The following is a 57671-nucleotide window of genomic DNA, read 5'->3' on the forward strand; positions in this document are numbered from 1 at the left end:
CCCTCGCACACTCGGCGACATCGTCGCCGCAGCTCTGCATCTCACACACTTCGAATACCGGTACCTACCGCAATCTCGTTGAGATCACGTCAATGGAGGGCGGTCCGGGACGGAAACGGATTCCCCACGCCACACATGCAGCGTGGTCAGGTGGTTCATGATCTCACGGCCGACATCTTGAGGCTCATGTTCCCCGGCCAGTGGAAGTATCGGAGTGGCGGAAAGAACGGCAAGGGTCCCGACTTTGTCCACAGGCAAACCAAGTACGAAGTTGAGCTGAAGACGACCGGCGAGTTCAAGAGCCACGTGGCGAAACGTCCGAACGAACGCAAATCAGGATATGACAGCTGCGGATGGGCGCAGTACATCATCCACAATGACAAGTGAGGCGACGTGCAATTGCGCAACGGGTATCTTGGCGCCAGCGGCGAGCGCGTGGTCGGGGTCGACGTGGGCGAGTTCGTGGCGGGGGAACCGGTCGAGGACTTCTTCGCGTCGAGTGCGCGGTTCGAGCGCTGCACGTTCCGCGGGCTGCGGGTGGAGGAGTTCTCCGCGGGCGAAGGGACCCCGGCATCCGAGTACGTCGACTGCGTCTTCGACGGGCTGCGGGCCGATCTGCTGAATGGGCGGGCACGATTCGTGCGTTGTTCGTTCCGCGACATCCACATCGGCCGCGTCATCGGCCGGTCGATGTCCATGGTTGACTGCGTGTGGACCGGGGTGCTGGAGGAGGCAGAGTTTCGCGGCCGGGACGTCGGCGGCGACGGCGAGGAGAACGAATTCACCGGGAACGACTTCAGCGGTGCGGACCTCCAGCAGGTCTCGTTCCGATTCGGCATCGATCTCTCCGCTCAGCGTCTGCCCGACGGGCCTGAGTACGTGTACGTGTCAGACCTCCGGGCCGCGCTTACCGCAGCGCGGGAGGCGGCCAACGCCTATCCGCCGCAGCAGCTTGTGAACGCCGAAGAGTTGATCAGTCTCTGGGCGCGGGACCTCGAGTTCGGGCAGCGACAACTACTACTGCGCCGGTCACTCTGGGGAACCGACGACGCGGGCCGCGACCTGCTGGACCTGTTCGGCACGATGCGGTAGGCGCAATAAGGAGTCGACGACGCGCGAAGGGTCGGCAGTAGGACGCTGCAACGCACCGGGCGGCGGCTGACCCGATGCAGGCGGGCCGGCGTCCGCACGGACATGTCGGCTCGCGAATCCCGTCGGATCGCCGCGAACAGGTCAACCTTCGGCATCGGCACCATCGGCAGGCTCCCGTCCAGACGAGCCGATGCTCCCACCGGCAAAGGTGGGCCCGAACGCACGCGGCCCGTCGATGGCCGGTCCCGCACGGCAACGGGCTCCTGCTCGACGGTGGTCTCCGTCGTCATCTGGCGTCTCTCCCTTGATCGGTAGATCCGCCGTTATTTGTACAGTCCCCCACCAGTCCAGCCGATCGCGGGACTTCTGGGGGAAGATGTGCTCCGTGATCTTGGCCATTCCGGTCACTGCGGCGCTGATGGCGGTGGCGATCGCGACGAGGGCGATACCCCACCACGGCGCGTGGAGATAGACGAGCGCGGAGATTGCACCGACGGACGTGGTGGGAGCGCCCAGCGCTGTGACCCGGCTGATTCGGGAAGATCGGCGGCTCATCGGTGATCTCCCCGGTGCCTCGTCAGGGTCGACCACGAGGATTGGGCCATGCGTTCCTCTGCGCGCGCACCGCGGTGTTTGATGCGCTTGCGGAAGCGCCCCAGGCGCGCGCCGACCGCTCCGGGCGTGAGCCCGAGCTCGTTGCCGATCTCGACGTGGGTCATGCCGGCTGCGGTCATGGCGCGAAGGCCGTCTATGCCTTCTACGCCGGCGCCCCGGCAATCGCCTTCGTCAAGCAGTACCAGCAGTTCGGCATCGGCCTGCCGCTGTACGCGCCGGCGTTCCTGACCGAAGGCGCCGCGCTCGCCGCGGCAGGCCCAGCCGCGACCGGCATCACCACCATCGCCACCTACGACCCGACACTGCCCAGCCCCGGCAACGCCGAGTTCGTCACCGCAAGCAAGGCGGCCAACGGCGGCGCTACACCGAATCTGTACGTCGAGACGATGTACGCCGCGGGCTCGCTGCTGGACAAGGCCGTAGCAGGTGCCGGCGCCAACGCCACCTCGGAGTCGATCAACGCAGCGATCAGCAAGATCGGATCGGCATGCGCAAATGCGGTGAGGCTCCTGTCAAGTCATCGAACGTCTTGCGTGTCGATATTTTCTCTGGGTAGACTAATTCGGACGCCGGGGTGTTGGTGACACTGACGCGCGGCTCTGTACTGGACCGATGCCATCGCCTGCAATGTGAACTGGGGGCTAACTACCGTCAAAGCGTTGTTCGCGATGGTTTACTTGCGTCGGAACATAATTGGCGCCCAGCTTGTGCTGCCTGGCCGGGATGGCGGGACGCGTCATTTTCTTCGGTTCGGCGCTGTGTCCATTCATTGAATCTGTAGACATCTGTTTGTTGTGACAAACATCTGAGATCCGAACGCATCACTTGGTTCGGAGTTTCCATCATGCAGCCAGGCCGGGATTGTTTCCCGGCCTATTCAACCCTGTTCTGAAATGGATGCGGATGGCCGGACCGAGCACGTTCACCGAGACACTCACCCTCACCGCCGACAACCCTCTGTTACGCGGCCACGCCGTGCACGGAAGGCACCTCCTGCCTGGTGTCGGCTATGTGGATCTGGTGCTGCAGGTGCTCGGATGGCACGGTCACGCCCTGCCGGACGTCGAGATCCGGAACCTGACCATCCTGGCGCCGCTGGTCGCCGCAGCCGGCGAGGATGTCCTGGTCACCGTCGAGGGTCGTACCGCGCCGACGGGCGGGTGGCGGATCGAGGTCCGCAGTCGACGTCCGCAGGACACGGTGGACGTCCTGCACGCCGTGGTGGCGACCCGTCGAGGTACACCCCCGGTCTTCACCGAGCGGCTGCCGGTGCCGCTGACCGGCGTGGAACGGCGTACCCCGCTCGCCGACATCTACGCCCTGCTGCGTCGCTACGAGCTGGTCCACTCCGGCCTGATGAAGCTCGACGGTCTCGTGCATCACCGCCCCGAGGACTGGGTCGTCGAGCTGGAGCTGCCGGGGGAACACCACGACAGCGCGAGGGACTTCCTCTTCCACCCGGCGCTGTTCGAGGCCGGCCTGCTCGGCGGCAGCGTGAGCAGCCACCTGGAACGCGAACGCGAGGCCGGCGATGCCCTGTACCTGCCGCTGGTGTTCGAGTCGTTCCGGGCCGCCGCGCCGCTGGGCCGGCGTTGCTTCGTGCGCGTCCCGGTCGCGTCGATGAGCCTGGACGACGAACTCATCCGACTCACGGTCGAGTTCTACGACGAGGCCGGCCTCAAGATCGCAGAGGTCGGCCGGCTCGTGGCGAAGCGGGTCCGCAGCGTGTCCTCCCTTGACGTCCGTGATGCCACGGAAACGCCCGTGGCGGCGACGGCGGCTCCGGCAACAAAGTCCAGCTCGGACGTGACGTCGGTGCTGCGGGACCTGGTCGCGGCGCGCCTGGGAGTGCCCGCCGACGAGGTCCGGATCAATGCCGACTACTACCAGCTGGGCCTGAACTCCGCAGCCCTGGTGGGTCTGGTGGCCGACCTGGAGGCTCGGCTGGGCCTGGAGCTGTCCCCGACCGTCATGTTCGAGTACACCACGATCGTCGAGCTGTCGGCCTGGCTGCAGACCCGCGTCAAGCAGCCGGGCTCTGATCCGGTACCGGTGGCCAGCGCCGATGTGAGCGGTGAGATCGCCGCTCTGCTGGGCCTGCCGGTCGAGGAGGTCGATCCGGATGGTGAGCTGACCGAGCTCGGCCTCGACCTGGTGGGCCAGTCCGCGCTCGTGGAGCGCCTGAATCAGCGCTACGGCTGCGCGCTCACGCCCGCCACGCTCGTTGCCTTCCCGACGGCGCGGGGACTGTCGGCCCACCTCGCCGCGCTGGGCGGCGACCGGCCGGAGCCGGCGGACGGACACTCGCACCCGCTGCTGCACCGACGCGTACCCGCCAACGACGGCGCCGTGTTCGAGACGCACCTGGACGGCCGCGAACCGTACCTGCGTGACCATCAGGTGCGCGGCGACCTGGTGCTGCCCGGCGTCGCGCACCTGGAGATGGCGCGGGCTGCGGTGAGCGCCTTTCTCGACGTGCCGCCGGGTGGCGACGTCCGGCTGGAGAACGTCGTCTGGCTGCGCCCGGCGGTCGGCGGACCGCAGGGCCTGGACCTGCGGGTCGCCGTGCGCCGTGAGGCCGGCGACGGCGTGGAGTTCGAGATCACCACGTCGGGTGGGAGCGTCGTGTGCTGCCAGGGGCGGGCCCGCCTGGCCAGCGATGCCGAACGTTCCCGGTCCGCCCTTGACCAGGCGCGGGCCAGCTGCACCGGGCCTGGGGTGTCAGCAGCCGAGGTCTACGGGCTTTATGAACGCGTCGGCCTGGACTACGGCCCCGCCCAGCGTGCCCTCACCGGCCTGCGGACCGGCACCGACGCCGCCGGACGTCCCCAGGTGCTGGCTGAGCTGCGACTGCCGGCCGCCGCCGACCCGATGGCCGGATGCGTGCTGCACCCGGCCGTGCTGGACGCGGCACTCCAGGCCACGGTGGGCCTCTGGCTCGGCGGGCAACCGGGCCGGTCGGCCACTGCGGCCCTGCCGTTCGCCATGCGGGCGGTCGCGGTGTACGCGCCCACGCCCGCCAGTGGCCTGGCCTGGGTGCGCTACCAGCCGCGCAGCGGACCGGACGCGCCGCAGCCCCTGCTCGACGTGACCGTCTTCGACGAGCAGGGTCACGTGTGCGTCGAGCTCACCGGGTTGAGCAACCGTGCTCTCCCGGTGATCCCGGACGCCGGCAGCGCCACCCGTGACAGCGCCACCCGTGACAGTGTCACCGCCGACGCCGCCCACCACGACGGCGCTGCCCCCGATGTCGCTGCCAGCTTCGGTGCGGGCCTGGACATCGCGGTCATCGGCGTCGCCGGCCGTTACCCCGACGCCGCGGGCCTGGACGAGTTCTGGGAGAACCTGCGCGCCGGCCATGACAGCGTGCGTCCGGCCGGACGGTGGTCGCGCCAGTCCCAGCCAGGCGGGGCCGCCGAGGACTGGGGTGGCTTCCTCGACGGCATCGACCTGTTCGACCCGCAGTTCTTCCAGATCTCGCTGCGCGAGGCCGAGTACCTCGACCCGCACGAGCGGCTGTTCCTGGAGTGCGCGCACCACGTCCTGGAGGACGCCGGGTACACCGGAGAACTGCTCAACCGCACCAGCGGCACGGTCGGCGTCTTCACCGGTGTGATGTGGCAGGACTACCAGCTCCACGGCGCGCAGGCCCAGGAGCGGGGGCAGCTGGTGGGGCTGTCAGCGAGCGCGTCGTCGGTGGCGAACCGGGTGTCCTACAGCTACGGGTTCACCGGCCCGAGCATGGCCGTGGACACCATGTGCTCGTCCTCGCTGACCGCCATCCACCTGGCCTGCGAGGCGATCCGCAGTGGTCAGTGCGGCGCCGCCTTGGCCGGGGGCGTCAACCTCACCACACACCCCAACAAGTACCTGGTGCTGCGCCTGCGCAACTTCCTGTCCAGCGACGGTCGTTGCCGCAGCTTCGGTGCCGGCGGCGACGGCTACGTGCCGGGTGAGGGCGTCGGCGCCGTGCTCCTCAAGCCGTTGGCGCAGGCCCTGGCGGACGGGGACCACATCCACGCGGTGATCAAGGCGACCGCGGTGAAGCACGGCGGTCGTACCAGCGGTTACACGGTGCCCAGCTCCGTCGCGCAGAGCCGGGTCGTCGGCGAAGCCCTCGCCGCCTCCGGCGTCGACCCGCGCGCGGTCAGTTACATCGAGGCCCACGGCACCGGTACCCCGCTGGGTGACCCGATCGAGGTCGCCGGGATGGTACGGGCCTTCCAGGACGCGGGCGGCCTGCCGCAGGAGTGCGCGATCGGCTCGGTGAAGTCCAATATCGGGCACGCCGAGAGCGCGGCCGGTATCGCCGGACTCACCAAGGTGCTGCTGCAGATGCGGCACCGGCAGCTCGCGCCGAGCCTGCACGCGGAGACCCTCAACCCGCACATCGACTTGCGTGGCACCCCGCTGCGGGTGCAGCGCAGCCTTCAACCGTGGCGGCGTCCCGTCATCGATGGCCGGACGGTTCCCCTCGTCGCCGGTGTGTCCAGTTTCGGGGCGGGCGGCGCGAACGCGCACATCATCCTGACCGAGCCGCCGCAGGTTGCCGCGCCCACGCCGTTGGCGACGCAGCGGCCCGCCCTGCTGGTGCTCTCCGCGATGAGCGAGGCGCAGCTCGTCGAACAGGCCCGGCAGTTGCGGGACCGGCTGGCGCAGCTGACCGACGCGCAGCTGCCCGGTGCCGCGTGGACGCTGCAGGCCGGACGCATGGCGCTGCCGCAGCGCCTGGCTTTCTCGGCGGCGTCGCTGGCCGAGGCCGAGGCCAGGCTGGCCGAGTTCGCCACCGCGCCGCAACGGCCAGGGCCCTGGATCCGCGCGACCGCGCCCCTTGACCCCGTACCGGCGCAGGCGCAGCTGGCTGGTGCGCTCGACGAATGGCTTCGCGACGGCGCCGCTGACCCGCTGCTTGGGCTGTGGGCCGCCGGTACCCCGGTGCCCTGGGAGACGGTGCAGGCGGCCTACGGGGTACAACGGCCGGGGCGGGTGCCGCTGCCGGGTTACCCGTTCGCCCGCGAACGCTGCTGGATCGACCTCACCCCTGCCGGCCCCGCCGTCGAGGCTGCGCCGCCGACCGTGGTGGATGGCGAGACGGTTCTCCTGCGCCCCGGCTGGGTCGAGCGGGAGCTCGTCGCCGGGCCGCAGGAGTTCTCCACCCACCATGTGGTCGTCGTCGGGGCGCTGAGCGCGTCGGACCAGGACGCCCTGCGGGCCGCGTTGCCGCCCGGGACCGACTGCCACGTCGTCGACCTGCCCGACGCCGCGCTGGACCAGCAGTACACCGTGGCCGCGCAGGCGGTGTTCGCCCGGACCCAGCAGATCCTGCGTGCCGGGGTGCCACGTCCGGCGCTGTTGCAGGTGGCGCTGGTCATGCCGGCGGCCTCGGCCGCGCTGCGCGGGCGTTTGGCGTGCCTGCGTGGGCTGGTGGGGCTGCTGCGCACCGCCGGGCAGGAGCAACCACGACTGCACACCCAGCTGGTGGACTGCCTCGACGGGGCCTCGCCGACCACGGTCGCTGGCCGGCTGCGCGCCGAGGCCGGGTCCGGACCCGAGCCCGAGGTGCGCTACCGCGACGGCCGCCGGTACACCGCCGCGCTGGACGAGGTCGCCCAGGGCGGCACCTGGCCGTCGCCGTGGCGGGAGGCCGGCGTGTACCTCGTCACCGGTGGCGCCGGGGCGCTGGGGCGGATCGTTGCGGGCGACATCGCTGCCTCGGTGCGCGCGGCGACCGTGGTGCTGGTCGGCCGCTCCGCCCTGACCGAGGCGCAGCGCGCCGCACTCGACGCGCTGCGTGCGGCCGGACTGACCGTGCGGCACCGGCAGGTCGACATCGCTGACCGCGGCGCCGTAACCGGGTTGCTGGCGGAGGTCACCGCCGAGCACGGGCCGCTGACCGGCATCGTGCACGGCGCCGGCGTCATCGAGGACCGGCTCATCGTGGGGAAGTCCCCGGCCGAGCTGGAACGCGTCCTCGCGCCCAAGGTCGCCGGCCTGGTCAACCTGGACGAAGCCAGCCGGGACCAGCCGCTGGAGTTCTTCGTCTGCCATTCTTCGGCCAGCGGCGCCTTCGGTAACGTCGGCCAGGCCGACTACGCCGCCGCCAACGGGTTCCTGGACGCCTTCGCCGAGCACCGTAATGACCTGGTCGCGGCGGGCGAACGCCATGGCCGCACGGTGGCCGTGGGCTGGCCACTGTGGGCCGAGGGCGGCATGGGCGCGGGCGAGGCTGGCGCGCAGCGACGCAGCAGCATGGGTCTGACCCCGCTGCGCACCGACGACGGGCTGTCCGTACTGCGTCGGGCACTGAGCGACCCGGACGCCGCCGGTGCCGGCCGGCTGATCGTGCTGGCCGGTCAGCGTGCCGCGCTGGCCGAGCTGACCGGCCCCCGGCGACCGACCGCGCCCGCCGTGGTCTCGAACGACCCCACCCCGCAACCGGCGATCGAGGGGGACCGGTCACTGGAGACGGCGGCGCTGGGGCACTTGCGGCGTACCATCGCCGAGGTTCTCAAGCTCGCACCGCAGCGACTCGCGCCCGACGTCGCGTTCGACCGGTACGGCATGGACTCCGTGCTGGCCGTCACCGCCGTCACCCGGCTGGAGGAGACGTTCGGCCCGTTGGCCAGGACCCTGCTGTTCGAGCAGCCGACGCTGCAGGACCTGGCCGGGTACTTCGCGGCCGAGCACACCTCGACCGTGCGCACCCTGACCGGCGGCACCGACGTCGCCGCAGGGCCTCGGGCCGCCACGGCACGAGCATCCACCGTCCCGGGCGTGCGCCGCGCATCCGCGCCCGCCGAGCGCAGAGGTGAATCCATGGACGTCGCCGTGATCGGCATCGCCGGGCGCTACCCGCAGTCGGTGGACCTGGACACGTTCTGGTCCCACCTGCGCGAGGGGCGCGACTGCGTCACCGAGCCGCCGGCCGGGCGCTGGGGCGACGCCGAGCGGCGCGGCGCCTGGGGCGGATTCCTCGACGGGATCGACCAGTTCGACCCGGTGCTGTTCGGCATCGCGCCTCGCGAGGCGGCGGTGATGGACCCGCAGCAGCGGCTGTTCCTGGAGACGGTGTGGCAGCTGCTGGAGCAGTGCGGGCTCACCCAGGAGGCCATCGAACGGCAGTACCACCGGCGGGTCGGGGTGTATGTCGGGGCCGCGTACCAGCTGTACCGGGCGGAGAGCACCGACCGGACGCTCGCGGCGCTGACCTCGACCGCCTCGTACAACCTCATCGCCAACCGGGTCTCGCACTTCTTCGGGCTGGAGGGACCCAGCCTGGCGGTGGACAGCATGTGCACCTCCTCGACGATGGCCATCCACCTCGCCTGCGCCGACCTGCAGCGTGGCGACGCTGAGTTGGCGGTGGCCGGCGGGGTGAACCTGGCCGTGCATCCGGACAAGTTCCTCGCGCTGGCCGAGATGCGGATGCTGGGTACCCACCCGGGCAGCCGCAGTTTCCGCAGCGGCGACGGTTACCTGCCGGCCGAGGCGGTGGGCGCGGTGCTGCTCAAGCCGCTGGACGCGGCCCAGCGCGACGGTGACGTGGTGCACGCGGTCATCAAGGGCAGCGCGGTGGTGCACAGTGGGCACGCCAACGGCTTCCTCACCCCGAGCCGCCGGGCCCAGGTGAACGTCATGCGACAGGCACTGCAGCGGGCCGGTGTCACGGCGGACACCATCGGGTACGTCGAGTCGTCCGCCAACGGTACGGGGATGTCCGACGAGATCGAGGTCAGCGCCCTGCGCAGTGTGTTCGACGGGGTGGCCGAGCCGGTGATCGTGGGTTCGGTGAAGTCGAACCTGGGGCATCCGGAGGCGGCGTCGGGGATCGCGCAGCTGACCAAGGTGGCCCTGCAGCTGCGCAACGGTGAGCTGGCACCGCTGACCGGCGTCGGCTCCGCCAACCCGAACATCGAGCTGGATGGCAGCGCGCTGACCCTGTGCGAGCGGTTGTCCGCCTGGCCGCAGCGCCACGACCCGCAGGGCAACCCGCTGCCGCACCGCGCATTGATCAACTCTGTGGCCGCCGGTGGCAGCCATGTCACCCTCGTGGTCGAGGCCGCGCCACCCACGCCGCAGCCGGCACCGGAGCCGGTGGCCGGGCCACAGCTGGTGGTGATGTCCGCCGCCAACGCGGCCCGGTTGCGCACGGCCGTGCACCGGCTGCACGACTTCCTCGACCACGGTGACCCGGTCAACCTCGCGGACCTTGCCTACACCCTGCAGGTGGGTCGGGAAGCGTTGGCCGAACGGCTCGCCGTGGTGGTCTCCTCCGTCGAGGAACTGCGCGACCTGCTGGCCAGCCACCTGAGCGGAACCGGTAGGTCCGGCACGGTGCTGCACACCGGCAACACCGAGACCGCGGCCTCGCCGCTGTTGGCGGCGCTCGACGGACCCCGGGGCCAGGCGTTCCTCGCCGCCCTGGTGGACGACCGAGACCTCGACCAGCTTGCCCAGCTGTGGGTGAGCGGGGCGAGGATCCCCTGGCGTGGGTTGCACCCGCAGCCCCGGCGCCTGCTGGCGTTGCCGGGCACCGCCTTCGACCGACGCAGCTACTGGTTGGGTCACACCAGCGCATCCCAGCCCGCGACCGCGGAGCCGTCCATTGCTGGCGTGGACTGGCCCGACGCCGCCACCACCGTGGACTCGCCCGAGCTGGAGCCGGAGGCCGCCGTCGCTGTGGACGCGGGGGAGGCCGAGAAGGAACGCGTGGTGCTGGCCGTCTGCGCCGAGCTGCTGGGCTTCCCGCTTGACGAGATCGGCCCCGGCGACAGCTTCCTCGCGCTCGGGGGCCACTCGCTGCTGACCCACAAGCTCTCCGCGCTGCTGCGCGAGCGCGGCCTGCACTGCGACGCGGCCACCATCCTGCAGGCCGGTACCCTCGCGGCCATCGCCGTGGCGGCGCAGCCCGTCGGTGACGATGCCGGTGTGGTGCCGGCGGTGGACGCCGCCGCCACGCCGCTGGTTGAGCTGACGGACGAGGAGAAGGCGGCGATCCTCGCGGCGGTGCCGGGCGGCGAGGCGAACCTGCAGGACGTGTACCCCCTCGCCCCGTTGCAGGCCGGCATGTTCTTCCACCACGTGCGCGACGCCCACGACCCGTACGTCTCCTCCGGTCTGTTCTCCTTCGCAAACCGCGAGCGTCTGGACGACTTCGCCGAGGCGTTGCAGGCGGTGATCCTGCGCCACGACGCGCTGCGTACCGTGATCCTGTCTGACGGGTTGAGCGAGCCGGTCCAGGTCGTGCTGCGGCACGCGCAGCTGGCTGTGGAAGAGGTCGAACTCGACGCGCGGACGCCCGCCGCGCAGCAGTTGGCCGAGATGCTGCGCGACGCCCCCCGCATTTCGCTGGACCAGGCTCCGCTGATCCGGCTGCGACGCGCCCGGCACCCCGGCACCGGCGTGTGGCACGCGGCACTGACCCTGCACCACACCATCCACGACGCCTCGTCGTTGGGTCTGCTCTTCGCCGAGATCGTCGCGCACATGCAGGGCCGGGCGGACACGCTGCCGGACCCGGTGCCCTACCGGAAGTTCATCGAGCACACCCGGCAGCGCTCGGCGCGGCTGGATCCCGCCCCGTTCTTCAACGGCATGCTCGGCGACGTCACCGAACCGACAGTGATCTTCGGGCTGCAGGACGTGCACGGCGACGGCCGGGACATCGTGGAGGCCCGCCGAGCGATCGATGACGAGTTGGGCCGGCGGATCCGGGACCTGGCGTCGAAGCTGCGCACCAGCCCGGCGACCCTGTTCCACGCCGGTTGGGCGCTGACCGTCGCCGCCTGCGCCGACCGGGACGACGTCGTGCTCGGCACGGTGCTGTCGGGACGCCTACAGGGACCGGCCGGTATGCAGCGGATGCTCGGCACGTTCATCAACACCCTGCCGATGCGCCTCAACCTCACCGGCCTCACGGTCCGGGATCTGGTACGCCAGACCGAGTCGCTGCTGAACGGCCTGGTGAGCCACGAGCAGGTCCCGCTCACCGAGGCTCGCGCGCACAGCGGTCTGCCCGGGGCCGAGATGCCGTTGTTCAACGCCATCTTCAACTACCGGCGGGTGCCGGTCGACGAGAGCATCGAGGGACTGCTCGACCGGGTGGGCATCACCCCCCTGTCCGGGGTCTTCGAGCACAGCAACTACCCGGTGAGCGTCTCCGTTGACGACCTCGGCCGGGAGTTCCAGATCGACGCGCTGGTGCACCGCTCCCAGGACGCGAACGTGGTCGTGGACTGCCTTGAGGCCGTCATGGTGTCGCTGCTTGACGCCCTGGGCGATGAACAGGGCGCCGAGCGCCCGGCACTGCAGCTGTCCGTCCTGCCGCCGGCGATGTACCGCCGGGAGACCGCCGAGTTCGCGTGGGAACCCGTACGACGGCCCGACCTTGGTGGTTCGGAGCGGTTGTTGCAGGTGTGGTTTGAGGGGGTGGTGCGTGAGTGTGGTGATGGTGTGGCGGTGGTGTGTGGTGGTCGGGGGTTGAGTTATGGGGAGTTGAATGTTCGGGCGAATCGTTTGGCGCGGTGGTTGCGTGGGGTGGGGGTGGGTCGGGGTTCGTTGGTGGCGTTGTGTTTGGGGCGTAGTGAGTGGTTGGTGGTTGCGGCGTTGGCGGTGGTGAAGGCGGGTGGTGCGTATGTGCCGTTGGATCCGTCGGCGCCGGTGGCGCGGTTGGGTCATGTGGTGGGGGATGCGTTGCCGGTGGTGGTGTTGGTGGATGGTGGTTTGCCGGTTGGTTTGGATGTGGGTGGTGCGGTGGTGGTGGATGTGGTGGGGGATGCGGGTTTGTGGGTGGGGTTGTCGGGTGAGGATGTGGAGCCGGTGGTGGGTGCGTCTCCGTCTGATGTGGCGTATGTGATTTATACGTCGGGTTCGACGGGGTTGCCGAAGGGGGTGATGGTCGAACACCGCAACGTCGTGCGGTTCTTCCTCGCCGCCCAGGAGTGGTTCAACTACCGGCCCGGGGACGTGTGGACGCTGTACCACTCGTTCGCGTTCGACTTCACCGTCTGGGAGATGTGGGGCGCGCTGCTGCACCGCGGCCGTCTCGTCGTCGTCACCAAGGACGTGGCCCGCAACCCGCTGGACTTCTACCAACTGCTGTGCGACGAGGGCGTCACCGTGCTGGGTCAGACGCCGACCGGGTTCGGGCAGCTGATTGCCGCGCAGGGCGACAACGGCGCGCCACACAAGATCCGCACGATCGTGCTGGGCGGTGAGGAACTGGACGCCTCGCCCTTGAGCCCATGGTTCGCCCGGCCGATCAACGACGGCACCGAACTGATCAACATGTGGGGTACGACGGAGACGACCGTGGTGACCACCTATCGGGCCGTGACCGAACCCGACACCCGCCTCACGACCCGGCCGATCGGCCGGCCCATGCCGGGCCTGAGCGTCTATGTCCTGGACCGCCACGGCAACCCGGTGCCGACCGGGGCCGTGGGTGAGCTCGTCATCGGTGGCGAGGCGACCTCCCGTGGGTACCTCAACCGGCCCGAGCTGACCGCACAGCGGTTCCTCCCGGACCCGTACTGCGACGCGCCGGGCGCGATGATGTACCGCACGGGCGACCTGGGTCGGCGGTTGCCCGACGGCTGCCTGGAGTTCCTCGGCCGCAACGACGGCCAGATCAAGATCCGTGGCTACCGGATCGAACTCGGCGAGATCACCACCCGACTCAACGAGCACCCGGCCGTTGGCGAGGCTCGCGTGGTCCTGCGCGGTCAGGGCGACGACCGCCACCTCGTCGGGTACGTCGTACCGTCCGAGCAGGTGGCCCGGCCGGTACGGGAGATCGCGGCGCTGGCCCGCACCGAACCGCAACTGCTGGAGCATCTGCACGAGTTGCCCGACGGGCTGCCGGTCTTCGACCCGGAGCACAGTCGCACGCAGCACCGTTACGGTCAGATCTTCACCGACCTGTGCTACCTGCGGCACGGCATCGCACTCGACGACGGTGACCAGGTCGTGGACGTCGGCGCCGGCAGCGGACTGTTCACGCTGTTCGCCGGACGGTACTGCCCCGGGGCGACGCTGTACGCGTTCGAGTCGGCACCGCACCGCCTGGACGCGCTGCGCCAGTCGCTCACCGTGCACGGCCTGACCGCCCGGCTGTTCGACGATGAACCGGCCGACCTGCTGGCGGCCACCGGGCTGGAGCGGATCGACCTGCTGCGGTTGGACGCGGACCGCGCCGGCCTCGACGTGCTGGCTGGCATCACCGGCGCGAACTGGCCGCGCGTGCGGCGGTTGGTCGTGGAACTGTCCGACGCTGACGGCCGGCTCAAGAAAGCCGTGACGCTGTTGGAGGAGCACGGCTTCGACGTGGTCACCGAGCAGGACGACCAGCCGCCGAATGACGCGCCGCACTACACCGTCTACGCCCGACGTCCGGATGATCCGGGGTCGCCGCCGCGGGCCATGCCGGCAGTGCCCCGCTGGCCCAACGAACGAGTGCTGCGGGAGGAGGTGGACGCCGCGCTGCGCGCCGCGCTGCCGCCGTACATGGTGCCCTCCGGGTATGTGGTGCTGGACAAGCTGCCGCTGACCGGCAACGGCAAGCTCGACCTCGCCGCGCTACCCGCCCCGAACCTGGCGCGGCGTGCCGATGGTGGTGACAACGCCGCCCGTACGGAGGCGGAGCGGGTCGTGTCCGCGGTCTGGGCCGAATTGCTGGGCACTGATGCGGGGCAGGTCGGCACGGACACCAACTTCTTCGAGCTGGGCGGCAACTCGCTGCTGGTGATCCGCATGGTCAACATGATCAAGCAGCGCACCGGGGTGGAGTTGCGGGTGCACACGGTCTTCGACGCGAAACGGCTGGCCGATCTGGCGGCCGAGGTGGAGCGCGCCACCGCCGGCTCGCGGACCGACGGGATCGTTCTGGACACGATCAGCGACAGCATCAGCCTCGTCGAGGGCATGAGCGACGCGGAGTTGGACGCCCTGGACATCGATGACGCCGACCTCGGCGTCGAGCGTTGAGCGGAGAGGTCGAGATGAGCACGTCGCAGGAGCCCAGCGGCCATGAGCTGATTCGCAAGATCCAGGCCATGCCCGCCAAGCGGCAGCGTGCCGTGATCGTGCTGCTGCGCAAGCAGGGTGTTGATCTGTCCGCACTGGACTTCATCCCGCGTGTGCCGCGCAGCGAGGACGAGCCGCTGCCGCTGTCGTTCGCCCAGCAGCGGCTATGGTTCCTGGCCCAACTTGAGGGCACCAGCGCGTACTACAACGTGCCGATGGCGATGCGGCTCACCGGCCCGCTGGACCGTGCCGCGCTGCGCCAGGCCCTGCATGACCTCGTCGAACGCCACGAGGCGTTGCGTACCCGGTTCGTGGACCGCGACGGCGTGCCGTACCAGCGCATCGACGCCGACGCCGGTTTCACCGTGCGCGAGCTGGACGTGGCGGATCCGGCGCAGGTGCGTGAGGTGTGCCGGCAGGAGATACTCACCCCGTTCGACCTCGCCCACGACTCGCTGATCCGGGCCCTGCTGGTGCGCCAGAGCGACGACGAGCACGTCCTGATGGTGACGATGCACCACGCCGTGTCGGACGGCTGGTCGGTCGGGGTGTTCTTCCGTGAGGTGACCGCGCTCTACGAGGCCCACTGCGCCGGGGTCGAGGCCGCGTTGGCGCCGCTGCCGGTGCAGTACGCCGACTTCGCGCAGTGGCAGCGGCAGTGGCTGGCCGGCGACGTGCAGACCCGCCAGGTGGAGTACTGGAAGCAGCAGCTCGCCGGCGTGGACACCACGCTGACCCTGCCCACGGACCGGCCCCGCCCACCGGTGCGTAGCCACGACGGCACCCGTGAGTTCTTCCAGTGCCCGCCGGACCTGCTGGACCGGCTGCGCGACCTCAGCAAGCAGCACGACGTGACCCTCTACATGACGCTGCTGGCCGCGTACTGCGTCGCGTTGCACCGCTACACCCAGCACAGCGACATCGCCGTCGGCACCATCCTGGCCAACCGCAACCGGGCCGAGGTGGAGGGGCTCATCGGCCTGTTCGCCAACACCGTCGTGATGCGCAACGACCTGTCCGGTGATCCCACCGTCGCCGAGCTGCTGGCGCGGGTGAAGCAGACCGCGCTGGCCGCCTACGACCACCAGGACGTGCCGTTCGAGGCGGTGGTTGACGCGCTCGGGGTGGAGCGCAGCCTCAGCTACTCGCCGGTGTTCCAGACGGTGCTGGTTCTGCAGGAGACCCAGGCGCGGCAGCTGACGCTCGGTGGTCTGCGGGTGACCCCGGTCGACGTCGACTTCGACGTCGCGAAGTTCGACCTGACCCTCGACCTGCGGGAGACGCCGGCCGGCCTGGCCGGGGCGGTGGAGTTCAACACTGCGCTGTTCGACCGCACCACGATCCAGCGGTTCATTCGCCATTACCGCAATCTGCTGGCTTCGATCGCCGACACCCCGGACGAGCGCATCTCCCGGTTGGCCATGCTTGAGCAGTCCGAACTGGACGAGCTGACGCACTCACCGGAGGCACAGCCCGTTGGTTCGGAGCGGTTGTTGCAGGTGTGGTTTGAGGGGGTGGTGCGTGAGTGTGGTGATGGTGTGGCGGTGGTGTGTGGTGGTCGGGGGTTGAGTTATGGGGAGTTGAATGTTCGGGCGAATCGTTTGGCGCGGTGGTTGCGTGGGGTGGGGGTGGGCCGGGGTTCGTTGGTGGCGTTGTGTTTGGGGCGTAGTGAGTGGTTGGTGGTTGCGGCGTTGGCGGTGGTGAAGGCGGGTGGTGCGTATGTGCCGTTGGATCCGTCGGCGCCGGTGGCGCGGTTGGGTCATGTGGTGGGGGATGCGTTGCCGGTGGTGGTGTTGGTGGATGGTGGTTTGCCGGTTGGTTTGGATGTGGGTGGTGCGGTGGTGGTGGATGTGGTGGGGGATGCGGGTTTGTGGGTGGGGTTGTCGGGTGAGGATGTGGAGCCGGTGGTGGGTGCGTCTCCGTCTGATGTGGCGTATGTGATTTATACGTCGGGTTCGACGGGGTTGCCGAAGGGGGTGATGGTCGAACACCGCAACGTGGTGCGACTGTTCACCAGCACCGAACCCTGGTTCGGCTTCGGACCCACCGACGTGTGGACCCTGTTCCACTCGTTCGCGTTCGACTTCAGCGTCTGGGAGATGTGGGGCGCGCTGCTCTACGGCGGCCGCCTGGTCGTGGTGCCGCACGAGACCACCCGCAACGTGCGCGAGTTCTATCAGCTGCTGTGTGACGAGGGCGTCACGGTGCTCAACCAGACACCCAGCGCCTTCGGGCAGCTGATCGCCGCGCAGGGCGACGACGGCGCCCCGCACAGCCTGCGCACGGTGATCTTCGGTGGGGAGGCGCTGGACGTCTCGGCGCTGCGCCCATGGTTCGCCCGGCCGATCAACAACGGCACCGAACTGATCAACATGTACGGCATCACCGAGACGACGGTGCACGTCACCTACCAGGTGGTGACCGCGGCCGACACCGCCAACGCGGTCAGCCCCATCGGTCGTCCCCTGCCTGACCTGCGTGTCTACCTGCTTGACCCGCAGGGCGCCCCGGTGCCCACCGGTGCGGTCGGCGAGATGTACGTCGGTGGCGAGGGCGTGGCCCGGGGCTACCTCAACCGGCCCGAGTTGACCGCCCAGCGGTTCCTTGAGGACCCGTTCCGTGGGGTGCCCGGGGCCCGGATGTACCGCAGCGGGGACCTCGCCCGCCGCACGGCCAGCGGAGCGCTGGAGTACCTGGGGCGTAACGACGACCAGGTGAAGATCCGCGGCTACCGCATCGAACTGGGCGAGATCTCCGCACAGCTCAACGAGTACGCCGGGGTGCGTTCCTGCGCGGTCGTGGTGCGTGAGGATCACCCCGGCAACCGGCAACTCGTCGCGTACGTCGTACCCGCTGATGACCGGGCCGAGGCGCAGCTGCGCAGCGGCCTGGACCGGCACGCGCGGCGGGCCCTGCCCGACTACATGGTGCCCGGCGCCTACATGCTGCTTCGCGATCTGCCGCTGACCACGAACGGCAAGCTCAACCGCGCCGCGCTGCCGGCACCGGATATGGACGCCTACACGTCCCGGCAGGAGCGGCAGTACGCCCCGCCCGCCACGGACACCGAACGCGCGCTGGCGGCGGCGTGGGCGAAACTGCTGGGCTTCGACGCCGACCGGATCAGCCGGCACGACAACTTCTTCACCCTCGGTGGCCACTCGCTGCTCATCACGGTCCTGGTCGCCCAGCTGCGCGAGGTCGGACTGCACCTGAGTGTGCGGGACCTGTTCACCGAGCCGACCCTCGCGGGCCTGGCCGCGCTGATGGACGGACAGGCCGGCGGCGGTGACGCCGACACATCCACCACCACGACGCACGCGCACGGAGGTGCCGGGTTCACCGTCCCGCCCAACGCCATTCCGGACGGGGCCCGCCAGCTCACCCCGGACATGCTGCCCCTGGTCCGGCTGCGTCCGGAGCATCTGGACACCATCGCGGCCCGGGTTCCCGGCGGCGCCGCCAACATCCAGGACATCTACCCGCTGGTACCGTCGCAGGAGGGCATCCTCTTCCACTACCTGATGGACCCGGAGCGCGACCCGTACGTGATGTCGGTGGTCTTCACCGCCGAGAATGAGCAGGCGTGTACCGCGTTCGTCGAGGCCCTGCAGCTGGTGGTCGACCGCAACGACGTGTTGCGCACCGCCGTGCTCACCGAGGGTCTACCGGAGCCGGTGCAGGTCGTGTACCGCACGGCGACGCTGCCGGTGAACCGCATCGAGCTGGACGGTGACGCCACGCAGGACACGCAGCAGCGCGCCCGGAGGCTGCTGGAGCGCCCGAGCGACCTGGTGCCGGACCGGGCACCGATGCTGACGGTCCGCGTCGCCCCGGATCCTGACTCGCCGCGGCGTTACCTGCTGGTCAACTTCCACCACCTCATCGAGGACGCCACCTCGCTGCGGCTGATCGTCAACGAGGCGGTCGCGCACATGTCCGGCCGCGCTGACCTGCTGATCCCGCCCGCGCCGTACCGGGACTTCGTCGCGCACACCCTGCACCAGCTGCGCAGCGGGGACGCGGAGCGGTACTTCCGCGCCGTCCTGGGTGACGTCGTCGAGCCGACGGTGCCGTTCGGCCTGTCCAACGTGCGTGGCGATGGACGGCGTACCCGGAAGCCGCGCCGGTCGTTGCCGGCCGAACTCACCCGCCGGCTGCGGGCCGAGGCCGCCCGGCTCGGCCTGAGCCCGGCATGGCTGTTCCACGCCGCCTGCGCCCGGGTGGTGGCCGCCGGCAGCGGGCGTGACGACGTGGTGTTCGGCACCGTGATGTCGGGGCGCCTGCAGGGCATCGCCGGTGTCGAGCGGATGCTGGGCAACTTCATCAACACCCTGCCACTGCGGGTACGCCTGGCCGGGCGGACCGTGCGCGGGCTGGTCGACGAGGTCGCCTTCGGGCTGCGGGAACTCATCGCCCGCGAGCAGTCCTCGCTGAGCCTGGCCCAGCGGTGCAGCGGCCTGGACGCCGACACCCCGCTGTTCAGCGCGGCGATCAACTTCCGGCACTTCGAGCCGGCGCCCGGTGGCGACGCGCCCAGCCTGGAGGAGCAGGGGATCAGTTGGTTGGCCTTCATGGACCGCACCAACTACCCGATGGGCCTGTCCCTGGACGACCTCGGCGACGAGCTGTCGCTGACCGTGCAGATCGAGGACGCGGTCGAGCCCGAGATGCTGCTGACCTACGTCGAGACGGCGCTGGCCGGCATCGTTGACTCGCTCGCCGCCGACGACGGGCGCGGCACCCGGGCGCTGGACATCGACGTGCTGCCCCCGGCCGAGCGGCAGCGGCTGCTGAGCGTGGCCCGTGGCGCCTGCCCGCCGTACCCGCAGGACTCGACCCTCGCCGAGTTGTTCGAGGAGCAGGTGGCCCGCCGTCCCGAGGCGCTCGCCGTGCGGCATGGTGAGCAGCGGTTGACCTACGTCGAGCTCAACGCCCGGGCGAACCGGGTGGCCCACCGCCTGCGTGCCGCCGGAGTCGGTCCGGATGTGCTCGTCGGGTTGTGCGCCGACCGGTCACCGGACCGGGTGGTCGGGATGCTGGGCATCCTCAAGGCCGGCGGCGCCTTCGTCCCGATCGACCCGGACTACCCCGAGCCGCGCATCCGGGCCCTGCTCGACAGCTCCGGGGTGCGCATCGTGGTGGGGCAGTCCCGGCTGCCACGCGCACCGTTCGAGCGGGTCGACCAGGTGGTGCACATCGACACCGACGAGGTGGTCGCGGCGATGCCGGCGCACAACCCGTCCCGCGCCGAGGCCGGCGTGACGTCGCGGCATCTCGCCTACGCCATCTTCACCTCCGGCTCCACCGGCCGACCCAAGGGTGTGCTGGTGGACCAGCGGGCCGTGGTGCGGCTGGTGCGCAACCCCGACTACTTCACCGCCGACGAGAACACCGCGGTACTGCACCACTCGTCGGTCTCCTTTGACGGCGGCGCGCAGGAACTGCTCACCCCGCTGGTGTGCGGCGGGGTGCTGGTACTGCACGACGGCGACGCCAAGGACCCGGCGCAGCTGCTGGACTGCGTGCGGCGTCAGGGCGTGAACACCATGCTGTTGTCGGCGGCCTTCCTGCCGGTGTTCGTGGAGTCCGCCACCGGCCGGGACCTGCCGCTGCGTTACCTGGCGGTGGTGGGCGATACGTTCTCCGCCCGCGACGTGCGCCGGCTGTACGCGGCCCAGCCCGACCTGCGCATCGTCAACGGCTACGGCCCGACGGAGAACGGCATCGCCTCCACGTACCACGAGATCCCGAGGGACATCCCCGAGGACGCCCGCGTGCCGATCGGCCAGCCGGTGCCGCACACGATCGCGTACGTCACCGACAGTGAGCAGCGCCTGGTGCCGGACGGGGTGATCGGTGAGCTGTGCCTCGGCGGTGCCGGGCTGGCCCGTGGTTACCTCAACGACCCGGAACTGACGGCGGCGCGGTTCATCCCCGACCCCTTCAGCGACGACCCGGACGCCCGGATCTACCGCACCGGTGACCTGGTTCGCCGCCTGCCCGACGGCACCCTGGAGTTCCGTGGCCGCGTTGACGACCAGGTCAAGGTGCGTGGTTTCCGGGTCGAGCCGGGTGAGGTCGAGACGGTGCTGCAGGCGCACCCGTCGGTGCACAGTGCCGTCGTGGTGCCGCGCACGGACGGCGAAGTGCACGCCCTGACCGCCTACGTGCGCCCCGCCGACGACTGGTTGGAGTCGGCCGCCGCGCAGCAGACCGCCGAGCACCTCGGGCAGTGGCAGCGGCTCTTCGAGGATCAGTACTCGCACGGTGACGACAGCGTCCCTGACGACCTGAAGCTGGCCGGCTGGGAGAGCAGCTACACCGGGGAGCCCATCCCCGAGCCGGAGATGCGCGAGTGGATCGATGGCACGGTCGCCCGCATCCGCGCGCTGCGCCCGAAGCGGCTGCTGGAGGTCGGCTGCGGTACCGGCCTGCTGCTGCTGCGCTACGCGGGGGAGTGCGAGGCCGTGCACGGCATCGACATCTCCGCCGCGGCCCTGCGGGACCTGGACCGCAGCGCGCGGCGACGCGGCTGGTCCCACGTCACCCTGCGCCAGGGCGACGCGCTCACCGCCGGGCAGGAGGGTGAGCAGTTCGACGTGGTGGTGCTCAACTCGGTGGTGCAGTACTTCCCCAGCCGCAACTACCTGGACGAGGTCATCGCGCGGATCCTGCCGCTGGTCGCCGATGGTGGGCGCATCGCGCTCGGCGACATCCGCAACCTGGATCTGTTCTCCGCGCACGTGTGCGCCATCGAGCGCAGCCGCACCGGTGGGGCGACCAGCGCCGGCGCGCTCGCCGCGCAGGTGCATCGCCGCCGCCGGCAGGAGACCGAACTGCTGGTCAGCCCGACCTACTTCGCCCGGCTGCCGGAGCGTTTCGCGGGACTGGCCGACGTGGACATCACCGTCAAGCGGGGTCTGGGCGGCAACGAGATGCTGGCCTACCGCTACGACGTCGTGCTGACCAAGGGTTCCGCCGGCCCTGACGCCGAGTACTCCTGGGTGTCGGTCGCCAGCACCGGGGAACTGCGGGCGCTGCTGGAGGACGGTGCCCCGCAGCGGTTCGGGGTCACCGGCCTGACCAACCCGCGCGTGGCCGAGGATGTGCGGGTCTGCACGTCGCTGGCGCACTGGGCGCCGTCGCGGCAGGTGGAGCCGTTGTCCCGGGAGAGTCGGCTGTCGGCGCACGCTGCGCAGGAGATCGAGGAGCTGGAGGCGGTGCTGCGCCACGCCGAAGAGCTCGGTTACGCCGTGGCGCTGACCTGGTCGCAGGACCGGTTGGACGGCCTTGACCTGGTCCTGGATCGCGGTGCGAACCCGCGTGGCCGGGCCCGCTCCGGCTACCGGGCCGCGCGGCTGGCCAACGCGCCGCAGGTGGACCGCCTCGGTCCCGCCCTGGTGCGGGTGTTGCACGAGCACCTGTCGCAGCGGCTGCCCGACTATCTGGTCCCCAGCGCGTTCGTGGTCCTGGAGGAGTTGCCGGTCACCGCGCAGGGCAAGGTCGACAAGCGGGCACTGCCCGCACCGGACGAGGAGGACGTCGCCAAGGAGGTGTACGTCGCCCCGCGTACCGACATCGAGCGCACCCTGTGCCGGCTGGTCGGCGGGGTTCTCGGCCTGGAGCGGGTCGGCCTGCACGACAACTTCTTCCAGCTCGGTGGGCACTCGCTGCTGGCCACCCGGCTCAACCTGCGGGTGAAGAAGGAAACCGGGGTGGACCTGCCACTGCAGGTGATTCTCACGGCCGCCACCGTGGAGGAGATGGCCACGGCCATCCAGCAGCAGCTCGGCCAGGCCGCCCCGCAGGAACGTGCCCCGGCCGCCGCGCCACAGGAGCCCGACCAGACCGCCGCCCCGCAGGTCGCGCAGGGCTCCGACCGGCCGCTTTCGGGCCTGGTGCCCGACACACCCGCGCGGGAGGGCACCGAGGCGCCGCTGTCCACCGCGCAGCAGGACCTGTGGTTCCTGCGCGGTCCCGGGTACCTGGGCGAGGCGCACGGCAACGTGCAGCTGGCGCTGCGGCTGCGGGGTCCACTGGACCGTGACGCGTGCGTGGGCGCGGTGCGGGCCCTGGTGGAGCGCCACGCCATCCTGCGCACCAGCTACCCACGGCGCGACGGGGTCGTCATCCAGCGGGTCAACGGCGCGGACGGCTTCGAGGTCGGGGTGCTGCGCGTGCCCGACGCCCCGCAGGGCGACGACGCCGTGACCCAGTGGCTGCGGGCCGAGCGGCTGCGCCCGTTCGACCCGCAGGACCGGTACATGCTGCGGGCACACCTGTTGGCGCTCGGGGAGCAGGAGCACGTGCTGGTCCTCACCCGCCCGTGGGGTGTCTTCGACGGCTGGTCGACCGCGATCGTGCTGCGCGAGGTGGTCTCCGCCTACGGGGAGCTGTGCCAGGGCCGCACGCCCGGGTGGGCGCCGCTTCCGGTGCAGTACGCCGACTTCGCCCGCTGGCAGCAGCGTGCCCTCGACGCCGCGCAGCTGGACCGGCAGCGGGAGTACTGGCGCGGGCAGCTCGCCGGGTTGCCGGCGTGTCTGACGCTGCGCACCGACTACCCACGGTGTCCGGTGAAGTCCTATCAGGGGGCGGCGGTGGCGTTGACCATCCCGGCCGACCTGGTGGAGCGGCTGCGCAAACTCGGCGCGGACCACGGCACGACCCTGTACTCCACCATGCTGGCGGCCTACGCCGTGCTGCTGGGCGGTCTCACCGACGACCGTGAGCTGGCGATCGGCTCACCGGTGACGAACCGTCCCGCCGCCGAACTCGACGACGTCGTCGGGTACTTCGTGAACGCGCTGGTGCTGCGCCTGGACGTGACGCCGCAGCGGACCTTCACCGACCTGCTGCGACAGACCCGCGACGTGGTGGCGCAGGCGCAGGAACACAAGGACCTGCCCTTCGCCGATCTGGCCCGCGCCCTGGCGCCGCAGCAGCCGCTCGCGCACTCGCCGCTGTTCCAGGTGATGTTCAACCTGGTGGGGGCCTCGTCGCCGGGTGACTCCGGCGGTGCCGGGCAGGCCGGGTCGCCGGTGAACGGGCTGCTGGTCGAACCCGTGGCCGAGCGCACCAGCACCACCCGGTTCGACCTGAGCGTGGCGGTGCGGGAGACGGACTCCGGGCTGGAAGGCCAGCTGGAGTACAGCACCGACCTGTTCGCCCCGGGCACCGCTGCGCGGCTGGCCGGCACCTACGTGCGTGTGCTGGAGCAGATCCTGCGGCACCCGGACGCAGACCTGGCGGGACTGCTCGCCGCGGCCACCCATCCGTAAACGAACAGTTCCGGTATCCGCATCAGGCGTGCGGGAGGGAGATCCAGTGATGTCGGACAACGACACACCCGAGATCATCGACGAGGTCAACGAGCTTCGGGAGAAGATCAAGGGGTCGCGTGGGATGTTTCGCGACCAGGACTTTTTGAACGAGGTGGCCCAGCAGGTGGCGGACACCACCCACCTGAGTCGGCTGAGCGTGGCCCAGGCCCTGGTCGAGGATCTTCGTAACTTCTCGGCCAAGCCGCACCTGTCGTCGGTGAAGACGCACATCAACGAGCGGCGCGACAACCACCTGCTGTCGTTGTTCGACGCCTCGTACTTCCCCGCCCTGTCGCTGGAGTACCTGCGCTACGAGACGCTGCCGACGAACCCGCACCTGGCCACCCGCTACGCCAGCCCCACCATGCCGGTGAACATCACCGCCTCGTCCACGGGGTTCGAGTCGCGGGTGGTGGTGGCCCTGTTCCCGGAGAACCACATCGACGGGCTGCAGTACGGCGATGACCTGATCTTCTACTTCATCAACAAGTTCGTGGAGCGGCACAACCGCATCACCCGCAGGATGATCGACGCGGTCATGGCTGACGACAGCTTCCCGCTGCTGCGTGGCGTGGACGACCGCACGGTCGAGCAGGCCTCCTCGTGGTGGGTGCGGCTGCACGAGTACCACCACCGGCAGGGCGACATGCCGATCCCGCAGTACCTGCCGTACAAGTCGCTCAAGCCGCTGGCCGGGCTGGAGGAGCTGCGGGTCGACATCTCCGGAATCCTGACCTGCCTGAACGACCCGCAGCTTCCCGCCGAGCAGGCGCACCTGGCCTACGAGTACATCCTGTCCGAGCGGCTGCTGCGGTACTCGGTCGAGGGCATTCCGCGCCCCAACTACGACGCGGTCGCGTCGCAGCTGCTGTTCAACTACCTCACCGAGCAGGGCGGCATCGAGCTGCGCGACGACCGGATCCGGCTGCGCCCCGAGCTGCCGACCGTGCTGGCGGGTTTCCTCGCCGAGATCCAGCGTATCGAGCGACAGATCCACGACATGCCCGCCGAGGAGGTCCAGCAGGAGCTGCTGGCGTTCACCAACCAGTACACGGACTACGACCCGCAGGCGAAGGACTACCGCCACGTCCCCTACTTCGCCCAGATCAAGGAGCGCCTGGGTGTCTGATGGGCGGGATGGCACGGCCTCGGCCGACATCGCCATCGTCGGCATGGCCGGGCGTTTCCCGGGGGCGCGCGACCTGACGCAGTTCTGGGATCTGCTGTGCGCGGGGCGGGAGGGGATCTCCCGCTTCGACACCGCCGAGCTGGCGGCCGCGGGCGTCCCGCCCGAGCTGCTCGCCGACCCCGGGTACGTGCCCGCGCACGGTGTACTCGCCGACGCCGACCTGTTCGACACCGCGTACTTCGAGATGACCCCGGCCGAGGCCGAGGTCACCGATCCACAGCACCGGGTCTTCCTTGAGGTGTGCCACGAGGTGCTTGAGGTCGCCGGCTACGACCCGACCCGGTTTCCAGGGCTGATCAGCGTCGTCGGCGGTGCGGCGATCAACACCTACCTGCAGACCGAGGTGCTCGCGGCCGTCGACCAGACCGCGACGTCCGCGTTCTTCCAGGTCATGACCGGCAACGACAAGGACTACCTGGCCACCCGGGTGGCCTACAAGCTCGGCCTGACCGGACCGGCCTACACGGTGCAGACCGCGTGCTCCACCTCGCTCGTGGCGGTGCACCTGGCCTGCCAGAGCCTGCTCAACGGGGAGTGCGACCTGGCCCTGGCCGGCGGCGTCACGGTGAAGGTGCCCCAGGTGAAGGGCTACCTGTACGAGGAGGGCGCGATCCTGTCCAGCGACGGGCGGGTCAGGACCTTCGACGAGCAGGCCGGCGGTACCGTCCTGGGCAACGGCGTCGGGGTGGTGCTGCTGCGTCCCCTGCGCGACGCCATCGAGGCCCGCGACACGATCCACGCGGTCATCCGGGGCACCGCCACCAACAACGACGGCTCGCGCAAGGTGAGCTTCTCCGCGCCGGGCCGGCACGGCCAGGCAGCCGTGATCCGTGAGACGCACCTCGTCGCCGGTGTGCAGCCGTCCTCGATCAGTTACCTGGAGGCGCACGGCACCGCGACCCGCCTCGGTGACCCGGTCGAGGTGTCGGCGCTAACCGAGGCGTTCGGCCCGGATGCCGGTACCGGATACTGCGCCATCGGGTCGGTCAAGTCCAACATCGGGCACCTCGACGCGGCGGCCGGTGTCGCCGGGGTCATCAAGACCGCCCTGATGCTGCGCCACCGCACGCTGGTGCCGACGGTGAACTTCACGCGGCCCAACCCGGCGATCGACTTCTCGCGCAGCCCCTTCTACGTGAGCACCGAGACCACCGAGTGGCGGGCGGCCGGGCCGCTGCGCGCGGGCGTGAGCTCGTTCGGTATCGGCGGCACGAACGCCCACGCCGTGCTGCAGGAGCCGCCAGCGCCGGCCGTGACCGGAGCATCGCGCCCCACCCAGGTGCTGCTGGTGTCCGCGCGCACACCGGCGGCCCTGGACGCCCTGACCAGTGACCTCGCCGCCCATCTGCGCACCCACCCGGAGCAACCGCTGCCGGACGTCGCCTTCACCCTCGCCGTGGGTCGGCGGGCACACCGCCACCGCCGCGCGGTGCTGTGCGGTGGCGACGGCCCGGACGCGGCGGCCCGGCTGCTGGCCGCCCCGGCGCACGACGCCGGACTCAAGCCGCCGCCGCTGGCGTTCGCCTTCGCCGACCAGGCCGACCCCGACCACCTGCTGACCGGGTACGCCGGTGAGGCCGCCGTGGTCGAGGCCCTGGCCGCCTGCGAGCGGGCCGGCACGGGTGCCCGAGGCGAGCGGGGTGCCTCGTTCGCCACGCAGTACGCGCTGGGTCGGCTCTGGTTGAGCTGGGGTCTGCGGCCCGGCGCGGTCTACGGCGACGGCGTGGCCGCGCTGGTGGGTGCCTGCCTGGCCGGGTCGCTGACCCTGGCGGCGGCGGTCGCCGCCCTCGACAAGCCCGGTTCGGCCGCCGCCAACAGCGCGGGCCGGCGCCGGCCGCGTTTCCCGGTGCGGCCGTCGCGCTCGCAACCCGAGCAGGGCACCATCATCCTGCGACCGGACGGTGACCCGGTTGACGCGCTGCTTTCGGCCTGGTGCGCCGGGGTGGCGGTGGACTGGGAGGCCTACTACGCCGCCGAGCAGCGGGGTCGGGTGCCCCTGCCGACGTACCCCTTCCAGCGGCAGCGTTACTGGTTGGAGTCCACCCGCCGGCCGCAGGCGGCCCTGCCCGCGCTGCCGCCGGGCAGCCACCGCTTCGACATCGCGCTGACCGGCGCGCAGTGGTGGATCCACGACCACGTCGTGGGTGGCGAACCGGTGCTGCCGGCGGCCGGCTACCTGGATCTGGTCCGGTCGGTTGTGGAGCCCCTGGCCGGCCCGGTGACCGCGTTGCGTGACGTCACCTTCGAACGTCCCTGCTCCTTCGCCGACGGCCCGCGCCAGATCCAGGTCGAGGCGCGGACCGGGGCAGCGCAGCTGCCGTTCCAGGTCATGGCGGGTGACGCGATCCTCTGCGCTGGCACGGCCGTGTCGGGCGACGTCAACGCCGGTGGCTCCATCGACACCTCCAGCGGCGGGGAGACGCTCGCCGAGCTGGACGCGGACGCCTGTTACCAGCGGCTGCGCCGGCACGGTCTGGACTACGGCCCACGGATGCGGGGCCTGCGCCAGGTGACGCTACTGTCCGGACACCAGGCGGTCGGGCAGGTGCGGGTGCCGGCCGGTGCCGAGCCGGTCTCGCCCGCCCTGGCGCTGCACCCCGGCCTGGTGGACGCGGCGCTGCACGTGGCGGTGCTGGTGCTTTCCGCCGACGACCCGGATGCTGATGCGCGGTTCTGGCCGGTCGCGTTGAGTGAACTGATCCGGCACGCGCCCCTGCCCGAGCAGTGCCAGGTGCGGGCGGTGCGGACCGCCGGTGGTGGCGGCGCCGGACTGTCCCGGTTGGACATCGCGCTGACCGACCTGACCGGACGTCCGCTGGTGACCATGCGGGGCCTGTCGGTACGCCGCCACGGTGCGGCGGGTGACGTGCTGCTGGCCGAGCCGCGCTGGGTGCCGGCCGATCCGGTCCGTGACGGCGTACCGGCGCAGGTGGCGCTGGTCCTGGCCACGGATGCGGCCCGGGGCAGCGCCCTCGCGCAGCGGCTGCGTGGTGATGCCGCGTCGCGCGTGGTGGTGCTCGAACGCGGTGATTCCTTCGCGCCGCTCGGCCCCGACCGGTACACGGTGGATCCCGAGCGGCTCGACGATGTCACGCGGCTGCTGGCCGCGTTGGCCGACGCCGGTACGTGGCCCGACGCCGTCGTCGACGCCTGCGGCCTCGACGACGATGAGGCGACCGATCCGCTCGCCGGGGCCCGCCGCACCCTGGTGCTCAGCCGGGCCCTGATCGCGCGGCGGCTGACCACGCCGATGACCGTGCTGCACGCTGTGCGTTGCCTCGACGCGCTGCCGGCCGGGCACGCGGTGGCCGGTCTGGCCCGCGCGGTCCGGTTGGAGCAGCCGCTGCTGCGGGTCCGGGTCGTGGGCCTGGACACCACGGCCGACGCCGCGGACGCGCTCGCCACGGAACTGCGCGGCGGTGCGCAGACCGAGATCCGTTACCGCGACGGCGTGCGCCAGGCGCGGGGCGCCCAGCCAGTCGCGTCCCTGCCGCCGCCAGTGCCGCTGGGTCGTGACGGCGGCGTCTACCTGATCACCGGCGGCGCGGGTGGGCTGGGGTTGCTCACCGCCGAGCACCTGGCCGCCCAGTCCCGCTGCCACCTGGTGCTGTGCGGGCGGGCCGCCGAGCCCAGCGCGCCGGCCCGGGAGCGGATCGCCCGGATCGTGGCGTCGGGCAGCGACGTGTCCTACCAGCCGGTCGACGTGTCCGCGCCGGACCAGGTGACGCGGCTGATCGGTGACGTGCGTGCCCGCCATGGTCGCCTCGACGGGGTGGTGCACGCCGCCGGTGCGCTGCGCGACGCCTACGTGCTGCACAAGCCCGTGGAGCACCTGGCACAGACGGCCGCCGCCAAGGTGACCGGCACGCTGCTGCTCGACGAGGCCACAGCGGATGAACCGCTGGAGTTCTTCATCGTGTACTCCTCGGTGGCCGGCACCTTCGGCTCGGCCGGGCAGACGGACTACGCCTTCGCCAACGCCTTCCTCGACCGGTGGGCCGAGCATCGCCGTAGCCGGGAGGCGAGCGGTGAGCGGCGGGGCCGTACCCTGTCGGTGGCGTGGCCGATGTGGCGCGACGGCGGTATGACGCAGGACGAGACGTCCGCGCTGGCCCTGCGGGACCGGCTGGGTCTCACGCCGATGCCGACGGACGCCGGCTTCGCGGCCCTGGGTCGGGCGTTGGCCGGCGGCCCGGTCGTGGTGGTGGGCCACGGTGAGGCGCACCGCATCCGGCAGGCTCTCGACGCGCTCGCGGCGGTCGACACCCCAGTGGCAGCCGACCCGCCGACCGAATCCACAGTGGAGGCGGACCAGAGCCCGGTGGACGTGCGGGCGGTCGCCACCGCGCTGCTGCTACGCGCCCTGGCCGAGCAGGCGAAGCTGGCTCCGGACAGCGTCGACCCCGAGGTGCCGCTGGAGAACTACGGGATCGACTCGCTGATGATCACCAGGCTGAACCGGCAGCTTGAAGCGGCCCTACCGGGCCTGTCCAAGACGATCTTCTTCGAGTACCCGACGCTCAGCGAGATCGCCGACCACGTCGCCGCCCAGCACGGGGAGCGGCTGCGCGTCCTCGCCGCCCAGGACGGGCCGCCGCCGGCCGTGGTCTCCACGCCACCCACCCCACCGGTTGTCGCCAGCCCGGCCCGGGCCGAACCCATCCCCGTGGACGCGGGTGTCGAGGGGTTCGCCGTGATCGGGCTCGCCGGCCGCTACCCGCAGGCCGACGACCTGACGCAGTTCTGGGACAACCTCGCCCAGGGCAGGGACTGCGTCACCGAGATCCCGCACGAGCGGTGGTCGCACGAGCGGTTCTTCGACCCGCAGCCGGGGCGGGCCGGCCGCTCCTATTCCCGGTGGGGCGGCTTCCTGCCCGACGCGGACCGCTTCGACCCGCTGTTCTTCGGCATCTCGCCGCGCGAGGCCGAGCTGATGGACCCGCAGGAGCGGTTGTTCCTGCAGACGGCGTGGCACACCGTGGAGGACGCCGGTTACCGGCGGCGGAACCTGGCCGGACGCCCGGTCGGTGTCTTCGTCGGCGTCATGTACGGGGAGTACCAGCTCTACGGCGCGACGGATGTGCTGCGTGGCGACCGCCCGGTCACCGGCTCCTCGTTCGCCTCCATCGCCAACCGCGTGTCACACCAACTCGACCTGGTGGGGCCGAGCATCGCGCTGGACACCATGTGCTCCTCGTCGTTGACCGCCATCCACCTGGCCTGCGAGAGCCTGGCCCGTGGGGAGAGTGAGCTGGCGATCGCCGGCGGCGTCAACCTGTCGCTGCACCCGTACAAGTACGTCTTCCTCAGCCAGGGCCGCTATCTGGCCACCGATGGGCGCTGCCGTTCGTTCGGGGCGGGCGGCGACGGGTACGTGCCGGGCGAGGGCGTCGGCGCCGTGCTGCTCAAGCCGCTGGCGGCCGCGCTCGCCGACGGTGACCACATCCACGGTGTCATCGCCGGGCACGCGGTCAACCACGGCGGACGCGCGCACGGCATGACCGTGCCGCGCCCGCACGCGCAGGCCGACGTCATCACCGGTGCGCTGCGCGCCGCTGGCATCGACCCGGCCGACATCGACTACGTGGAGACCCACGGCACCGGCACGTCGCTCGGTGACCCCATCGAGATCAGTGGTCTGAGCCGGGCCTTCGGCCGTGGCGCGCACGGGGCGGTACCTGCCGGATCCGTGCCCATCGGCTCGGTGAAGTCCGCCATCGGCCACCTGGAGTCGGCCGCCGGTATCGCCGGGCTGACCAAGGTGCTGCTGCAGATGCGCCACGACCAGTTGGCGCCGTCGCTGCACGCCAGCCCACCCAACCCCAACCTCACCCTGGACCAGACGCCGTTCCGCGTCCAGCAGCAACTCGCCGCCTGGCCCCGACCGGCCGGCCGGGGCCGTTACGTCGGCCTCAGTTCTTTCGGCGCGGGCGGCGCCAACGCCCACCTGGTCGTGGCTGACCCCCCGGCCGGGCCGGACAGCGCCGGGCCGACCCTGGCGCAGGACGCCGGGGACACCCTGCCGTTCCTGGTCTCCGCCGCGAACCCGGAGCGGCTGCGCGAGTACGGCGCCCGGTTGGCGGCGTTCGTGCGGAGCGCCGACGTCCGCCTGGCCGACCTCGCCTTCACCCTCGCCACCGGCCGCGAACCGCTTGCCACACGGGCCGTCGTGCTGGCCCGTACCGGAGCCGATCTCGTCCGGGGTCTGGCTGCGGTGGCCGCCGGTGAGACGCCACCCACTGGGCCGACCAACGAGGCGGTCACGAGCTGGCTTTCCGGGGCTGACCCGGACTGGGGCCCCGGCGCCACGCACCTGTTCGGCACCGCCGTATCCACGCCGGCGCCGCGGCGGGTGTCAGCACCCGGTTACCCCTTCGCCAGGGAACGCTGCTGGCTGCCGCAGGAGCTCGGACCCGCCCTGCGTGCACCGCACCCGCTGCTGGACGTCAACGAGTCGACCATCGAGGAGGTCCGTTTCCGTAAGACCATCTGGTCCGATGATGCCCACGCCCGCGATCACGTCATCGTCGGCCGGCCGGTCCTGGCCGGGGCCGCCGGCGTGGAGATGGCCCGGGCCGCCGCCGAACTGGCCACCGGTGGCCGACCCGACGTGCTGCGCGACGTGGTCTGGGGCCGCCCGATCGAGCTGGCGGCACGGGCGAATGAGCTCACGGTCGCCCTGTCGCGCCGCGACGATGGCGTCGGCTTCGAGATCCGTAGTGGACGTGGCGGCGAGGCGACCGTCCACGTCCGTGGCTTCGCCGCAGCCGAGGCGACCGGTGCGGGCGAACCCGTCGACCTCGACGCGCTGCGCCGGGACCTGCCGCTGCGCCACCGGGGCGACGACGTGTACGCCGCGTACCAGCGGGCCGGTTTCGAGTACGGCCCGTCGTACCGGGTGATCCACGAACTGTTCGCGGGAGCGCGGGCGTGCCTGGTGGAGCTGCGGCTGCCCGACGACGTCCGCGACGACGCCCAGGAGCTGCCGCCCGCGTTGCTCGACGGGGCGCTACGGGCCTGCCACTGGGTGGGGCGCAGTACCCCGTTCACCGCCGGTGACCTGGCCGTGCCGTTCAGCCTTGGCCGGCTGCGCATCCACGCTGCGTTGCCGCGCACCTGCTACGCCCACGCGCTCGCCCACGGCGACGCGGCGGCACGCCGGTTCGACATCCGGATCGTCGACGCCCACGGCCACATCCTGGCCGAGCTGACCGGCTTCGTCGGCCGCCAGCCCGTCCCCGACGGCCGCTCCCACGACACCGCCTCACCTGACGGGCCAGACGAGCCGGTCCTTTTCGCGCCGGCCTGGCGTGACGTCCCAGCCGGTCCCGCGACCCGTGCCGGCGGCACCCTACTGGTCCTGGGCGGTGAGCCGGCCCTCGCGGCGGCGTTGCGGGCCACCGGACGCTGGGAGCGCGTCGAGGTGAGCGCCGATCCGCAGGCGGTGACCTCCCTCGTGGCGGCGGCGCCCGACGCGGCACTGGACATCGCCCACCTGTGGGCCCTCAACGGCGGCGCCGACCAGCCCGCCGACCTTCCGCTGGACGCGGCGCTGTCCGGGGCGGCGGCAGGTCTCGACCGGGGCGTCGGGCGGCTGCGCACGCTCGTGCGTGACCTCGCCCGGGCCCCCGGCCGTGGCCCGGTGCGTTGCCTGCACGTCAGCGGCGGGCGCGACGAGAGCGCCGACCCGGCGCAGGAGGCGGTGGCCGGGTTCGCCCTGTCCACCGCGGCGGTCCTACCGCGCCTGGAGATCGCCAGTGTCGCGGTGCTCGGCCCCACACCCACCCCGCAACGGCTGGCGGAGATCCTCGCCAGCGAGTTCGCGGCAGCAGGCCACCTTGCCGGCGCCGAGCTGCGGCACCTGGCCGAGCGCAGGCAGCAGCGGGCCGTGGCCGCGCTGCCGGCGGTCCCGCCGGACGCGCCGGTGCCGTTCGTCCCGCGCGGCGTCTACGTGCTCACCGGGGCGCGTGGCGCGATCGGCCGGCTCACCGCACGGCACCTCGCCGAGCGCTACCAGGCGCGTCTGGTGCTGCTGTTCCGCTCGGACCCCGACGGCGCCATGTCGGCGCTCGCCGACGAGCTGACCGGCCTGGGCGCGGAGGTCCTGCTGGCGCGGGCCGACGTCACCGTGCTGGACGACGTGCGCGGCGCGCTGGCGCAGGCCCGGCACCGCTTCGGACGCATCGACGGGGTCCTGCACCTCGCGGGCACGGCCGAGTCCGCCACGGTGCTCACGCTTGACGACACCCGCTTCGCCCGGCTGCTGGAGCCGAAGACCCGTGGGACACTGCTGCTGGACGCCCTCACGCGCGACGACGCGCTGCAGGTGTTCGTGCTCTACTCCTCCATCTCCGGCATCGTCGGTGACTTCGGTGCCGCCGGCTACGCCGCCGCGAACCGGTGGCTGGACGCCTTCGCCGAACGCCGCGCCGCGCTCGTGGCCTCCGGGGCGCGGCACGGGCGTACCGTCTCGATCGGCTGGCCACTGTGGGCGGTCGGCGGGGTGGACGCCCTGGTGGGGAGCGGCCAGCGGGACGCCTACCACCGCCGGACCGGGCTGAGCGAACTCACCCCGGCGCAGGGCATGCGCGCCCTGGAACGGGCGCTCGCGGCGACGCGGCCCCGGGTGATCCCAGCGTTCGGTGACGCGGCGACGATCGCCGCCACGCTCACCACGTCACCCCCGGCCGTGCGGCCCGAGGAGGCGGCGCCGGCCGGACCGGTCCCGGCGGCGGCCGACAACGGTGACCGCGCGGTCGTGACGGCGCACCTGCGCACCGTCCTCGCCGACGTGCTCAAACTGGATCCGAGCCGCCTCGACGCGGGCACGTCGCTGATCGACTACGGGCTGGACTCCGTGCGGGTCATGGACGCGTTGGCGGTGCTGCAGCCGCAGGTGCCCGGCCTGCGCGGCACGGTGTTCTTCGAGTTCCCGAGCCTCGGTGACCTCGCCGAGCACCTGGTGGCCGAACACCCCGACGCCGTCGCGCGGCTACGCCCACCCGCCCCCTCGACGCCCCAGCCGGTCACCCCGCAGGCGGCTCCGGTCGCCCATCCGGCACCGGCGCTCGTTGAACAGCGCCCGCAGGCGCTGCCCGCCGGCGAGCCGATCGCGATCATCGGGGTGAGTGGCCGCTACCCGGGCGCACCCGACCTGGACACCTTCTGGGACAACCTCGATCGCGGTGTCGACTCCGTGCAGCCGGTGCCGGCGCAACGCTGGGACGTCGCCGCGTGGTGGGCCGCCGAGCAGGCGGCCGGGCGTCCCGCCCCGGGCTGGGGCGGGTTCCTGCCAGACGTTGACCGGTTCGACTCGCTGTTCTTCCAGATCGCCCCGGCCCAGGCCAAGCAGATGGACCCGCAGGAGCGGTTGTTCCTGGAAACGGCGTGGCACGCGCTGGAGGACGCCGGCTACCCGCCGGCCCGGCTGCCCGCGCCGCGCATCGGTGGCGGCCGTGACGTGGGCGTGTTCGTCGGCGTCATGTGGGACGACTACGCCGTGCTCGGCGCGCAGGAGGCGTTGAGCGGGCGACCCAACGTGGTGCTGTTCAACCGGGCGTCCATCGCCAACCAGGTGTCGTTCTTCGCCGACCTGCGTGGACCCAGCGTGGTGGTGGACACCGCCTGCTCGGCGTCGCTGGTGGCGGTACACCAGGCGTGCCAGAGCCTGCGCGCCGGGGAGTGCGCCGTGGCGGTGGCCGGCGGGGTCAACGTCAGCGTGCACCCGCTGCGCTACGCCCACCTGGCGCGCAAGAACATGCTGTCGGGCGACGGGCACTGCCGGGCCTTCGGTGCCCACGCGGACGGGTACGTGCCCGGCGAGGGTGTCGGCGCGGTGGTGTTGAAGCCGTTGTCGAAGGCCATCGCCGACGGGGACCGTGTCCACGCCGTCATCCGCGCCAGCGCCGTCAACCACGGCGGCCGTACCGGCGGGTTCACCGTGCCGAACCCGCACGCCCAACGGGCCCTCGTCGAGCAGGCTCTCGCCGCAGGCGGTGTCGAGCCGGCCACGATCGGCTACGTCGAGGCGCACGGCACCGGCACATCGCTGGGCGACCCGATCGAGCACACCGCCCTCACCCAGGCGTTCGGTGCGCTGCCGCCGGGGTCCTGCGGCCTCGGATCGGTCAAGTCCAACATCGGCCACCTCGAAGGAGCCGCCGGCATCGCCGGGCTGACCAAGGCCGTCCTGCAACTGCGGCACGGCCGGATCGTGCCGTCGCTGCACGCCGACGAACTCAACCCGCTGATCGACTTCGCGGCGTCCCCGTTCGAGGTACCCCGTAGCGGCCGGCCGTGGCCGAGGCAGAGCCGGACCGGGGCGGACGGATCCGTTGAGCTGCCCCGCCGCGCGGCGGTCAGCTCGTTCGGTGCGGGTGGCACCAACGCCCACGTCATCGTCGAGGAGTACCTGCCACCGCACGGCGAGCCGGGTCCGCAGCCGGGGCCGGAACTTGTCGTGCTCTCGGCGCGTACCGAGGAACGGCTCGCGGCCGCGGCCCGCCGGCTCGCCGCGCACCTGCGCGGGCCCGGTGCCAACCTCAACCTCGCGGATGTGGCCTTCACCCTGCGGATCGGGCGGGAGCCGATGGCGTACCGCGCCGCCTTCGTGGCCCGGTCGATCACCGAGGCCGCCGAACACCTCGACGGGCTGGCCCGTGGTGACGCGGACGACGCCGTGGCGCGGGGCCACGTCGGGCGGGACACCGGGTCGCTCGGTGACCTGCTCACCACCGCCCCGGGCGCGGCGGAGTTCCTGCGCACCCAGATCCTCGCCGGCAACGACGCGGCGTTGGGTCGACTGTGGGTGGCCGGCGCCGCCGTGGACTGGGCGGCGCTGCACGCCGTCCGCCCGGGCCGACGCAGCGTCGTGTCGCTGCCCGGATACCCCTTCGAGGCGGTGCGCCACTGGATCGTTGACCGCCCGCCATCGCCGCCCTCCGCCGCCGGCCCGGCCATCGCCGCACCGGAACTGACCCGGACCGTGGCGGTGCGCGCCGCCGACCCGGTGGTGGCCGACCACGTGGTGGGTGGGCGTGCGTTGCTGCCGGGCACGGGGCACCTGCACCTGGTGGCCGGTGCGGTCGGTGGTATCCGCCACCGGTTCAGCGACGTGCGCTGGATCCGCCCGATCACGGTGCCGCAGCAGACGGCCCAGGTCACGGTCCAACTCGACGCGGAGAGGGTCGCCGAGCTGCGCACGGGTGCCACGGTGCACTTCCGGGCAAGCGTCGTGGCCGACCCGCCAGCCACGACGCGGGACCACCTGGACCTGGACGAGGTACGCCGCCGCTGCCACGACGAGGTGCCCGGTTCCCGTCTCTACCAGGGTCTCGCCGACGCCGGCCTGGCCTACGGCCCGGCGTTCCGGTGGGTCGAACGCGTCTGGACCGGTGACGGCGAGGCACTGGCCCGCCTGGTCGCTCCGGCTGGCGTGATCACCGGCGGTGCCGACCCGCTGGACCCGATCGGGTTGGACGCCGCGATGCACGCGCTGGCGGTGCTGCCCCGGGCTGACAGCGGGCCGGGGATGCCGTTCGCGGCCGACCGCGTGGAGATCCTGGCGCCGCTGCCCGCGTCGGGCTGGTCGCTGGTGCGTGCCGCCGGAGCGGACCGCCACGACGTGGACCTGTGCGACGACGCGGGCCGGGTGTGTGCCCGGATCCGGGGACTGGTGCTGCGGCCCGCCCCGACACCCGAGCGGACCCCGGCGGTCCCGACGTTCCTGCCGACCTGGCTGCCCCGGCCGCTACCGGACACCGCCCCGGTGCCACCAGCCCGACGGGTGCTGGTGGCCGGGCCGCAACTCGACGGACCGCTGGCCTCGGCGCTGGCCGGGGCGCACCCGGGGGCGACGATCATCCGATCCGACACCACGGTCACCGATGTCGACCTGATCTACTTCGTCGCCGCCGCCGAGACCGAGCCGGCGAACCGGGCCGACATCCTGGCCGCCCAGGACCGCGGCGTGGTCGCCCTCTACCGGCTGGTGCGTTCCCTCGACGACGGCGGGGCGCTGCGCGGGCAGGTGAACCTCAAGGTCGTCACCCAGAACGCGTTCCCGCACGGCGACACCGACCCGGCCGGGCCGGTCGCCGCCGGACTGGCCGGGCTGGCCGGGGTCCTGGCCAAGGAGTACCCGTCTCTGCGGGTGGCCTGTGTGGACGTGCGCACCCCCGACGTCGAGGCTGACGCCACGGCGCTGGCCCGGCTGGTGGTAGCGGAGCCGTGCACCGTGGCGGCCGAGCCGGTGTCGTGGCGCGGCGGGGTGCGTCGGGTGCGCCGGCTGCGGCCGGTTGAGCTGCCGGCCGGTGGTGGCCTGCGTGACGGCGGCACCTACCTGGTCATCGGCGGCCTCGGTGTGCTGGGCCGCGACACCTGCCGGCACCTGGCCACCCGGTACGGGGCCCGGCTGGTGATCGTGGGACGGTCCCCGCTCGACGCGCAGCGGCGCGCTGTGGTCGCCGAGATCGAGCGGGCCGGCGCCGAGGTGGAGTACCTCAGCGCGGACGCGACGGACCCCGGCGCCGTACGTGCCGCCGTGGCCCGGGCGCGGGAACGGTTCGGTGCCCTGCACGGGGTCATCAACGCGGCGATGGTGCTGGTCAACCGGCCCGTGCGGGACCTGACCGAGGCTGATCTGCGCCGGGCGCTGGAGGTCAAGATCGCCACTGCCTGGGCGCTGGTGGAGGCGCTGCGCGGCGAGCCGCTGGACTTCGTGCTCACGCACTCCTCAGCGGTCAGCATCGCCGCCAACCAGGGGCAGGCGGGGTACGCCGCCGGTTGCGTGGCGGCCGACGCGCTGATGGCGCACGCCGCTCGCGGCGCCGGCCTGCCGGTGCGCATCATCAACTGGGGCTACTGGCACGCCGGTGGTGATTCGACCCGCGAGGAGGTGCTGCGCCGGGCGACCCGGGCCGGAATCGCGCCGATCGACGCGGCGCAGGGCCTGGCCGTTGTCGAGTCGGTGCTCGGCGGGGCGGTCGAACAGGTCGTGGCGGTCCGCGCGGACCGGCGGATCCTCGCCGACCTGGGCGTGGACGACGAGGACCGGGTGAGCGCGACCACTGCGCCCGGGCCGTCGCTGCTGGCCGCCGTGCCGCCCGCCGTGGCGGAGGACACCGACACTGACCTCGTCGCCTTCCTGGCGGCGTCGGGGGCGCTGGACCGGATCGCGGTCGAGTGGAGCGCGGCGGTACTGCGCGACGCCGGGGTCGCCCCGGTGGGTGCGACCGCCGGCCGCTTGTATGACTGCCTCGCGGGGCTGATCACCGATGCTCTGGCCACCCGGGCCGGTGACCGCCTGGTGTTCGCGCCGGCCGCGTACCGCCGGGAGGACCTCGCGGCCCGCCTGTCGGCCCTGGGCGTGGCGCATCCGGCGCTGCACCCGCAGATCACCCTGCTGCGCCGGTGTGTGGAGGCGCTGCCGGATGTGCTGACCGGGCGCCGCGCACCGCTGGACGTGCTCTTCCCCGGTGGTGACAGCAGCGCGGTCGCGGCCCTGTACAAGGGTGACCCGGTGACCGACCACTGCAACGCGGCGACGGCCCGCGCGGTCACCGCGAGTGTGGCGGAGCTTGTGCGCCGCGCTCACCCGGGCCCGGTGCGGGTGCTGGAGGTGGGTGCCGGTACCGCCGGTACGGCCCGAGTGGTGCTGGCCGCGCTGGCGGATGATCCGGCGCTGCGGGAGCGCGTGGAGTACCTGTTCACTGACGTCTCGGCGTCGTTCGTGCGACAGGGTCGGCGGGAGTTCGCGCAGCGGTACCCGTTCACCCGCTTCGAGACACTGGACATCGACGGTGACCTGACCGGTTTCGCCGGTACTGCCGACATCGTCGTCGCCGCGAACGTGCTGCACGCCACACCCCGCATCGGGTACACGCTCGCCCAGGTGAAGCGTTTGCTGCGCCCGGGCGGCGTGCTGGTGGTCAACGAGGGCACCGCGCCGCGCCCGGCGATGACTGTCGTGTTCGGCCTGACCGACGGCTGGTGGGCGTTCACCGACCCGCAGCACCGGCTGCCCGCCAGCCCGCTGCTGGCCCTGCCAGCCTGGCAGGACGTCCTGGCCGACGCCGGGTTCCGCCGGGTGCGGGCGGGATCGGCCCTGCGCACCCCGGCCGGCCCGATCTACCAGAGCGTGCTGCTGGCCGAGGCTGACACGGTGGTCTCCGCCGGGCCGCCGACCTTCACGACCGACCCGGTACCCCCGGCACCCGGCGCGGTGATCGACGTGGCCCCGGCGGCGCCGGACGCGGACGCGGTGGCGCGGCGCTACGTCGCGTCGGTGTTCGCCCGGGTCCTGGAGCTTGATGCGTCCCAGCTCGACCCGGATGGCACCTTCGACCTCTACGGCATCGACTCGCTGGTTTCGTTGGAGATCGTCCGGGCGCTTGAGGTGGACCTGGGTCCGCTTCCGGCGACGCTGCTGTTCGAGCAGACCACCATCAGCCGTCTCGCCGACCACCTGCTGCGGACGCACGGCCCGGCGCTGCGCGCCGCCACCGGAGCGACGGCGCAGCCCCCGACGCCACCGCAACCCGAGCCGCCACCGGTGGTGGACACAGCGGCCGCACCGGAGGGCGGGGACCTCGCCGATCTGGTGCTGCGGATGTCGGACGAGGACGTCACCGCGGTGCTGGCGCAGCTTTCGACGGTTCTGGGCAACGCCAACGGCGGGCGGGAGGCCACGCATGGCTGAGCGGCGCACCTTCGACGCCGTACTCGTCGGTGAGGAACCCCTCCTCGTCGAGTGCGCCAAGATCCTGCTGTCGCGGGGTCACCGGATCCGGGCTGTGGTGGCCGACGATCCCGGCATCCGCGCCTGGGCGCGGGAGGCCGGGCTGACCAGTCTGGGCCACACGCCGGACCTGCCCGACCACCTGCCGCCGGGCGGGTTCGACTATCTGTTCAGCATCGCCAACCTGCGGATCCTGCCGCAGCGGGTGCTCGACCTGGCCGCCCGCGGCGCCGTGAACTACCACGACGCGCTGCTGCCGCGCCACGCCGGAGTCTTCGCCACCAGCTGGGCCCTGCTGGCGGGCGAACGGGAACACGGCGTCACCTGGCACCTGATGACCGACGTCGCGGACGCCGGGGACATCCTGGGGCAGGCGAGTGTCCCGGTCGAGCCCGACGACACTGCGCACACCCTGAACGTCAAGTGCCACGACGCGGGCCGCACGTCGTTCGCCACACTCGTTGACCGGCTCGCCGACGGCACCGCTATCGCCGAACCGCAGGATCTGAGCCTGCGCACCTACCACGCCCGCCTGGACGGGCCGCCGGACGGCGGTCTGATCGACCCGCGCGGGCCCGCCGACGCGGTCTCGGCCCTGGTCCGGGCGACCACCTTCGGCGGGCACCCGAACCGTTTCGGCGCCGCCCTGCTCGCCGCCGACGACCGGTTCTTCACGGTCGAGGACTGCGAGGTCCTGCCCGGGGCGCCGAGTGGTGAACCCGGCACCGTGCTGCGTACCGAGGGCGGGCGGGTCACCCTCGCCACCGCCACCCATGACGTGCGGCTGTCCGTCACCCCGCTGGCCGGCACCGACGTGCCGAACCTGCCGGCGCGGCTGGACCCGCCGGACCTGCGGGTGGTCGAAGCCTGGGTGCGGGTCGCCCGGACGCTGCGCCGCCACGAGCGCCACTGGGCCGGGCGCCTGGCCGACCTGCAGCCACCGGACGTGCCGTGGCGTGCCCTCGCCGAGGCGGCCGCCGGGCCGGCGCGCACACCGGCGGTGCGGGACACCCCGCCGGTCGCGGGTGCGGCGTTGCCGTTCCTGCTCGCCGCCTTCGGGTCCTTCCTGGGGCGGGTGAGCGCCGAGTCGGTCCTCGACCTTGCGGTGCACACCGAACCCATGCTTGACGGCGCGACACCGCCACGGGGCCTGCTCGTCGGCGCGGTGCCGTTGCGTGTCCTGGAGCCGGCGGCGGGGCGGTCCATGCTCGACCTGGCTGCTGAGGTGGCGGCCGACCTTGACCGCGCGGGCGGCACCCGCACCCACGTCGCCGATCTGTGGCGGCGCGAACCGTCCCTGCGCCAGCACCCACGGCAGCCCGTCGCGTCCCTACCGGTGCGCGTCGATCTGGTCGCCGGGCCGCTGACCGCCGTGGATCTCGCCCCGGCGGACTCGGGTGTGCTGACGTTGCGCGCCACCCGGGACGGCACCGCCTGGACGCTGCTGCCTGGACCCGGCACCGACCCGGCCGTGGCCGCCTGGATGGACGAACGGTTCACCGGCTACCTGGCCGCTGCCGCCGAGGACCCGACCGGCGAGGCGGCCCGGCTGCCGATCCTCTCGCCCGACGAGCTGCGGCGCACCGCCACCCAGCGGTCCGCCACGACGGACTACCCGCGCGACGAGTGCGTGCACCAGCTGGTGCTGCGCCAGGCCGGGCGTACTCCGCACGCCCCCGCGGTGCGCTTCGCCGGGCGGGAACTCACCTATGCTGACATCGATCGGGAGTCCGGCGCCCTCGCCCGGCGGCTGCGTGCCCTGGGCGTCGGGCCGGGCTCGCTGGTCGGGGTCTTCCAGCACCGTGGTGAACGGCTTCCGGTCACCTTGCTCGCGGTGCTGCGTACCGGGGCGGGGTACGTGCCGCTGGACCCGGTGTACCCGCCGGAGCGCATCAGCTACATGCTGCGCGACGCGCGGGTGGGTGTGGTCGTGGCCGACCAGGATCTGGCCGCCGGCCTGCCGGCCGTGGACGCGACGGTACTGGTACCCGATGCCGCCGTACCCGGACACGACCCCGAGCCGTCGCACGCCCCGGAGCCATCGCCTGACCAGGAGCACGGTGACCCGCTGGCCCGGGCCTACGTCATCTACACCTCCGGGTCGACCGGCGCGCCCAAGGGTGTGCAGGTCGGACACCGGGCCCTGACCAACTTCCTGTGCTCGATGGCCACCCGGCCCGGGTTCACAGCCGACGATCGGCTGCTCGCGGTCACCACCATCTGCTTCGACATCGCCGGTCTGGAACTGTTCCTGCCGCTCGTCACCGGCGGCTGTGTCGAACTGGCCACGGCTGACGAGGCCGCCGACGCCGCAGCCCTGCTCGCCCGGATGGCCGCCGCCCGCCCGAGCGTCATGCAGGCCACGCCCGCGACCTGGCAGATGCTGGTGTCGGCCGGCTGGCAGGGTGACCCCGGCCTCACCGTGCTGTGCGGCGGGGAGGCCCTGCCACCCGACCTGGCCGACGCGCTGACCAGCCGGGCCGCCGCCGTGTGGAACCTCTACGGGCCGACGGAGACCACGATCTGGTCGTGTGTGGAACGGGTACGGCCCGGGCAGCCGGTCACCATCGGCCACCCGATCGCCAACACGCGCTGCTACGTGCTGGACGGGCGCGGGCAGCCGCTGCCGGACGGCGTGGACGGTGAACTGTGCATCGCCGGTGACGGGGTGGCCGACGGCTACCTCGGCCGGCCTGAGTTGACCGCCGAGCGTTTCCCCGACGACCCGTTCGGCCCCGGCCGGATGTACCGCACCGGTGACCTGGTGCGCCGCCTGCCTGACGGGCGGCTGCGGTATCTGCGCCGGCTGGACAGTCAGGTCAAGCTGCACGGTTTCCGGATCGAACTGGGTGAGATCGAGGTGGTGCTGCGCCGCCACCCACAGGTGCGCGAAGCCGTCGCACTCGTCCGTGAGGACGCTCCTGGGGAGCGTCGCCTGGTCGGATACCTTCTGCCCGAGGGGAACCCGTCCGGTGACCTGGTCGAGCAGGTGCGCGGCCACCTGCGCCAGCACCTGCCGCAGTACATGGTGCCGACCCAGTGGGTGGTGCTCGACGCGGTCCCGCAGACCCCCAACGGCAAGGTCGACCGGAAAGCCCTGCCGGCACCGGGAACCCGGACCGTGCCCGGGCCGCCGCCCGCGACCGAGCTGGAGCGGCGCATCGCCGAGGCGTGGTGCGAGGTGCTGCGGGTCCAGCGGGTCGCCGTTGACCTGCCCTTCTTCGACGCCGGCGGCGACTCGCTGCGGCTGACCGAGGTGCTGGCCCGGCTGCGCGAGCGGCTGGATCCGCAGCTGAGCCGCATCGACATGTACCGCTACCCGACGGTCCGCGCGATGGCGCGCCACCTCGGCGGCCGGGAGACCGCCCCGCTGGCCGAGGAGCGGGGCCGTAACGGCCGGGCCGCGTTGGCGGCACGGCGCCGCCGGGTGGCGCAGCCGTGACATCGACGTGGGCCGAGGCATGAAGGAGAACCAGATGAGGTACTGCGGTGGGTGCTCGCTGTCGGAGGAGCACCCCGGGGTCGAGTTCGGGCCGGACGGTCTGTGCAGCCTCTGCCGCCTCGACGCGGCCGAGGAACTGCTGACCAACTACCGGTACACCAACGAGGTGTATCAGGAGTTTCGCCGTTCCGGCCCGAACCCGCGCGGCGAGTTCGACTGCCTGTTCATGTACAGCGGTGGCAAGGACAGCACGTGGATGCTGGACCGCTTCGTCAGCGAGGGCAAGCGGGTGATGGCCTACACCTTCGACATCCCGTTCGAAAGTGAGCACGCCGCGCAGAACCTGGAGCTGGCCCGCGAGCGCATCCCGGCCACGTTCGTGCTCGACTCCGATGACGCCGGCATCACCCGGATGATGCGGGAGGTGTTCAACCGGCCGGTCGAGAAGCCCGGCAAGTACCTCGACGAGAAGCTGCCGTGCGTCTCCTGCCGCACGTTCTTCGTCATTCGCGCGATCATCCGCGCCTACCGCGAACGCATCCCGTACATCATCCTGTGCGCCGACCCGCAGCAGATCCTGACCATGGAGTCGAATGTCCGCGAGGTGGTGCGGGGGTTCTACCGGGTGTTCGGTGAGCGGCTGACCGACGAACTGTTCCGTGGTGACATCGAGGATCTGCTGTTCGCCGAGGACCGCGACCTGCCCAAGATCGTGTTCCCGTTCATCGCGACCCGCCACGAGTACGACCCGGACACGATGATCTCGGAGCTCAAGGCGAAGGGTCTCTACCAGAGTTCCCCACTGGAGACCCACTGCAAGCTGCTGCCGCTGTTGAACTACTACTCGTTCAAGAACTACGGCTGCATGTTCTACAAGCTCAACGCGGCCAGCCACGTCCGCTCCGTACGACGCAACAAGGACTACGACCGCAGCACCTTCAGCATCAAGTTCCCGCGCACCCTCGACCTGGTCGACGTCGAGTCGTCGCTGCGGCGCGTCGTACTCGCCATCGCCGCCGGTGAGGGCGAACCGGCCGACCACGAGCAGACCCTGATCGACATTTTCCAGCGCCTGGACGCCGAGCCCGACGCTGCCCGATTCGTCGCCCGCCAGTTCCTGGACATGCGCGCGGTCGCCGCTGACATGGGCATCCGGCTCAACTGAGGAGTACCGCAGTGTCAAACCAGTACAACGACTCAGACATCGCCGTCATCGGGATGGCGTGCCGCTTCCCGGACGCGGACTCGCCGTGGGCCCTGTGGCGCAACCTCGTCGCCGGGCACGAGTCGCTGACCTACTTCACCGACGAGGAACTGCTGGCCGCCGGAGCGGACCCGGCGCTGATCGCCGACGTCAACTACGTCAAGGCCGGGCATGTGCGCCCGGACGTGGCGCAGTTCGACGCGGACCTGTTCCGGGTGCCGCGCGACGAGGCGGAGATCATCGACCCGCAGCAGCGGCACTTCCTGGAGTGTGCGGTGGAGGCGCTGCAGCACGCCGGCTACGACCGTGACCCCGACGCGGCGTCGGTCGGGCGGGTCGGCGTCTACGCCGGGGTCGGGCTCAACAACTACGCGCTGCACAACCTGGCCGAGCGGTTCCGCACCGCGTCGTCGGTCGACCACTACCGGCTGATGCTCGCCAGCGACAAGGACTTCCTGGCCACCCGGGCGTCGTACAAGCTGGGTCTGAACGGGCCGAGCGTGAGCGTCAACACGGCCTGCTCGACGTCCCTGGTCGCGATCCACCTCGCCGCGCTGAGCCTGCTGGCCGGCGACTGCGACCTGGCCCTGGTGGGCGCCTCGCATCTGCGCGTGCCGCAGGTGTCTGGCCACCTGTACCAGGAAGGCATGATCTTCTCCCCTGACGGGCACTGCCGGGCGTTCGACGCCAAGGCCCAGGGCACCATCATCAGCAGCGGCACCGGTGTGGTGCTGCTGCGCCGCCTCGGCGACGCGCTGGAGGCCGGCGACTGGGTGCACGCCGTCCTCAAGGGAACGGCGATCAACAACGACGGCGCCGGCAAGACCGGGTACACCGCGCCGAGCGTCGCCGGTCAGGCCGCGGTCATCGCCGACGCGCAGGCCGCGGCGGGCTGCCCGGCCGACACCATCTCCTATGTGGAGGCGCACGGCACCGGCACACCGATGGGCGACCCGATCGAGGTCGCCGCCCTGACCGAGGTGTTCGGCCCGGGCACCGACCGCAGCGCCCCGTGCGCCCTGGGCACGGTGAAGACGAACATGGGCCACCTGGACACCGCCGCCGGCATGGCTGGTTTCATCAAGACGGTGCTCATGCTGGAGCACCGCACGCTGGTGCCGAGCCTGCACTTCGAGACGGCCAACCCGGAGATCGACTTCGCCGGTGGCCCGTTCGCGGTCAACACCGAATGCCGGGACTGGACCGCCGACGGGCCGCTGCGCGCCGGCGTGAGCTCCTTCGGCATCGGCGGCACCAACGCCCACGTGGTGCTGGAGCAGGCCCCGCCACGCCCGCAGGCACCGGCGGACCGCCCGGCGGAACTGGTGGTGCTCTCCGCCCGCTCCGAGGATGGTCTGGGCCGCTACGCCGGTGACGTCGCCCGGCACCTGCGCCAGAACGACCAGCTGGATCTCGCGGCGGTCGCGCAGACCCTGGCGCTGGGCCGCCGCGAGCAGCCGCTGCGCCTGGCTGTGGTGGCCAACGACCGGCGCGACGCGGCCATGGCCCTGGCCCTGGGCGGTGACCGGGTTCGCTCCGGCAGCGCCGGCGCACAGCCGCCCACCGTGGTGTTTGAGCCCGTCACCGCGCCCGCCGGTGGCCTGAGCGGGCACGTCGCCGCGCTGCGCGAACACGTGCCCGGCTTCGCGCAGTCCCTCACCGAAGCGCTGCCCGGCCGGTCCTTCGGCGAGGACGAGGAGTCCACCCGCGCCGTGGCCCAGGCCACCGCCGCGGTCCTGCGGGCGTGGGGTGTGCGGGCCGGCGAAACACCAACCCAGGAAACCTCCACACTGCGGGTACGGCTGCTGCCCGCCGACGGTCAGCCGATCGGCATCGCGCACCTGCTCGACGTGGTGGCTCGGGCGTGGACGGCCGGCGTGCCGATCGACTGGACGGCGGTGCACGCCGGCCGTCCCGTGCGGCGGGTACCGCTTCCGGCCCAGCCGTTCGAGCACCGGACCTTCTGGATCGACCCGGCCCACACCGCCGAGCCGCAGCCGGAACGCACCCGCCTGGCCGACCAGCTCTCCGAACTCGACGACGACGCCAAGCTCGACCTCATCGGCGGCTTCGTCACCGGTGAGATCGCCCACGCCATCGGCGACGACGAGGTCGATCCGCAGGCGAACCTCTTCGAACTCGGACTCGACTCGCTGCTGCTGATCGAGATCGTGGCGCGGCTCAGCGACGAGATCGGCTTTGACGTGCCGTCGTCGAGCTTCGTGGAGTACCCGACGGTGGACGAGTTCATGCGCAACCTCGCCGGCCTGCTCGGGCTCTCCCCGGCCGACGCGGACGACGATCCGCCGGCCGCGACCGCGCGGATGTCCCGCCGGGCCCGATCCGCCCTGGCGCAGCACACCGAGCCGCACTGACGACCCGCGCAGCACCGACCCGAACCACGTCACCACCAGAAACCGGGAGACCTCCACATGGACGACCAGCGCGCGCTGCTGCTGAACCTGCTGCGGCGGGTCACCGCGACCGCGCAGGCCCCCGAGGGCATCGCCGTCATCGGGCTCGCCGGCCGTTACCCCTTGGCCGATTCCCCGGATCAGTTCTGGCGGAACCTGCTGGCGGGGCGCGACTGCATCCGGGAGGTCCCCGCGCAGCGGTGGGACGCCGACGCGCACTACGACCCGGCCGGCCGGGGCCGCAGTTACAGCAAGTGGGCCGGCTTCCTCGACGGCGTCGACCTGTTCGACCCGCTGTTCTTCCAGATCGCTCCGGAGCAGGCCGAGGCGATGGATCCGCAGGAGCGGCTGTTCCTGCAGACGGCGTGGGCGACGTTCGAGGATGCCGGATACCCGCCAGCCGCGCTCGCCCGCACGAGCCGGGTCGGCGTGTTCGCCGGGGTCATGAACAACGACTACGAGTGGATGGCCGGCCGGGCCGACGCGCTGGGTGTGCAGACGCAGGCCCGCAGCAGCCACTGGTCGGTGGCGAACCGGGTGTCGTTCACGCTCGACCTGCGCGGGCCGAGCGTCGCCGTGGACACCGCCTGCTCGGCGTCGCTGACCGCCGTGCACCTGGCCTGCCAGAGTCTGCGGGCCGGGGAGTGTGACGTGGCCCTGGCCGGCGGCGTCAACCTCATCCTCGACCCGTCGCATCTGCGCGGCCTCTCCGAGCGGGGCATGATCTCGCGGGGGAGTGTCTGCCGCAGCTTCGGGGCGGGTGCGGACGGCTTCGTTGATGGTGAGGGCGTCGGCGCCGTGCTGCTCAAACCGTTGCGCCGCGCGGTGGCCGACGGCGACCGCATCGACGCGGTGATCCTGGGTTCGGCGATCAACTCCGGCGGGCGTACCAGCGGATACACCGTGCCCAGTGCCACCGCCCAGACCGAGGTGATCACCGCCGCGTTGCGGCAGGCCCGGGTCGACCCGGCGACGCTGAGCTACCTGGAGACCCACGGGACGGGCACCGCGCTGGGTGACCCGCTGGAGATCCGGGCCCTGACCGAGGCGTTGGGTGGGCCGGTCGGGCCGGACAGGGGCGCTCGCCGGTGCGCGATCGGTTCGGCGAAGTCCGCGATCGGTCACCTGGAGTCCGCCGCCGGCATCGCCGGGCTGACCAAGGTGCTGATGCAGCTGCGCCACGACATGATCGCGCCGTCCCTGCACGCGGACGAGCCCAACCCGCACATCGACTTCGACCAGGCCCCGGTCGAGCTGGTCCGCGAGGCGCGGCCCTGGCCGAAGCCGGCCGACGGGTCGCGCCGGGCGGGCATCAGCTCGTTCGGTGGTGGCGGCGCGAACGCGCACATCGTCATCGAGGAGTACCGCCCCGCCGCCGATGGATCGCCGGCCGAGTCCGCGTCCGGGCCGGAACTTGTCGTGCTGTCGGCCCGGACCGCGACGCAGCTGGTGGAGGTCGCCCGCAGGCTGGCCGACCACCTGACCGGGCGTGACGCCGCCCCGCAGCCGGTGGCGGACCCGGCGGCGGCCGAGCGGTTGGCGCTGTGCCGGGCCGAGGCCGCAGCCGTGCTCGGCGTCGACCCGCACGATGTGGATGTCGACGTTGACCTCGCCAGCTGCGGATTCGACCTGGCTGATCTGGTCACCCTGGCTGACCGGCTGCGCCCCTCGGCCGGGCCGGCCGCGGCCGAGGCGGTCCTGGCTGGCTGCCCCCTGACCGAGGTCGCCGCACACGTCGGCCCGGACCAGGCGGTGCCAACGCCCGCCGGGACTGTTCTGGCTGACGTCGCGCACACCCTGCAGACTGGCCGCACGGCGATGGCGCACCGGCTGGCGTTCGTGGCTGAGGACGTCGCCGACGCCGCCCGGCGCCTGACCCGGTGGGCCGACGGCGACCAGGACCCGGACATCCACACCGGACACCTGGAACACTCGGTCGGCGAGCCCTCGGCGGCGCAGCAGGAGCGACGCCGCCGCGTCCACGCCGAGGCGGACCTGGCCGCCGCCGGTGCGCTGTGGGTCGAGGGCGTCGACCTCGACTGGTCCCAGCTGCGGGCCGGCCGGCCCGCCCGCCGGATCCCGTTGCCGACCTACCCGTTCGGCGGCCAGCGCTACTGGATCGCCGAGCCACCATCCGCACCGGCGCTCGCGACGTCGCCCGGCTCCACGGCCCAGTCCGGGTCCGCCGCCGCAGCCTCGTCCGGTTCCGCAGCGCCGTCGTCCCGCGCAGCGTCGTACGGTTCCGGGGCGCCGTTCGTGGCGGGTGGCGGCGCTGACCTGCGCTACTACCGGCCGGTGTGGCAGCCGGCTGAGGCGATCTTGACAACCCGGCCGGTGGCCGACCCACAGCAGGTGCTGATCCTCGCCCCGGACGGGGCCCGGGACCTCGCCGACGCGATCGCGGCGCACCACCCGCACGACCGGGTGCGCATCGTCCCCGTCGACGGCCCGCTCGACCCGACCGTGGACCGCGTCTATCACCTCGGCGGCGTCCGGCTGCGCGCCGACGAGCGGGCGCGGCGGGATCCGTTCGCCTGCGGCCTGTCCAGCCTGCTGCGGCTGATCCGGCAACGGGCCGAAGAATCGACCGGCGGCACGCTACAGGTACGGGTCGTCACCGCCGATGTGGTGGATCTCGACAGCGGCGGCAGTGGTGACCCGTTCGCCGCCGCTCTACACGGGATCATGCAGGTGGCGCCGAAGGAGGTACCGGGGCTGCAGGGTGTCTGCGTGGACGTCGCATCCGCCGAGCTGCCGGACCCGGCCGGTGTGCGGCGGGTGGCCGCCGCGATCGTGGCCGAAAGCTGCGACACCACGGGCCGCGCCGTCGTGCTGCGTCGTAAGCACCGCTATCTGCGCCAGTTGGCCGAGGTCGAGTTGGCGCCTCCCGAACCGGTGTTCCGTGACCGGGGCAGCTACCTCATCGTCGGCGGTACCGGGGGCATCGGGCAGGCCCTCAGCCTCCGGTTGGCCCGCCGGCACCAGGCCCGGCTCGTCTGGCTCAGCCGGGGGCCGCTGTCCCCGGACGCCCGCGACACCGTCGCGCAGATCGTGGCCGCCGGCGGTGAGGTGGTCCACGTGCAGGGCGACATCGCCAGCGGGGACACCGCCGACCGGGTGGTGCGGGTGGCGCTCGACCGGTTCGGTGACCTGCACGGGGTCGTGCACGCCGCGATGGCCTTCGACGACCGGATGCTGGCCCAGACCGACGACGACGCCGTGCGCGCCCTGGTCGCGGTGAAGACCGAGGGTGTGAACCGCCTAGTGGAGGCGGTGGCTGGGCGGTCGTTGGACTTCCTGACGCTGTTCTCCTCCGTCGGTTCGTTCGGCGGCACCGCCGGCAACGGCGCCTACATCGCCGGGTGCGCGGTCGAGGACGCCCTCGGTCGGCACCTGCGCCAGGACGGCCGTCTCCCGGTGAGCGTCGTCAACTGGGGGTACTGGGGTCCGGTCGGCTCCGGGGCCCGCCCCGGCCTGGAGGGTGTGTTCGCAGCCCTCGGTATCGAGCCGATCGGGCTTGAGGAGGGCCTGGACGCGATCGACCGGGTCCTCGGCAACGCCGTGCCGCAGGTACTGGTCCTGCGGGCCCACCCGTCGGCGGAGGCGACGCTCGGGGTGACCCCCGCCGGGCGGGGCAGTGTCACGGCGGCGCGGCCGGCCCGGCTGGGCACCGCCGACCCGGGCCGCAGCAGCCACCGGGCCACCCCGGCGGCCGGTGACGTGCTCACCGCGCACGAGCAGCTGGGACAGCTGACTGTCCCGCTGCTGCTGGACGCCTACCGGCGCCTCGGCGCCTTCCACCGCGCCGGGGAGCGCTACCAGTTGGAGGACCTGCGGCGTTCGCTGGGCATCTCCGACCGGTTCGTCCGGCTGCACGCCGCGTTGGCGGGGATCCTGGCCGACGCCGGCCTGCTGACCCGCGACGGTGCGGCCATCGCCACCCTGCCGGGTGTCGAGGCGATCGGCGCGGCCGACGTCGCCGCCGCGGAGGCCGGCTGTGACGAGCTGATCCGTCAGTTCCCGGAGGTGGAACCGACGGTGACCCTGACCCGGCTGTTCCTGCGTTCCTACCCCGAGATCCTGCGTGGCGAGGTCAACGCCACCGAGATCATGTTCCCGGGCTCGTCCATGCGGCTGGTGCAGAACTTCTACCGGGGCAACGCCCTCACCGACTCGTTCAACCAGGTCCTGCGCGACGCGCTCGCCGGACTCGTGGACGCCTGGGCCGCTGTCGAGGACAGCGCGGACCGTCCCTTCCAGGTGGTGGAACTCGGCGCCGGCACCGGTGCCACCACCGAGGTGCTGCTGCCGGTACTGGCGCCGCACGCGGCCCGGGTCCGCTACCACGTCACCGACGTCTCCTCCCGGTTCCTGGAGCACGGCGCCGAGCGGTTCGCCGCCACGTACCCCTTCGCCCGCTTCAAGGTGCTCGATCTGGAACGGGAGCCGGCGCAGCAGGGCTTCGTGGTCGGCAGCGCCGACGTGGTCGTGGCCACGAACGTGGTGCACGCGACGCGTGACCTGCGCGAGACGCTGCGCCGGGCGAAGACCCTGCTGCGGCCCGGTGGGTGGCTGCTGCTCAACGAGCTGATTGCGGTTCGCGAGATCGTCACGCTGTGCGGCGGGGTCCTCGAAGGATGGTGGCGTTTCGACGACCCGTCCCTGCGCATCGTCGACTCTCCGCTGGTGGAACGCGACACCTGGCGTCAGCTGCTGTGGGAGGCCGGCTTCGAGCAGGTCCGTGCCGTGCGCGGGCACTGGGACGGCCGTGACCTCGGCCAGAGCGTCGTGGTCGGACGCAGCGACGGCGTCCTGGTGGCGCAGGGCACCCCGCGACCCGTGGCGCAGTCCGTGCCCGCACCAGCCGAACCCGTGGCGGTCCTGCCTGCGGCAATCCGGCCGCCTGAGCCCGAGCGCGTGGACCTTGTCGCCGAGATCCGCGACGTCGTGGCCGCCACGTTGCGCCTCGACGAGACGTTGGACGCCGACCGCCCGCTGGCGGACTACGGCTTCGACTCGCTCAACGGCATCAAGGTGGCCGCCGCGATCGAGGAGCGGCTCGGTGTGCCGGTGCGGCTGAGCACGTTGTTCGAGAACCCCACGGTCCACCTGCTCGCCGAGCACTTCGCCGACGCGGTCACCCCGGCGCCAGCCGACCCGGCCCCGGTCGCGCACGCTGTGAGCACCCCGGCCGTACCCGCTACCCGCCCGGCCACGGTCCTGCCGATCCCGCTGGACCTGATGGTGGAGCCGACCCGCCGGCATCCCCTGGCGCAGGGGCAGCGGGCCCTGTGGATCCTGGAGCAGCTCGCCCCCGGCAACTACGCCTACAACCTGCCGCTCGCGCTGTGGTTGGCGGCCGGAACCGACGTGCCGGTCCTGCGTGCCGCGCTGCGGGTGGTCGTCGCGGCGCACGCGGCGCTGCGCAGCCGGATCGTCGAGACCGACGACGGGCCGGTGGTGGAGGTTGTCGGGAGCTGCGACGTGCCGCTGCGTCACACCCTGCTCGACGGTGGTGAGGACGTGCTGCGTGAGCGGATGCGCGCCGAGGTCCGCCGGCCGTTCGATCTGGCCGCCGCCCCGCTGCTGCGGGCCGACGTGTTCACCCTCGACGACGGCCGGTCGGCGCTGCTGGTGACGTTCCACCACATCGTCTTCGACGGCCTGTCCATCCCGCTGTTCCTGCGTGACGTCGAGCGGGCCTATGCGGACGTGGTGGCCGGGCGCCGCCCGCACGTGCCGGCGCCGCCGAAGCGCTACCAGGACTTCGTGGACTGGCAGCAGGAGTTGCTGACCGGGCCGCAGGCCGAGCGTTTGCGCGGCTTCTGGCTGGACCGGCTGGCCGACGTGCCGGCGCCCACCCAGTTGCCGCTGGACCGGCCCCGCCCGAGCGTGCCGAGCTTCCACGGCGACAGTCACGAGGACCGCATCGACGCTGATGTCGCCGACGCGGTGCGGGCACTGGCGGCGGCCGAGAACACCTCGCGGTTCACGGTGTACCTGGCCGCGTACGTCGCCGTGGTGTCCCGCTACAGCCAGCAGCCGCACGTCGTGGTCGGTGTTCCCGCCGCTGGTCGGCCGCCGACCGGGTTCAACGACGTCATCGGGTACTTCATGAACATGATCCCGTTGGCGCACCAGGTGCGGGCGCAGGACGGGTTCCGGGCCCTGGTGCGGCAGTTGCACCGCACGGTCGTTGACGGGGTCGAGCACAGCGCGTACCCGTACCTGAGCCTGGTTCAGGAGCGTGCCCGGCGAGAGCCGGGTCAGGCGGGTGAGGTGTTCCGGCTCGCCTTCTACTTCCAGAACTGGGTGAGCACCGACAGCGCGGGCCGGCAGCTGCTGGACGCGGTGGCGGGAGTGCACCAGGAAGGCGAGTTCGACCTCACCCTCGAAGTCGTCGAGGAGGCCTCCGGGGCCCGCTGCTGCGTCAAGTACGCGCCGGAGCTGTTCGACCCGGACACCATCGAGCGGTTCATGGGGCACTACCGCACGCTGCTGCGCGCCGCCCTGGCCGAGCCGGAGCGCCCGGTCGGCGGCCTCGATCTGCTCACCGGGGCCGAGCTGCGCCGGGCGTTGGCGGGCAACCCGCAGGACTATCCCCGTGAGCACACCACCTGGGATCTGGTGCGCGCCCGCAGCACGGACACCCCGGACGCGGTGGCCGTCGTGGACGCGCACGGCAGCCTCACCTACGCCGAACTCGCTGCCCGCGTGGCTACCGCCTCGGCCGGGCTGCTGGCCCGGGGGATCGGCACCGGTGACACCGTCGGTGTGCTCCTGCCACGTACCGCCGACCTGCCGGTGGCGCTGCTGGCGATCCTGCGCTGCGGCGCCGCGTACGTGCCGCTGGACCCGATGTACCCGCCGGAGCGGCTCACCTACATGGCCCGCGACGCCGGGCTGAACCTGCTGCTGGTCGGCGCCGACGAGCACGCCGACGCGGACGCGGTCGCGGCGCTGCGGGCGGCTGGTGTCCCGGTCGCCCGCTGGGGCACCGACGACCTGACCGCCGCCGGTACGCCGCAGGAGCCCACAGTCGGCCCTGACGACCTCGCCTACGTCATCTACACGTCCGGTTCCACCGGCCGGCCCAAGGGTGTGGAGATCCCGCACCGGGCCCTGACGAACCTGTTGACGTCGATGGCCCGCGAACCCGGATGCGGCCCGGGTGAGCGTCTGCTGGCCCTCACCACGATCTGCTTCGACATCGCCGGTCTGGAGCTGTTCCTGCCGCTGATCAGCGGCGGCACGGTCGAGATCGTGCCGGACGAGATCGCCCGCGACGGCGTCCGGCTGTGCCGGGAACTGACCCCGGGTCGGGCGACGATCGTGCAGGCGACCCCGGCGACCTGGCGGATGCTGCTGGCGGCCGGCTGGGAGGGTGATCCCCAACTGCGCATCCTGTGTGGTGGGGAGGCCCTCGACCCGGACACCGCGGCCGCGCTGCTGGCCCGGGCCGGTGAGGTGTGGAACGTGTACGGGCCGACCGAGACGACGATCTGGTCCAGTGCCCGCCGGCTCGAACCTGGGCAGCGCGTCACCATCGGTACCGCGATCGCCAACACCCGTCTGCTGGTGCTGGACGAGTCCCGCCAGCTGGTGCCGCCCGGGGTACCAGGGGAGCTGTACATCGGTGGTGACGGGTTGGCGCGCGGCTACCGTGGCCTGCCTGAGCTGACCGCGCAACGGTTCGTGCCGGACCCCTTCGGCCCCGGACTGCTCTACCGCACGGGTGACCTGGTGCGGGCACGGCCCGAGGGTGACCTGGAGTACCTCACCCGCCTCGACGCGCAGGTCAAGGTGCGCGGTTTCCGCATCGAGCTGGAGGAGATCGAGGAGGCGCTGCGCCGCCAGCCGGGAGTACGCGCGGCAGTCGTGGTCGCCCAGCCACGTGGTGTGGACGGTCACCTGCTGCTGGGCTGCGTCACGCTCGACCCGGGCGCCTCAGCACCGGCCGCCGAGGATCTGCGCAGCTGGTTGCCCGAGTACATGGTTCCGCACGCGATCGTCGCGGTCCGCGCGTTCCCGCTGACCCTCAACGGCAAGGTCGACCGCAAGGCCCTCACCGGTCTCACCGTTGCGGAGGTCCGTACCACCTGGGGCGTGGACGCCGCCGCGCCCGCCCCGGCGACGCACCGCGACCAGCACGCGGACCCGCTGGTGGCGGGGCTGGCCGCGCAGGTCGCCAACCTGACCGGCCTTGACCCGGCCCGCATCGGTGTGCGGACCCCGCTGGGGGAGTTGGGGCTCAGCTCCGTCGGTTTCACCGCCCTCGGCGCCGACCTGTCCCGCCGCCTGGGTGTCGAGGTGCGCCCGACGGTCTTCTACCAGCACGGCACCGTGACCACACTGGCCCGCTACCTCACCCAGCAGCACCGCACGGCTGTGGAGGCGGCCTACGGCGTCGCCCGGCTGCCCGAACCGGCCGTGGGCGCGCACGCGCAGCCCGGGTTGACGGCGCTCCCGGCACCGACGGGTGCGGACCGGGACGTCGCGGTGATCGGCGCCGCCGCCCGCCTGCCCGGCTCGGCCGACCTGGACACCTTCTGGGCGCACCTGCTGGCCGGTGACGACCTGGTGACGGAGATCCCCACGGACCGGTGGGACTGGCGGTCGTTCGACGGGCGGGAGGGTCGCCCGGCGTCGCGGTCGCGCTGGGGTGGTTTCGCCCCGGACGTGGACCGCTTCGACGCCGCGTTCTTCGGCATCTCGCCCCGTGAGGCCGAGCTCATGGACCCGCAGCAGCGCTTGGTGCTGGAGGCGGTGTGGAGCGCCGTCGAACACGCCGGTTACCGCCCGTCCGACCTCGCCGGCCGGCGTGTCGGGGTGTTCCTGGCGGTGACCAACACCGACTACCCGGAGGTCCAGCGGGCCGCCGGGCGGACCCCCGAGCCGCACACCCTCACCGGGGCGGCCCTGTCGATCGTGCCCAACCGGGTCTCCTACCTGCTGGATCTGCGCGGGCCCAGCGTGGCCGTGGACACCGCCTGCTCCGGGTCGCTCACCGCTGTGCACGAGGCCGTCGCAGCCCTGCACCTGGGTGACTGCGACCTCGCCATCGCCGGTGGGGTCAGCCTGATCCTCAGCCCGTCGGTGTACCTGGCACTCAGCCAGAGCGAGATGCTCAGCCCCGAGGGGCGTTGCAAGGCCTTCGACAGCGCCGCCGACGGTTACGTGCGTGGTGAGGGCGTCGGCGTGGTGGTGCTCAAGCCGAACGCGGCGGCCCAGGCCGACGGGGACGCCGTCCTCGGTGTCATCAAGGGCACCGCGATCAACCACAGTGGCCGCACCACGTCGCTCACCGCACCCAACCCGGACGCCCAGGCCGCCGTGGTGCTGGCCGCCCACCACGCGGCCGGCACCGACCCGGCGACCGTCGGCTACATCGAGACCCACGGCACCGGTACGGCGCTCGGCGACCCGATCGAGGTGACCGGTCTGCGTTCGGCGTTCGAGACGTTGTTCGCGCAGTCGGGTCGGCCGGCGCCGGCCGGGGCGATCGGCATCGGGTCGGTCAAGACGAACATCGGCCACCTGGAGGCGGCCGCCGGTGTCGCCGGGCTGCTCAAGGCGCTGCTGGCGTTGCGGCATCACACGATCCCAGCGACCCTGCACTTCCACGAGGCCAACCCATACCTGCCGCTGGACGATGGCCCGTTGCGGGTGGTTGAGCGGGCCACGGACTGGCCGGCGCCGCTGGGCCCGGACGGTGCGGCCCGCCCCCGGCGGGCCGGGGTGAGCTCCTTCGGCTTCGGCGGCGCCAATGCCCACGTGGTCGTGGAGGAGGCCCCGCCCGCGACCCCCGCACCGGCCACCACCGACAGGAACAGGCTGTACGTGCTGTCGGCCCGCACCCCCGAGGCCCTGCGGGCCACCGCCGAGCGGTTGGCCAGCCACCTGCCCGCGCACCCAGAGCTGGACCCCGGCGACGTGGCGTTCACCCTGTACGTGGGTCGGGAGGCGTGGGAACACCGCCTCGCCGTGCTCGCCGACGGCCTCGCCACCTGCGCCGACGCCCTGCGACGGCACCTGGCCACCCCGGGTGGTGCGGCCGCCTCCGGGGTCGTCGTCGCCGGTGGCGGCACCGAGCACCGGGACATAGCCGAGCGGTGGGTTCGCGGCGAGGACGTGGACCTCAGCGCGGCTGTCGGGTCCGGCCGCCGGGTGCACCTGCCGGCGTACCCGTTCGCCCGCACCCGCCACTGGGTGCGTTCCGTCTCCGGCGGGCGGCCCGCAGCCCAGGTCACCAACACAATGGCGCTGCTGGACTCCAACGTGTCCACCCTGGACGGTGTCGCCTTCGACAAGGAGTTGACCGGACAGGAGCCGTTCCTGCGTGACCACGTGGTCGCCGGCAGCCCGGTCCTGCCCGGAGCCGTGCAGATCGCCATGGCTCGGCGCGCCGGCCTGCTGGCCGACCCGCAGCGGCCGGTGCTCTGCGTCGAGGACATCGTGTGGGGTGCCCCCGTGCGCCTGGCCGGTGCGGGCACCGCGACTCGGATCCGCGTCGCGGTGCGGCGCGACGCCGCCGGTCAGCTCACCTTCGAACTGCGTGATGTGCTGACCGGGGTGCCGCACGCGACCGGCACCCTGTCGTCCACCCCGCCGCCGCAGCTTCCGCGCGTGGAC

The 57671-nt window shown here is 72.2% G+C and carries 11 protein-coding genes (1 of these 11 running past the window's edge); all 11 read left to right on the plus strand.

The window, feature by feature from the left end:
- The first annotated feature begins 150 nt into the window (after positions 1-150).
- A complete protein-coding gene (locus tag AB0367_RS33415) occupies positions 151-387 on the plus strand; it encodes a hypothetical protein (protein WP_366230484.1) in 237 nt (78 codons plus the stop codon).
- Between the two features lie 6 nt (positions 388-393).
- Positions 394-1092, plus strand: a complete 699-nt coding sequence (locus AB0367_RS33420) for a hypothetical protein (RefSeq protein ID WP_366230485.1) — start codon at positions 394-396, stop codon at positions 1090-1092.
- A gap of 596 nt (positions 1093-1688) precedes the next feature.
- Positions 1689-2291: an ABC transporter substrate-binding protein gene (locus AB0367_RS33425; protein ID WP_366230486.1), complete on the plus strand. Its 603-nt coding sequence runs from the start codon at positions 1689-1691 to the stop codon at positions 2289-2291.
- Positions 2292-2610: 319 nt separating this feature from the next.
- The gene (locus AB0367_RS33430) at positions 2611-14691 is read left to right on the plus strand and encodes an amino acid adenylation domain-containing protein (RefSeq protein WP_366230487.1); all 12081 of its coding nucleotides are present in this window, start codon (positions 2611-2613) and stop codon (positions 14689-14691) included.
- Between the two features lie 14 nt (positions 14692-14705).
- Complete coding sequence (locus AB0367_RS33435; RefSeq protein ID WP_366230488.1) at positions 14706-24011, plus strand: amino acid adenylation domain-containing protein; 9306 nt, start codon at positions 14706-14708, stop codon at positions 24009-24011.
- A 49-nt stretch (positions 24012-24060) separates the two neighbouring features.
- On the plus strand, positions 24061-25182 hold the full coding sequence (locus tag AB0367_RS33440) for a DUF6421 family protein (RefSeq protein ID WP_366230489.1): 1122 nt from the start codon (positions 24061-24063) through the stop codon (positions 25180-25182).
- The gene (locus AB0367_RS33445) at positions 25175-39940 is read left to right on the plus strand and encodes an SDR family NAD(P)-dependent oxidoreductase (protein ID WP_366230490.1); all 14766 of its coding nucleotides are present in this window, start codon (positions 25175-25177) and stop codon (positions 39938-39940) included. The genes AB0367_RS33440 and AB0367_RS33445 overlap by 8 nt, the downstream gene beginning before the upstream one ends.
- Positions 39933-43421: an amino acid adenylation domain-containing protein gene (locus tag AB0367_RS33450; protein ID WP_366230491.1), complete on the plus strand. Its 3489-nt coding sequence runs from the start codon at positions 39933-39935 to the stop codon at positions 43419-43421. The genes AB0367_RS33445 and AB0367_RS33450 overlap by 8 nt, the downstream gene beginning before the upstream one ends.
- 34 nt (positions 43422-43455) lie before the next feature.
- Entirely contained in the window at positions 43456-44586 is a 1131-nt protein-coding gene (locus tag AB0367_RS33455) for a hypothetical protein (RefSeq protein ID WP_366230492.1), read from the plus strand.
- An 11-nt stretch (positions 44587-44597) separates the two neighbouring features.
- Positions 44598-47000, plus strand: a complete 2403-nt coding sequence (locus AB0367_RS33460; protein WP_366230493.1) for a beta-ketoacyl synthase N-terminal-like domain-containing protein — start codon at positions 44598-44600, stop codon at positions 46998-47000.
- 57 nt (positions 47001-47057) lie between these two features.
- Positions 47058-57671 carry the 5' portion of an amino acid adenylation domain-containing protein gene (locus AB0367_RS33465; protein WP_366230494.1) on the plus strand. The gene runs 7512 nt beyond the window's last position, so the window shows 10614 of its 18126 coding nt (coding positions 1-10614); its start codon is at positions 47058-47060; its stop codon lies beyond the right edge, outside the window.

Origin of the sequence: Dactylosporangium sp. NPDC051484 (genome assembly GCF_040689395.1) — a bacterium.
Taxonomy (GTDB): Bacteria; Actinomycetota; Actinomycetes; order Mycobacteriales; family Micromonosporaceae; genus Dactylosporangium.

Bases quoted from the DNA above. Each gene is read 5' to 3' on its own strand.
- AB0367_RS33430 (WP_366230487.1), top strand. From the start codon at position 2,611: ATGGCCGGACCGAGCACGTTCACCGAGACACTCACCCTCACCGCCGAC.
- AB0367_RS33435 (WP_366230488.1), top strand. From the start codon at position 14,706: ATGAGCACGTCGCAGGAGCCCAGCGGCCATGAGCTGATTCGCAAGATC.
- AB0367_RS33440 (WP_366230489.1), top strand. From the start codon at position 24,061: ATGTCGGACAACGACACACCCGAGATCATCGACGAGGTCAACGAGCTT.
- AB0367_RS33450 (WP_366230491.1), top strand. From the start codon at position 39,933: ATGGCTGAGCGGCGCACCTTCGACGCCGTACTCGTCGGTGAGGAACCC.
- AB0367_RS33455 (WP_366230492.1), top strand. From the start codon at position 43,456: ATGAGGTACTGCGGTGGGTGCTCGCTGTCGGAGGAGCACCCCGGGGTC.